Source organism: Pseudomonas sp. Sample_16 (assembly GCF_004307665.1).
GTDB lineage: Bacteria > Pseudomonadota > Gammaproteobacteria > Pseudomonadales > Pseudomonadaceae > Aquipseudomonas.
The window spans coordinates 1-57,671 of the sequence record NZ_RCOB01000073.1 but is presented as its reverse complement, the minus strand read 5'-3'; the positions used below and the strand labels follow the sequence as shown (position 1 = coordinate 57,671).

Sequence of the window (57,671 nt, the reverse complement as noted above, 5' to 3'; positions counted from 1 at the left end):
ATTGCTCGAAGTTCAGGCCGTTGGCCGCGACAACACCGAAGTGCGCCGCTCCCAGCAACAGCTCACGCAAAGCGCGAAAATGGCCACGCTGGGTGAAATGGCCACCGGCCTGGCCCATGAAATCAACCAGCCGTTGAACGTGATGCGCATGGCCATCGTCAATGTGCTTAAACGCCTGAGCAACGGCGATGTGCAGGTCGACTACCTGACCGACAAGCTCAACCGCATCGACACGCAGGTGCAACGCGCCGCGCGGGTGGTCGATCACATGCGCGTGTTCGGCCGCCGCTCGGAGATCGAACAACACCCGTTCAACCCGGCCCAGGCCATCGAAGGCACGCTGTCATTGCTGGCCGAAGGCATGCGCGGCAAGGGCGTTGATTTGCGAATCAGTGAAAGCGCTTTTGAAGTACAGGTACGCGGGTATGTCGATCAGCTTGAACAAGTGCTGATCAACCTGATGGTCAACGCGCGGGATGCGTTGCTCGGCAAACGCGAAAGCAACCCAGATTTCAAACCCTGGATTGCGGTGTACGCCGAGCGAGACGAGCAATCGGTGCGGCTGTGGGTCGAGGACAATGGTGGCGGTATCGACCCGCGATTGCTCGAGCGAATCTTCGAACCGTTCTTCACCACCAAACCGGTGGGCGTGGGCACGGGCCTGGGGTTGTCGGTGAGTTACGGCATTGTCGAGAACATGGGCGGCAAACTCAGCGTCAGGAATTCGACCGAGGGCGCACGGTTCTGTATCGAGCTGCCGATTGTGCCACCTACCCTGTAGGAGCGAGGCTTGCCCGCGAAGGGGGCGCCTCGGATCAAATCACCAGATAGGCTTTGCCTTTTTCGCCGCAAGTCAGATTGAAACCGACGTCGACCTTGTTGACGTCGATGCCCAGGTTCAGCAGCAGGCTGTCGACAATCGGGTCGACCAGCGGCGCGAGCAGGCCGCTGATGGCGGTGATCAACAAGCTCACCACGTCAGACAGCGTCGACAGCAACGTACTCAACAAGCCTCCCAGCAGACTGCCAATGGCGGGTGCATGTTGAATCAGCGTGACCCCGCCGAGCGTCCCTTTCAGGCTGCCCACCACTCCGGACACCGAGACCGGATGCGTCGGGTCTGGTGAGACGTTGATTTCATGGGGATTAACAAAGGTGTAATTGGGTTCGGTTTTGCCGGCAATCGGGCTGTCGATCATGAACTCGCTGCCACCGCCGCCGAAAGGAGTGCGCGGACCGCAGGTCAAACTCAGAATGTTGCCACTGCAGGTTTTCGAGCCGATATCGACAAGAGGCAACGGCGACAAACTTGAAGCCGGTGAGGACGAGAGCCAGATCGCATCATCAATCAGGCCAACTTTAACTTTCACGGCTGAAATATTGGTGGTTGCGGTGAGACTCTTGCTGTTGGGACTGGCGCAGGAATAGTCGGTCACATAACTGCTGCCTGTACCGGCCTCAATACCGACGTCGATCTTCCGCAAGCTGGTTAGAACTCTGAAGTCAGTTTGTGTACAGCTTCCAGATAGGCAACTAACCCTCAGCACCGCATTGAGCGTATCCATTAGTACATCTAGCGCCGCATTGACCACCTGAATAACCGCATCAATCAGCGACAGATCAACCGACACCAATACACGAACCTGCGCCGTGCTCACATAGATCCTGTTCACTCCCAGCGGCGCGACTTTCGCCAGCGCCGGGTCGCCAACAGCAGAGAACTGCGGCGGCTGAATCACTTTGATGCGGGTCGACACCCCAGCCAACCCCAAGACATTCACGGGCAACGTCGCGATCACCGCACTGTTCTTGTTGGCCAGTTGGACAAAACCCTGAATCAATTGAAACAGCTGCACCGTAGCGTCGAGCCCCGCTTCTTGCGTGCCGGTTTGCAATTGCAGCAAATCCCCCAGCTTGATCGGCGAGGCGCCGGTGGCCGCCACTTGCAAATTGGCCAGCGCGGTCTTGACCTGCGCCGTAGCGCCGTTGAGGTTCACCACGTTGGCGGCGGCTTTGATGAATTGGGTCACGGAACCCTGGGTATTCAGTAGCGCGGTGTAGTTCCCGGCGGACACGCCCAGTTCGATGGCGAGCTGGTCCATGAATTTCAGCAGGTTGATATCCGTCTTGACCAACCCGTCCCAACCGCCGACGGTCAGGTTGACATTGCCGCCCAACAACGTCGAGAACAGGGGGTTCAACAGGTTTGCTCTTGCGCTGTCGACGCTCAACAACGTGCTGCGAATACTCAATTGGGCCAGGGTGATCTTGGGTTCGGCGGCGACGGCGGTGGCGCTGAGCCGGGTCGTGAGGCTGACCGGCCCACCGGAGAGCAACGCACCAATGCCGGCTGCGATGCTGGTGTTGACAGGTCGGCTGACGATGACTTGAACGGCTGCGGTTTTAGTGGCGTCGACTACGAACGCACGGAGGTTATCCGCGCCGGTCTGCAAGGTGCCGCAACTGGCAGTCAGCGTGTTGTCCGCGGTCACGGTAAAGCCGTTGCGTGTTGCGCTTTGGCTGGCGTAGATGGTTGCGCTCTGCCCGGACTTGCAATTGCCATCGCGGCTCACGGCTTCCAGCGCTGCGGTATCCGCCACCCGTTGCAACTTGCGTTGTTCCATGTAGAGCCTGCCAGTGTCGATCACCAGCAACGTGAACCCCAGCGCTATCGCCAGGGTGGCGGCGGCCATCAAACCGATTGCCCCACGTTGCCGGGCCGGGCCGCGAAACTGCATGCGGGGAGACATGGCGCACTCCTTTGCCGGCGCGTTGCCGAGCGCTACCTCCATTGGTCAAGGCAGTGTAGACAAGGGTTGACGAGGCTGCTGGCAACTCGCCAGCCAAGACAACAAAAAACCCTGTAGGCGTGAGCCTGCTCGCGATGGCGTTGGATCAGTCAGCCTCTGTGTCGACTGACAATCCGCTATCGCGAGCAGGCTCGCGCCTACAGGGTTTGTGGGGTGTTTACCGGGGTGGATAGTTGGACAGTATCCGGGTGACGGTTTCGTGGATCGCATTGCTGCGATCGGCTGGATTGGGCGTGCGGCTGAGTATCTGTTCGTCGCTGCCGCGCCACACCAGTTTGCCGTCCCTGCCGTCGAACAGGTCGATCTGAATCGTGGCGACCTTGTATGAGACGAGCCGGGTCTCGTTGTACATCGGCGCGCCCCAGTAGCCGCTCCACGGGTTGCCATAACCGCCGCCGTAGTTGGTGGTTATCTGTTGCTGGCGTTCTTCGACAATCAGATAGGTCTGTACATTCAAGTCAGCCTTGGCACCCGTGGCAGCAGGGCGCAACCCGCGCTGATCAAGCTGATCGGTCACTGACTGGCGGATGCGTTGCTCGGTCAGGTCACTCTTGATCCGTGGATCATCGGGGCGATATTGCAAGACGGGCTCTTTCCAGCTCCAGCTGTGATAGGCGGCAAAGTCGCGGCTGGCGTCGAAGTCATGATTGACCTGGTTGGCTGCGCAGGCACTGAGCAGTGCGGCCACTGCCAGTAAAACGAAACGGCGGAACATGATGATTCTCCGGTTGAAGACATGAACCTGCGAATGGCTTGTTATCTAACTGGGAGGATACGCCGACAGCGCCTTTTCTACAGCCTTGCGTATGGCATCCACCTGCTCACTCTGAGTGCCGCGATTGCTGGTTTCAGCGCTGGAACTCCACACGGCTTGACCGCTTTGTGCATCGTATAAATCCACTTGCACCACCACGACCTGTTCCTGATAGGTGCGGACGATCGGGACTGCGGTGTAGGCGCCGTAGCCATTGCCGTAACGGTTGTAACCGCCATAACCGCCGTAGTAGCCACCGCCGTAGTAATCGTCACGAACCTGGCGCAAACGGGTTTCCATCCGCAAGTCGGCGCTGACGAACAGGTCCGCCGGACGGTTGTCATGCAACGGGCGCAAGCCGCGTTGATCAAGCGCGCTGCTGACCGCTTCGGCAACTTGGGCCGAATCGGCCCATGCAGTGCCCGGCGGCATTTGTCCGTTGAGCCAGGCCCAACTGCGATAGCGCCCATAGTCACGCGGTGGTGCCGGGTAGGCGCTGCGATCAAAGGTATTGGCCGCCTGCGCTGGCGCCGGGGGAAGGGGCTTGGAGGACGCCACATACGGATTGCTGCCCTGACATGCAGCCAAACCCAGACATAACAGCAGCAACCCTGAACGAGTTTTCATTTTGCGCTCCGATCAGACCGGCCGGCAGATCCAGTGCAGGTAACGCCCAAGCCCGGCAAAGCTTGGGTGGCGACGGTGGGCAAGCTCCATTTCCAGCAAGTCCACCAATTCGGCGCGGGCCTGGAACTCCACCGGCATGTAATCGTGGAAAACCCGCACTCCACTCTGGGTTTCGACCTGCCACAGACCTTCAAGTTGCGCCGCCAATTCCCGTGGATCAAGGGGTTGTTGCGGGGTCAGGCTCTGCTTCTCGCCGGCCATGTCGTTCTTGCGCATCTTGCGGAAATGGCCCTTGAGCAGGTTGCGATAGATCAGCGCATCGCGATTGTAGAACGCCAGGGAAAGCCAGCCATCGGCCTTGGTCAATTGATGCAACACCGGCAGGATCGCGTGGGGCTCGGCCAGCCATTCCAGCACCGCGTGGCACAGCACCAGATCGTAAGGTTCGGTCAATTGACCCAGCAGATCCTGCCACGGCGCCTGAATGAACGTTGCGGTTTGCCCGGCTTCGGCGAAACGCTGGCGGGCGCCTTCGAGCATCGGTTCGGCGGGCTCGGCCAGCGTCACTTGATGCCCGCGTTCGGCCAGCCACAACGACATGTGGCCCAGACCGGCGCCGATATCCAGCACCCGCAATGGCCGGTCCGGCAGGGTTTCGGCCAGATCGGCCTGCAGCACCGCCAAACGGATTGCGCCTTTGGCACCGCCGTAGATTTTTTCCGCGAAACGGGTCGCCAGTTGATCGAAATGACGGTCGCTCATCAGCTGAACCTCCGCTCGCTGTCGGCCAGTTTGCTGCGCACCACGTCATTCATGTCCAGCCCCAACTCCCCGCACAGCAATAGCAGATAGAGCACGATGTCGCCGATTTCCTGGCCGGCATGGGCCAGTTTGTCAGCGGGCAACTGCCGCGACTGGTCTTCGGTCAGCCACTGGAAAATTTCCACCAGCTCGGCCATTTCGACACTCGCGGCCATGGCCAGGTTTTTCGGGCTGTGAAATGGCTGCCAGTCATTGCGGTCACGGATGGCGTGCAGGCGTTCGGTCAATTCAACAAGGTTCATCGGGCTCTCCTGAAGGCGTATAGCTTCGGGGGGATCACAGGTGAAGGCAAGTGACAAAGATCGGCAAGCAGGCTCGCTTCCACAGGTCATGCACAACACTCTATGCTTGTGGGGAACTCGCCACCGCGATCAATGGCCCAACGCTCGAACTCATCAGGACGCTCATTCCATGCAGGTAGAAGGTTTTTTCGAATGGCTCGGTCAAGCCATTGGTTCTGTCATCCGTTTCATCGTTGATGCGCTCAGCGGCCTGTTCCAACTGGTGAGCCGCGCCAGCAGCAATTTTGTCGACGGCTTGTCCCGCGCGCTGGGCATGGACACCTCGATCATCAGCATCGTTGTCTTGATCCTCGGGCTGGTGCTGCTGTGGTCGGCGATCCGCGCGTTCATGAATGCGTCGATCATCATGGGGATCATCTGGTTGATGCTGGGGTTGTGGTTGCTTAGCTGGATCATGCACTGACGCCCTCCCACATTGAATCGCGGCACATGCACATGTGTCGCTACAATGCCCGCTCCTCCAAGGAGCCTGCATGTCCAAGCTGATTGCCGACTGGCGCGACCGTCCTACCCATCGCCGGGTCTGGGCGCTGGCAGCGCCGATGATTCTCTCGAATATTTCCGTACCGCTGGTGGCACTGGTCGACAGCACCGTCATCGGTCACCTGCCCCACGCCCATCAGCTCGGTGCCGTTGCGGTCGGGGCCAGCCTGTACACCTTCCTGGCCTGGGCCATGGGTTTTCTGCGCATGGGTTCCACCGGGTTTGCCGCGCAGGCTGCCGGACGTGGGGACGGTGCGGCATTGCGGCAGATTTTGTTGCAGGGGCTGTTGCTCGCAATGGGGCTGGCGATTGTCCTGGGTGTCGCGGGCGTACCACTGAGCGGGGCCGCACTGCACTTCATGCAGCCGTCGGCAGAGCTGGATCAGATGACCCGCGAGTTTTTCCATACGCGGTTGTTCGGCCTGCCCGCAGCGTTGGCCAGTTATGCGCTGGTCGGCTGGTTCCTCGGTACGCAAAACGCCCGGGCGCCACTGGTGATTCTCCTGAGCACCAACCTGGTGAATATCGCCCTGAACCTGTGGTTTGTCCTTGGCCTGGAATGGGGCGTGGTCGGTGCGGCCCGGGCCTCGGTGATTGCCGAATGGACCGGCGCGCTGATCGGCCTGTTGATGACCCGCCAGGCCTTGCGCGCCTACCCCGGTCACATTGTCTGGGCGGCCCTGGGCTTGTGGCAGAGCTGGCGCCCGTTGCTGGCGGTGAACCGCGACATTTTTATCCGTAGCCTGGCCCTGCAATCGGTTTTTTTCCTGATCACCGTACAAGGTGCGCGGTTGGGCGACGCCACTGTCGCGGCCAACGCCCTGTTGCTCAACGGTTTGCTGCTGACCGCCCACGCGCTCGATGGCCTGGCTCACGCGGTGGAAGCCCTGTGTGGGCATGCCATCGGTGCCCGCGACCGCGATGCCCTGCGTCGGTCTCTGGTGGTGGCTTGCGGCTGGTCGTTGCTGGCGAGCCTGGGTTTCGCCGTGCTGTTCCTGTTGGCCGGGCACCTGTTCATCGCAATGCAGACCGACATTGCCAGCGTGCGCGATACCGCATTCATGTATCTGCCCTACCTCGCTGCGCTGCCATTGATCGCCGTCTGGAGCTACCTGCTCGACGGCCTGTTCATCGGCGCCACCCGTGCCCGTGAAATGCGTAACGGCATGCTGCTGACCGTGGCTTTGCTGGTGCCATTCGCTTGGGCGCTGCAAGGGTTTGGCAACCATGGCCTGTGGATAACTTTTCTGCTGTTCATGTTGCTCCGCAGCCTGACTCTCGGGGCCATTGCCTGGCGCCTGCGCCGCCACGACGGCTGGTTCGCCCGCGCTCATTGAGAGGGGTTTGTGCTCGGCAACCAGGCGATTTTGACTTCGAATGTCATGCTCGAGGCTCGTCGCCCTGCCAGCGGCTACGCAGGTCATCGAGGCGCTCCTGCTGGGTGTTTCCCACCAGCGGCAGTTGGGGCACGGCCCCGTGGTATTGCAAGCGCAACCACAACCAGCCATCGAGTACCGGCCGCTCGCTGAAGCCCAGCGCCAGCCCCTCCTGCAGATGCGACCACAAGCGAAAATATTCGCAGCCGGTGGCCTGGCTCCAGCGCCAGGCATGCTGCTCCAGCAGACAGGTTTGCAGGTTTTCCCGTTGCCGGGGGCTGAGGTCTTCCTCTGGCGCCAAAGGACGCACGGCAAGCCCCGGGTTGAGCAACTGCTGCCAACCCTGGCTGCCAATCGCCCGGTCAGCCCAAGTCCCGCCGAACCAGCGCAATTGACTGATCGGCCCCAACCAGCGAGTCAACTCCCCGGCATCGCAGGCATCGAAGAAGTAACTGGCGGTCTGCGGGTTGTAGTAGCTGAGCAGTGCCCGATGATGCAGGCCGAACGAGACCGTCAGCATGCGCCGCAAGTGCGCGAGCAATGGCGTGGCGCAAGCCTCACTGGTCAGCAACAAACCTTGCCATTGGTGTGCGTCGTGTCGGCAAGTGTCCGCCAGTGCCGGGCAAGTCCGCAGGTCGACCAACACCGGACCGTGATCTTTCAGTGCATGCCATTCAGTCCCTTCGAACAATGAAAACTGCGACGCCTCGGCAAGAGTGCGTTGCAACGTCATACTCGCCTGCGGTGCGCCCGATCTGTCCAAGAGCAACCATTGTGCGATCGGATCGGGCATGTGCACGTCGATCATGCGATGCCGCTCCAGCCAGGTTGTGTCAACGTCCGACAGGTACAGATCGTCTGCGCACAATGATTGAAACTACCGCCGCCTGGCAGCAGACAGAGCAACAGCAAGGGCTCGCCTGAACGCAACCAGTCCTGCACGCCTTCCGGCAGGGCGTCGTCGACGATGGATGCCTGCGCCTGCTGCCCGGTGTCGTCACGGGCAGGCAGGTGAATGACGCCGGTAATCATCGGCTGATCCGGATCGCCTTCGACAAAACTCACCACCACCTCCGCGCCCTCGCTCAGCGACCCGACGCCGACGGCTTGCAGTTCCGGCGCCAGCGGTAACCAACAGTGGCTCGGCGCTGCCCCCTCGCCTTGATAGACCCAGTCAAACTGCACCGCCACCGGTCGGGAAGGGTCGGGACGGGACTCATCGACATCCACCACCCATGCACGTTGCAGGCTGTGCATCAGGGGTTTATCCACACAACGGGGTGGCTCGAACGATGCCTGCCAATGCACCGCCCGCACATGATTGCTGTAAGGCACCCGCGGATCCTGACTGCCCTGATGCTCGACGTGAGTGAGCAACCACAGATGATTCCACTGGCGGACCGGATGACCGGACAACGGCATCAGCTGACCACTGCGCAGCGTCGGCAGGTCCGAGTGACCTTGCGCAGTCTGCGCGGTGCTGTCCACGCAACGCTGCACCTCGAAACGGCGCACAGCCGGTGGGTGGCCTTCGGGGCGGAAATCCACCGCCTGGCCCTTGCAGAAATGCCCTTGCCCATCGGCAAACACCACGCAATGCCCGTGCGCCCGGTGCTCAAAGTGATAATGAAGCCGTTGCTGGGCGCACAATCGTTGAACGAATTGCAGGTCCGATTCGCGGTATTGCGTGCAGTAGTCGCGAAGCGGGTAATCGCCCTGCAGTTCGAAACGCCGCTGCTGTCCGACAATGCCGTGCTCCCTGAGCACTTGATCGAGAATCTGCGGCACTGTCCTCGCGCTGAAAATACGCCGGCTGAAGCGCTGCGCCAGACACGCCAGCCTCGGGCCGAGACGCACGTGACAGAGTCTGAGCGTTGACCCATGGTCGCGTTGGACGAGTTCCTGCAATTGACCATGGACACGGTTGCCCTGCGGCCCGAAGTGCAGGGAAGCCGAACGGTACAGCAGGCTGGCGAGGTCGAGCGCGGGGTCTTCGATCAGCAATTGCACGTCGAACACGAACGGCTCGCTGATGGCTTCTCTACCGGTAAAGGCCAGGACCTCGAAAGCGTCGGACAGACCTGCTACGTCCAGACGGAAGTCAGGTTCGTTGACTGGATCGAACATCGGCGATTCTCTACAGGAGGGGCGGCCGGGGATTCTCGCCGAGAGCCATGGCCGAGTAGAGAGGTGAAGTACAACTTAGGAAATGACCTACGCGAAAAGAAGACCAAATGACTTGGATAGCCGAGGACGTAGGCCGCTTCGCTTGAAAAAAGAGAAACGCCGCACCAGGTCATCTGAAATTTCCGTAGCGAACGGGAAATTTTCAGACAACCTGATGAGCGTGATGCTTACCTCAGGAAGACAGGTAAGAAGAACGTGTCAGGCCCAGGCGCAACGCATCGAGGAACTGGGTACGCTCGCTGGCACTGATGCGGGCACTGGCGCACTTGTCGCGGTAGTGAGTCATCAGTTCTTCCGGCGACAAGTGCACGTAGCGCAGCATGTCTTCGATGGTGTCGTGGGTTTCGATACCGGCGTGGTACACGCTGCCATCGGCGTTCTGGTAGATGTTCACCGAATCGGTGTCACCGAACAGGTTGTGCATGTCGCCGAGAATTTCCTGATAGGCGCCGACCAGGAACACACCCAGCAGGTAGTCCTCGCCTTCGTTCAGGGAGTGCACCGGCAGACTGGTTTCGATGCTCTGCTCGTCGACGTACTGGTTGATCTTGCCGTCCGAGTCGCAGGTCAGGTCCTGCAACACTGCGCGACGCAGCGGCTCTTCGTCGAGGCGATGCAGCGGAATGATCGGCAGGACCTGGTCGATGGCCCAGGTGTCCGGCAGGCTCTGGAACACCGAGAAGTTGCAGATGTACTTGTCGGCCAGCTTGTCGTTGAGCTCATCGAGCACCTGACGGTGGGAACGCTGACGCGCCTTCAACGAGTTGTGCAGGCGACGGCAAACGGCAAAGTAGCATTGCTCGGCCAGGGCTTTTTCCGCCAGGGTCAACTTGCCATCGGCGTACTGCGCAGCGACATCGCTCATGTAGTGTGTGGCGCGCCAGTAGGTTTCGGTGACCATCTCGATATCGGTCGGCCCCAGCAAGTCCACCAGCCACTGCACGGTTTCCGGCAGCGCTTCCTTGTTCTCGATCTGCGGCACGTCGTCGTTGTGTTTCTCGACGTCGGTCACCTGGATCACCAGCATGGCGTGGTGCGCGGTCAGGGAACGGCCGCTCTCGGAGAAGATGTTCGGGTGCGGCAGGTTTTGCGCGTCGCAGAACTCCTTGAGCATCCCGACCACGACACCGGCGTAATCGTCCATGTCGTAGTTGATCGAACTGGCGTTACGCGAGTGCGTACCGTCGTAGTCCACGCCCAGGCCACCGCCGACGTCGATGTGATCGACCGGCAGACCAAGGTTGCGCAGTTCGCCGTAGTAGCGGATTGCTTCCTTGAAACCGTGCTGGTAGTCCGCCAGGTTGGCGATTTGCGAACCCATGTGGAAGTGCAGCAGGCGAATGCCCTGGTCCAGGCCAGCCGCGCGGAAGCGCTCGACCACCGACAGCAGCTGGGCCGCCGACAGACCGAACTTGGACTTCTCGCCACCGGTGTCGGCCCATTTGCTCGACGCCAGGGACGACAGGCGCACACGCAGACCGACCTGAGGCTTGACCTTGAGCGAGTTGGCTTCTTCGATCACCAGACCGACTTCGGATTCTTTCTCGATCACGATGAAGACGTTGTGGCCGAGCTTCTGGCCCATCAACGCCAGGCGAATGAACTCGCGGTCCTTGTAGCCGTTGCAGACGATGGTGCCGCCCTTCGGCGCCAGCGCCAGCACCGCCAGCAGCTCAGGCTTGGAACCGGCCTCCAGGCCGATGGAAACGTTCTGGGTGGCGATGATGTTCTCGATCACCGCTTCCTGCTGGTTGACCTTGATCGGGTACAGCGCCGTGTATTTGCTCTGGTATTCCAGGCGCTCGATGTTGGCGTCGAACGCGCCGGTCAGCTGACGCACGCGGTCTTGCAGGATATCGGGGAAGCGCACCAGCAACGGCAGCGACAAGCCGCTCTTGCGCAGTTGGTCGACTTGCTCGAACAGGTCGATGGGCGAGCTGCTCGGACCGTTCGGACGAACTTCGACGCGACCGGCGTCATTGATCGCGAAATACCCGGCCCCCCAATGGCGAATCCCGTAAACACTGCGGCTGTCCGCAACTGTCCATTGGCTGCCATCGTCTTTGCGTGTGCGTCGTACGGACATCGAAGTCCCCTATAAAGAAGTCATAGTGCGTCGCCTGGATTCAGGTCGGCGCAGTCTAAAGAATGAAAATGACGGTTCGTCAACGAGGGGGTAGACCCCGCAGACCGCAACGAGTTTAGAAACCGGTCAAGAACAGGCTCTGTGAAAACCATGACGGCGACGCCAGACCTGAAGGCAATCAGGGCTGGATCAAGCCGCAAGTGGTTTTCACAGAGGCTGCTAGCCGCCGGACTTCTTCGCTTTGAAACCGAGCTTGATCAGTTCAGCCAAGAGTAGCTCGACATGATCGCCCTGGATTTCAATGATCCCGTCTTTCAACGCCCCGCCGGTACCGCAGCGTTTTTTCAACGTCGTGGCCAGTTCCTTGAGCGCGTCTTCAGCCAACGGCACGCCGGTGATGGTGGTCACCGTCTTGCCGCCACGGCCCTTGCTTTCGCGGCGCACGCGAGCGATGCCGTCGCCGGCCGGGATAACGGTCTGTTTGCAGATGCAGGCGTCCACCGGTTTACTGCATTCCGGGCAATGACGACCTGCGTCGGTGGAAAATACCAGGCCACCAAGGGCGGCGAAGGATGCGGCTTTTTTGGCCACCGGCAATCCTCTTGGGAGGACAAAGACTGGTCGCGGCAACCTGGGGCAGGTGCCATCGACCGCGAAGCCCCACTCAGGCAGGGGCAGCGCTACTGAACCGGCGGACTCTGTCGTTGGCGTGTCCTCTGCAGGAGCGAGCCTGCTCGCGATGAACCTGAGAACGCTGCAGGGTGTCAGGATACCCTCGTCATCGTTCACGACCATCGCGAGCAGGCTCGCTCCAACAGAACAGCAACAACCAATACCGGTTCAGCTTAAAAAGGTCGCGCAGTGTAACGGCAAAAACGCCGATTGCTAAGAGCCAATCGGCGCCAATTTATGCCTCTTTTGCGACGTCTTCGCCGCGTGACCGCAGATAGCGCTTCAACGCGGCCAAAGAGTCCGGGCAGTAAGGCTTTTGCTCGATTTCCTGCATGACCTGTTCGATGGGGATAAAACGCGCTTCCAGCACCTCTTCCGGTTGCAGGACCAACGGGCCATCCCACACCGCGGAAAACGCCGAGCACCACAGGCGATTGCCGGTGTCTTCGAAGAAAAAGTGGTCATGGGCGGTCAGTTCCACACCACGCACGCCCAATTCTTCTTCCAGTTCCCGCGCCGCCGACTCGGCGTAGGTTTCCGTCGCCAGCACCATGCCGCCCGCCGCCACGTCCCAGAAACCAGGATAGATTGCCTTGCTGAGTGTGCGCCGATGCACGCAAAGCTCACCCGCGGAGTTGAACAACATGATGTAAGTGCCGCGACCGATCAGCCCTCGCTCACGCAAATCGGAACGGACCAGGGCGCCGAGCAGGTTGTCCTGTTCGTCGACCCAGGCGATCTGTTCGGCATCCGAAGCCGCCCGATGGGCGGCCTCCCGCAGGTTATCGATGGAACTGTCGGCCATGACTCAGCCCTGATTGAGCAGTTGACGCAAATCGATCACTGCCGCGTTGGCCCGGGAAATGTAGTTGGCCATGACCAGCGAGTGGTTGGCCAAAACGCCGAAGCCGCTGCCATTGAGGATCATCGGACTCCACACGGCTTCCTGCGACGCTTCCAGCTCACGAATGATCTGGCGCACGCTGACCGTGGCGTTCTTCTTGGCCAGGACATCGGCGAAATCGACTTCGATGGCGCGCAGCAAATGCGACAAGGCCCAAGCCTGGCCCCGCGCTTCGTAGAACACGTTGTCGATCTGCAGCCATGGGGTTTCGACGATTTCTTCGTCGACTTGCGGCGCCACACCCGGTACCACGACCTCGGTTTTCAACGCGGTGTTGAGCTTGACCCGACCAACACTGGCCGACAGTCGTTGCGACAGCGAACCCAGACGCGTACCGACGTCGCCCAGCCAGTTGTTCAGGTTGTCGGCGCGGGCATAGAACAGCGCGCTCTTCTGGTTCGGATCGGACAGGCGCGCCTGATAACGGCTCAGGGAATTGATGCCTTCCTGGTACTCGGACTCACTGGATGGCAGCACCCAGCTCTTGTTGTCGAAGTTGAAACGCGGCTCGGCCTTGGCCAGATCGGCGTCTTCGGCGGACTGCGACTGCGAGCGGGCGAAATCTTTGCGCAACGCACGGCTCAGGTCGCGCACCTGTACCAGCACGCCATATTCCCAGCTCGGCATGTTGTCCATCCACAGGCCTGGCGGAAAGCGGTCGTTGGAGATATAGCCGCCCTGCTTGGTCAGCAACGTACCGGCAACGGTCTTGAGGGTTTCGACCGTGGTGTAGCCGACCACCATTTGCTTGCCTTCTTTTTCGGCCGCCATTTGCGCAGTCTGCTGCACAGGAAACAGCGCAGGCTCCTGGCTCCAGTACCATCCCAAAGCAATCGCCACCAGCAGGTAGAGACCGATCAGCGTGGCCAGCGCGCGGCTGAACAGCAGGCCGCCCAGATAACTGCGGGTGGCCGACTTGGGCTCGGCGGCACGTTCAGGCGCACTGCCCGCGCGGTTTTTCCAGTCCAGCATGGCGATATCCTTTCAATCACTTGAGTTCAACGGTTCGACCACAACCATACAACAACGTGCCTTTGCCCGGCACCCGCCGTTGGCGTGATGACGAAAATTAAACGTCCCGCGTAACCGCAGCGATCATCACGACCGCTTCGCTGACGCTGCCCATAGGGGAATCCCCTAGCCCATACCCGCAAAAAAACAGCGTATCGGCTCATCTTCAGCCACCTGAAAACAACTCGCATTCAAGTCTGATCGGCAGCTCGAAACGCCCGGACATTTCATCACAAACGCCGTACAAGCCCCGGTCGGCGCGCCCTTCGCAAAAACCAACAGCCGATTTACGACCAACCAGTCAGAAACTGAATGCGTCCGCGTTGCAGATTATTGACGTACAGCACTCATGTCATCGCAAAGTGGTGCTAGCATAGAGCCACCACTCGACCTCAGCGCGCCCCCTAACTAGTAGTCAGGATATGACCGAGCCAGAAGATCCCAGCCGCGAGCGCCTCAAGCACCACTTTGCCCAGCGGGTAATTCATCAGGCACGTCAGATTCTTGAGATATGGCAGCGCCTGCAACGCAGCGAGTGGTCAAGCACCGATCTGTCGGAGCTGAGCGAGGCCAATCTGCGCCTGCTGCGCTTCGCCGAGCGTTTCGAACAGCCGGAACACACGCACCTGGCTCGCCAAATCACTCAGTCACTGGAAGCCGTCGATGCCAATCGCGGACGCTTGAGCAGTGGCCTGATCACTGACCTCAACCGCTTGATGCAGCGCCTGTCCCGCACTGGCCTGCGCCATGGCGACCAACTCGACCAGACGTTCCTGCCGCCCCTGCGCAAGCCGATCTACGTCATGCTGCAGGATCACGACCGCGCCGAACGCCTGGCCAAGCAACTGGAGTTTTTCGGGCTAAGCGCCCAGTCCCTGGACAGCGTAGCTGCGTTTCGCTCGTCGATGGTCGAGCGTCTGCCGGCAGCAATTGTCATGGACGTGGACTTCAGTGGCCCCGGCATCGGCCTGAAGCTGGCCGCCGAAGCCCAGGAAGGCCTCGATCATCAATTGCCGCTGTTGTTCTTCAGCCTGCACGAAACCGATACCCCGACCCGACTCGCCGCCGTGCGTGCCGGTGGTCAGGAGTTCCTCACCGGCACGCTCGAAGCGTCGAGCCTGCTGGAGAAAATCGAAGTCCTGACCTGCGTTGCCCAGTACGAACCCTATAAAGTGCTGATCATCGACGACTCCCGTGCCCAGGCCCTGCACACCGAGCGCTTGCTCAACAGCGCCGGGATTGTCACCCGGACGCTGATCGAACCGATCCAGGCCATGGCCGAACTGGCGGACTTCCAGCCGGACCTGATCATCCTCGACATGTACATGCCGGCCTGCACGGGTACGGAACTGGCCAAGGTGATCCGTCACAACGACCGTTATGTCAGCGTGCCGATCATTTACCTGTCCGCCGAAGACGATCTGGACAAGCAGCTCGACGCCATGAGTGAAGGCGGCGACGACTTCCTGACCAAGCCGATCAAACCCCGGCACTTGATCACCACCGTGCGCAATCGCGCGGCGCGGGCGCGCAACCTCAAGGCTCGCATGGTCCGCGACAGCCTCACCGGCCTGTACAACCACACCCACATCCTGCAATTGCTCGAAGACTGTTCGTTCCGCTCTCGTCGCGAGAACAAACCGCTGAGCTTCGCCATGCTCGACATCGACCACTTCAAGCGCGTCAACGACAGCCACGGCCACCCCATGGGCGACCGGGTGATCAAGAGCCTGGCGTTGTTCCTCAAGCAGCGCTTGCGCAAGACTGACTTCATTGGCCGCTACGGCGGTGAAGAGTTCGCCATTGTCATGCCGGACACCGACCTTGAGGCGGCCTACAAGGTCCTCGATGAAATCCGCCAGCGCTTTGCCGAAATTCACTATCCGGCTCAACCCCAGGATTTGTGGTGCACGTTCAGCGCCGGGGTGGTGGAGTTGTGTGAAACCTCCGACAGCCTGTCCATGGCCAGCCAGGCGGATGAGGCGCTCTATCGTGCCAAAGGTGCCGGGCGCAACCGTGTCCAGGCGGCGGGGACGTCAAAGCAAAGTGCCACTTTTTCATCGCAATTGCCCCCTTCGGTCATAACCCTGTAACAGAAACGCAATAACTTCAGGCGCTTACCATTTCTGCCGTTGGTAGTCCGTGATGCGCCTGAAGCTGCTGACCAATCTCAACACCCTCCTTTTAGTCGCCGTGTGCGTAGCCCTTGGCGCGACGCTGTGGTGGTCGCAAAAAGCCCTCGAACGCCCGTACCTATTAATGGAGCGTTACCTGGGTTTGTCCCAGCAGTTTCAGAACGATGTGGCGCGCAACATCGAGGATTACCTCGCCAGCGGCGATGCCCTGCGCTTGAGCAACGCCACCCAGGCCATTGATGCCCTGCAAACAGAACTCGGCGAATTGCCACCGGCGCTGGCCGAAAGCCTGCGCCCAAGCCTGTCGAACCTCAGTGACTTCAGCAAAACCGATCTGCTGGCCGCGGGCAAGCTCGCCGGAGATCCACAGGCCCTGCTGCTGCAAGCCGAGCGGGAATTGGCTGCCAGCCTCGACCAGCTCAGTCAGTACGCCAGCGCCAACGCGGCGTACCTGACGCCATTGCTCACTGCATCGCAGCATTTGGGTAAATTGTCGCTGGCCCGGGACAAACTGGTCAGCAGCGGCCGCAGCGAACTGGCCGCCGACGTCGAGCGCGAAGTCACCCACATCCGCACCCAGGCCGAGCTGCTGGACGCCCTGCCCTTGCTGGGCGTGGCAGCCAGCAGCGAATCGAACACCGATGATTTCGCCTCGATGATGGGGCTGGAAAACACTGAGAAAGCTGTCGCCGAGGATGCCGGCGTTGGCTACAAGCGTGAACTCAATAGCCTGCTAACCCGTTACCCGGCAGAGCTGGCTCGGACCCGCGAGCAGATCCAGAAACGCGCCGATCTCAGTACCGCGACTCATCTTAAAATCGCCGATGTGCAACACGCCATCGCCGGGCTGGAACCGGTGGTCCGCGCCCAGCACGGGCAAATCCAGGGCGAAGTCCGACTGATGCAAGGCGTGATGATCGGTTTGATTTTGCTGATCGCGCTGCTGATCGACAGCCTGCAACGCAAACTCGCCCGGACCCTGACCAACCTCGCTCCGGCGCTGTCGACCTGGGCCGAAGGGGATTTCAGCCAGGACATCCAACTGGGCAAGACCAACCGCGAATTGCATGACATCGAAGCGTCGCTCAATCGCTTGCGCGCCTATCTGGTGGCGCTGGTGGGGACCATTCGCCTCAACGCCGAACAGGTCGCCGGCAGCAGCCGGACCCTCGCCGAATTGAGCAACGACCTGCACAGCGGTGCCGAGCACCAGGCGGGGGACACCGCATTGATCCGCGATTCCCTCGGCGAACTGGAAGCGACCATTCAGCAAGTCGCCGGCGATGCCAGCCAGGCTGCCGAAGCCAGTCGGCATGCGGGCCTCGCGGTGGAGCACGGGCAGCAAGTCATTGGCCTGAGCCTGACAGGCCTGCATGCGCTAGTGGACGAAGTGCAGGGCAATGCACAGTTGATCGAACATCTGGCCGAAGAGTCCGCGACCATCGGCGGGGTGCTGACGGTGATTCGCTCGATTGCCGACCAGACCAATCTGCTGGCGCTGAATGCGGCCATTGAAGCGGCACGCGCCGGGGAAATGGGTCGCGGCTTTGCCGTGGTGGCTGAAGAAGTTCGCTCACTGGCGCAACGCACTGCTGGTGCCACCGCCGAAATCCAGACCTTGATCGCCGGTCTGCAAACCGCCGCGCGCCAGTCGGTCGAAGGCATGCGCGCCCAGGTCGAACACGCCGAAGCCACCGCCAACCAGGCCCAGGCGGCCGATGGCGCGCTGGATAAAATCGTCGGGGCGATCCAGACCATCTCTGACACCGCAGTGCGCATCGCCGATGTCACCGCCCAGCAGAGCGGCGCCGTCAGTGAGATTCGCGACCACAGCGAGCGGATTCATCAGTTGGGCGGGGATAACTTGCTGCGCATTGGCGAAGGGCGCGAGCAAGGGGAAAATTTGCTGGTGCTGGGTGGGCGCCTGCATACCGCCGTTCAGGCCTTCCGTGTCTGATAAGCCGCCATCGCTGGCAAGCCAGCTCCCACAGGATTGAGGGTGCTTATAGATCTTGTGGACAACCTTGATACTCGTGGGTGTTGGCTTGCCAGCTCCCACAGGGTTGAGGGTGCTTATAGATCTTGTGGATACCTGCAAAACTTGTGGGAGCTGGCTTGCCAGCGATGACGTCGGACCAGTCACCCCAGCACTACCCGCACTGCACATCCGCACGACGTCCGCTATCATCCCCCCAATTCCGATACGCGAGATTGTCATGCGCCGTTTGCTCTGCCTGCTTTTATTCGTGCTCGCCCTGCCGGCCGCCGCCACCGGCCTGTTGGAGAGCCGTCCCAGTTCTACCCTGGGCTCGATCAACAACAGCGCCGACTTCCTGCCGGTACGTGAAGCTTTTCAGTTGAGCCTGGTAGAAAGCACGCCGCAATCGATCAAACTGCGTTTCGTCGCCACCGAAGGCTATTACCTCTACCGTCACCGCTTCCAGTTTCGCGCAGAACCGGGCGATGTCACCCTCGGGGCAGCGCAATTGCCCGACGGCCAAAAGAAGCACGACGAGTACTTTGGCGATGTCGAGGTCTACCACGGCGTTCTCGATGTAGAACTGCCGCGCACCGATCAGCGCGCCTTTACCTTGGTGGTGACTTATCAGGGCTGCGCCGACAAGGGCCTGTGTTATCCGCCGGAAACCGAGCGCCTGAGTATCAACGCCGGCAACAGCGCAACCGTGCCGTATAGCTGGAGCTGGCGCGAACTGGCGCTGTTTTTCCTCGCCGGTCTGGGCCTGACGTTCACCCCCTGCGTGCTGCCGATGCTGCCGATCCTGTCCGGCGTGGTGTTGCGCGGACAGGTCGGCGGCTGGCGCGGTTTCAACCTGTCGCTGGCGTATGTGCTGCCGATGGCGGCGTGTTTTGCCCTGCTCGGCGCCTTGATGGGGATGTTCGGTGCGCAACTCAATCTCCAGGCGCGCCTGCAATCGGCCTGGGTGCTGGTACCATTCGCGATGTTTTTCGCAGTGTTTGCCCTGGCGATGTTCGGGGTGTTCGAGCTGAAGTTGCCGCACGCCATCAGCAGCCGGCTCGACCGCATTGCTGGCCGCACCGAAGGCGGCTCGCTGTGGGGCGCGGCAGTGCTGGGCGTGGTTTCCAGCCTGCTGGTTTCGCCCTGCGTATCGGCACCCTTGGCCGGTGCGTTGCTGTACATCAGCGCCAGCGGCGATGCCTTGGGCGGTGGACTGAAACTGTTCATGCTCGGCCTGGGCATGGGCGCGCCACTGTTATTGGTGGCCACCGGCGGCGCGGCGTGGCTGCCAAAAAGCGGCCCGTGGCTGATCTATGTGAAGAATGCAATTGGCGTGTTATTGCTGGGACTGGCAATCGGCTTGCTCAGCCGGGTTTTGCCGGGACAGGTTACGCTGCTGCTGATCGGCCTGTTGGCCGCGGGTGTCGGCTTGTTCCTCGGCGCACTGGAATTCGTCTACAAACCACCGCGAAAACGCCTGGGCCAGCTATTCGGGATGTTCCTGCTGTTTTACGCGCTGGCCTGCTGGTTCGGCGCATTCAGCGGCCAGAGCGACCCGTTCAACCCCATCGGCCAGTCGCGCACCATTGCCAGCAACGCGCCAACCCAGGAAACCAGTGCCTGGCAAACCGTAGACACCCCGGCTGAACTCGACCGTGTGCTCGCCCAAGCCCGCTCAGCCAACACTGCGCTGCTGCTCGACTGGTACGCCGACTGGTGCATCAGTTGCAAAGTGATCGAACGGGAGGTACTGAACGACCCCATCGTCATCGAACGCCTCAAGGGTTACAGGCTGGTGCGCTTTGATATCACCCAGAGCAACGCCGAACAACGCGCCCTGCTCGATCGCTACCAACTGTTCGGCCCCCCTGCCTTGATGTTTTTCGGCAAGGACGGCGTCGAACGTGTCGATGTGCGGGTGATCGGCGAGATCAATGCGCGGGACTTCGCCGAACGTGTTGCCAGGGCGAATGACCGGATTTAAGCAAGCAGTCATATATTTCGCGCAAACATCGGTCATCGTGCTGGCTATTGCAGAGAACTGGACAGTCACAAAGGCTTTGCGGCATAGTCGCCGAGTTCTGACAATTGCACACGGATAACAAAGGAACCGCCGATGGCGACGCTACTCGTTCTGCACGGACCCAACCTGAACTTGCTCGGCACCCGTGAACCGGGCACCTATGGCGCCACGACGCTGGCGCAGATCAACCAGGACCTGGAACGCCGTGCCCGTGAAGCCGGCCACCATTTGCTGCACCTGCAAAGCAATGCCGAGTACGAATTGATCGACCGCATCCACGCCGCTCGCAGCGAAGGTGTGGACTTCATTTTGATCAACCCGGCAGCTTTTACGCATACAAGTGTCGCATTACGTGACGCGCTGCTGGCGGTGAGCATCCCATTCATCGAAGTGCATTTGTCCAACGTGCACAAACGCGAACCTTTCCGCCATCACTCTTACTTCTCCGACGTAGCGGTAGGAGTGATCTGCGGCCTTGGCGCCAGCGGTTATCGACTGGCCTTGGAGGCTGCATTAGAGCAGCTTGAACAACAAGCTATACGCCCCTGACCGACCCTTGGGAGTTGATGATTCATGGATATCCGTAAAGTTAAGAAACTGATCGAATTGCTGGAAGAGTCCGGCATCGACGAGCTCGAGATCAAGGAAGGCGAAGAGTCCGTACGCATCAGCCGTCACAGCAAGACCCCGGCTCAGCAGTACTACGCTCCTGCGCCAATGCCAGCTCCGGCTGCCGCGCCTGTCGCTGCCGCCGCTCCGGCTGCCGCTGCCGCCGCACCTGCAGCGCCTGCCGCACCAGCGTTGAACGGCACCGTTGCCCGTTCGCCAATGGTCGGTACGTTCTATCGCAAGTCTTCGCCAACCTCGCCGTCCTTCGTTGAAGTCGGCCAGACCGTGAAGAAAGGCGACACCCTGTGCATCGTTGAAGCCATGAAGATGATGAACCACATCGAAGCTGAAACCAGCGGTGTGATCGAATCCATCCTCGTCGAAGACGGCCAGCCGGTTGAGTACGACCAACCGCTGTTCACCATCGTTTGAACCGCGGAGAGCCTTTGATGACTGCGAAGTTGGAAAAAGTTCTGATCGCCAACCGCGGTGAGATCGCCCTGCGGATCCTGCGCGCCTGCAAAGAGATGGGCATCAAGACCGTCGCCGTTTACTCCAAGGCTGACAAGGAACTGATGCACCTGGGTCTGGCAGACGAGTCCGTCTGCATCGGCCCGGCATCGGCCGCCCACTCCTACCTGCACATTCCGGCAATCATTGCCGCGGCCGAAGTGACCGGCGCTACCGCCATTCACCCAGGCTACGGCTTCCTTGCGGAAAACGCCGACTTTGCCGAGCAGGTCGAGAACTCCGGCTTCGCGTTCATTGGCCCGAAAGCCGAAACCATTCGCCTGATGGGCGACAAGGTATCGGCCAAGCACGCCATGATCGCCGCCGGTGTACCGACCGTTCCGGGTTCTGACGGCCCGCTGCCGGAAGACGAAGAAACCGCTCTGCGCATTGGTCGCGAAGTCGGTTATCCGGTGATCATCAAGGCCGCTGGCGGCGGTGGTGGTCGCGGCATGCGCGTTGTGCATAAAGAAGAAGACCTGATTTCCTCGGCCAAACTGACCCGCTCCGAAGCAGGCGCGGCGTTCGGCAACCCGATGGTCTATCTGGAAAAGTTCCTGACCAACCCGCGTCACGTGGAAGTCCAGGTGCTTTCCGACGGCCAGGGCAACGCCATCCATCTGGGCGACCGCGATTGCTCGCTGCAACGTCGTCACCAGAAAGTTCTCGAAGAAGCGCCGGCACCGGGCATCGACGAGAAGGCTCGCCAGGAAGTTTTCGCTCGCTGCGTCAAGGCGTGCATCGACATCGGTTACCGGGGTGCGGGCACTTTCGAGTTCCTGTACGAGAACGGCCGCTTCTACTTCATCGAGATGAACACTCGTGTCCAGGTAGAGCACCCGGTTTCGGAAATGGTCACCGGTATCGACATCGTCAAGGAGATGCTCAGCATCGCCGCCGGCAACAAGCTGTCGTTCACCCAGGATGACGTGGTCATCCGCGGTCACGCGCTGGAGTGCCGGATCAACGCCGAAGATCCGAAAACCTTCATGCCGAGCCCGGGCACGGTCAAGCATTTCCACGCACCAGGCGGCAACGGCGTTCGCGTCGACTCGCACCTGTACAGTGGTTATGCCGTACCGCCGAACTACGATTCGTTGATCGGCAAGCTGATCACTTACGGTGCAACCCGTGACGAAGCCATGGCGCGCATGCGCAATGCGCTGGACGAAATCGTGGTCGACGGGATCAAGACCAACATCCCGCTGCACCGCGACCTGACCCGCGACGAAGGCTTCTGCAAAGGGGGCGTGAACATTCACTACCTCGAACACAAGCTGGCCGGCGAGAAGCACTAAGCTTCGAACCTGCACCTGACAAAGCCGCCTTCGGGCGGCTTTGTTGTTTCTGCAGATGCCCCCAGAAACCTTGTGGCGAGGGAGCTTGCTCCCGCTCGGTTGCGCAGCAGCCGCAAGACCATTCATCCGAGTTGCGTCAGACAAAGCCTTATCTACCATTTTGGGACCGCATCGCGCTCCAGCGGGAGCCAGCTCCCTCGCCACAGAGAGCGTCGTGCGGTATTGGATGGCAACCCGGTCGTCTTCTGCGTTGCGCTCGCGTAAACTTGCGCGCTTCTCGCAGCCCGCTAGGCTGCAATCTATATTTTTCAAAGGTGCCCGCCATGCCTTGGCTGCAAGTCCGTCTCGCCATCAGCCCAGAACAAGCCGAAACCTACGAAGACGCTTTCCTTGAAGTGGGCGCCGTATCGGTGACCTTCATGGACGCCGAAGACCAGCCGATCTTCGAGCCGGAACTCAACACCACCCCACTGTGGTCGCACACCCACCTGCTGGCCCTGTTCGAAGGTGGCACCGAGCCTGGCCCGGTGCTGGCTCACCTTGAGCTGTTGACGGGCAGTCCGCTGCCCGAACACCACAGTGAAGTGATCGAGGACCAGGACTGGGAACGCAGCTGGATGGACGGTTTCCAGCCGATGCGTTTCGGTCAGCGCCTGTGGATCGTGCCAAGCTGGCATGCCGCCCCCGAACCAGACGCCGTCAACCTGCTGCTGGACCCGGGCCTGGCGTTCGGCACCGGCACCCACCCGACCACCGCGCTGTGCCTGGAATGGCTCGACGGTCAGGATCTGAAAGATTGCAACGTGCTGGACTTCGGCTGCGGCTCGGGGATCCTGGCCATTGCCGCCTTGCTGCTGGGCGCCAGGGAAGCGGTCGGCACCGACATCGACGTGCAGGCGCTGGAAGCTTCCCGCGACAATGCCGGGCGCAACCACATTGCCAATGAGCTGTTCCCACTGTATCTGCCGGAAGATCTGCCGCAGGTTCAGGCTGATGTGCTGGTAGCGAACATTCTCGCTGGCCCGCTGGTATCCCTTGCACCGCAGCTGTCCGGCCTGGTCAAGCCCGGTGGCCGTCTGGCGCTGTCGGGGATTCTGGCCGAGCAAGGCGATGAAGTGGCTGCAGCCTACGCCAAGGACTTCGATCTGGATCCGATCGCCAATCGCGATGGCTGGGTGCGCATCACAGGCCGTCGGCGCTAGAATGAGCGTCTGCATAATCCGGATCGCCGCATGACCGATAGCTTCGTCACCCAGTGCCCGCATTGCCAAACCAGTTTCCGCGTCAGCCATGCCCAGTTGAGCGTGGCGCGCGGGGTCGTTCGCTGTGGCTCATGCCTGCAGGTATTCAACGCGGCCAAGCAATTGCTTGAACAGGCCGGCAAAGAGCCTGCCGCGCCGATTACACCTGCCATCGCGCAAGCCCCGGCACCCGAACAACCGCGTGCCATCAGCCAAAAGCAATGGAGCGCGGCCGAACTGGATCTGGACAGCCTCGACCTCGACGAAGAACTCGCCCGGCTCGAACAGCGGGAAATCCAGCCCATCACCGAATTCGGCCGCCCCCGCGAAGACAGCCTCAGCGCTCGCCGCGACAGCACTGAAATCGACGAAGAACCCTGGACCACTGACAGCCTGTTCAGCGAATCGGCCGCCGATCGTGCGCAAACGGGCAATAACCTTGACGAGCTCGATGCGCTCGACACTCCTGTTTCAGAAGAACCCCTGAAAGAGACAGGCATCCTCGCACGCACCGAACCCTCGCTATCGCTGGAACTCGAGCCGGTGGAACTGGACGACGAACCCCAGCCGCCACATTTACGCCTGCACGACCCGCTCGATCCTCCACTTCATCACGAACGCCTTTCGGCAACGGCAACTGAAGAAATCGACGCCGACCTGCCTTCGATCGAGCCCTTGCGCAAGCGTCGCGAACGCAGCGAACCGGGCGTTCGCGCCGAAGTCTTGCAAGACCTGACCGATGACCCGCTGCAACTGGACTGGCAAAAACGCCGTTCGCCGTGGGGGCGCCGATTCTTCTGGCTGGTGCTGATCCTGCTGGGCGCCGGCGCACTCGTGGGCCAGTACGTCGCCTATCACTTCGACGAACTGGCACGCCAGGACCAATATCGCCCATGGTTCCAGCAACTGTGCCCACACATCGGTTGCACGGTGCCCTCCAAGGTCGACATCGCCAAAATCAAAAGCAGCAACCTGGTAGTGCGCAGCCACCCGGAGTTCAGTGGTGCGCTGGTGGTTGATGCGATCATCTATAACCGCGCGCCCTTCTCCCAGCCCTTCCCGCTGCTGGAACTGCGCTTCGCCGACCTCAACGGCCACCTGATCGCCAGCCGCCGCTTCAAACCCGGCGAGTATCTCGGGGGCGACCTTGAAGGCATGGCCGAAATGCCTCCGCAAACCCCGATCCACATTGCACTCGACATTCTCGATCCAGGTGCAAAAGCGGTGAATTACAGCCTGAGCTTCCACTCGCCCGAGTGAAACGGTTCACCGCTCTTCAATTGACGACGGCTTTCTGACTTTCCCTGCGCGAACCAAACCGCTGGCGATAACGGAATAACTGTTCAGATTTTGTTCAATTCGACCTTTATCCAGTCATCGAGAGCGGGTATCATGCCAACCCTTTTTCGAACTCTCATGATCCGGCCCCACAACAGGGAAGCCCTATGTCGGCGGTACGCATCGGTCCATACACATTACACAACGGCTTGATTCTCGCCCCGATGGCGGGGGTCACCGACCAACCCTTTCGTCAGCTGTGCAAACGATTGGGCGCGGGACTGGTCGTCTCGGAAATGGTCACCAGCGACATGAGTTTGTGGAACACCCGCAAGTCGCGGATGCGCATGATCCACGAAGGTGATCCCGAGCCACGCTCGGTACAGATCGCCGGTGGCGATGCACAGATGCTGGCGGATGCAGCGCGGGCCAACGTCGAGTTGGGCGCACAGATTATTGATATCAACATGGGCTGTCCGGCGAAGAAGGTCTGCAACAAGGCCGCCGGCTCCGCACTGTTGAAGGATGAAGCACTGGTCACCGAGATCCTGCAGGCCGTCGTGGCTGCGGTTGATGTGCCGGTTACCCTGAAGATCCGGACCGGCTGGGACCGGGACAACAAGAATGGCCTGACGGTGGCGAAGATCGCCGAGCAGGCAGGCATTACGGCGCTGGCGGTACATGGCCGCACCCGTGCCGATCTGTACACCGGTGAAGCCGAGTACGACACCATTGCCGCGATCAAGCAGGCGGTATCGATGCCGGTGTTTGCCAACGGCGATATCGATTCGCCGGAAAAGGCCCGATACGTGCTCGACGCGACCGGTGCCGACGGCCTGCTGGTTGGCCGGGCCGCCCAGGGGCGGCCATGGATTTTTCGCGAGATCGACCATTTCCTGCGCACCGGCGAGAAGCTCCCGGCGCTGGAACTGATCGAGGTGGAACGCATTCTGCTAGAGCATCTGGCTGCGCTGCACGCCTTCTATGGAGACGTGATGGGCGTGCGCATTGCTCGAAAGCATGTGGGCTGGTATCTCGCAACCTTGCCGGGCGCCAGGGAGTTTCGCGCCCACTTCAATCGTTTGGAAGATACGGAAGCACAATGCGCCAACGTTCAGGGGTTCTTCGCCGAACGTTACAAGAGCCTGACAGGGGACGGAGAGGGGGTGGCCGCATGACGATGATGACCGAGACTTTAGTGAGTGGAACAACACCCGTGAGCGACAACGTGAATTTGAAACAGCACCTCAATACCCCGAGCGAAGAAGGTCAGACCCTTCGCGGGAGTGTCGAGAAAGCGCTGCACAATTATTTCGCCCACCTTGAGGGCGCTGCCGTCACGGATGTGTACAACCTGGTGCTCTCCGAAGTCGAGGCTCCCCTGCTCGAGTGCGTGATGAACTACGTCAAGGGCAACCAGACCAAGGCCAGCGAAATGCTCGGACTCAACCGGGGCACGCTGCGCAAGAAACTCAAGCAGTACGATTTGCTGTAAGCATTCAATCAAACCAGAAAGGCGCCCGCGTAAAACCGGTCGCCTTTTTTGCTGACTCCTTTGCTTTTGATGGAAATTGAAATGACCGACCAGACTACCCGCCTGCCGATCCGCCGCGCCTTGATCAGCGTTTCCGACAAGACCGGGATCCTTGAATTCGCCAAAGAGCTTGAAGCCCTGGGCGTCGAGATCCTCTCCACCGGCGGGACGTTCAAGCTGCTGCAGGACAACGGCGTTGCCGCTGTGGAAGTCGCTGATTACACCGGTTTTGCCGAAATGATGGACGGTCGGGTGAAGACCCTGCATCCGAAAATCCACGGCGGGATCCTCGGTCGTCGCGGTATCGACGATGCCATCATGAACGAACACGGCATCAAGCCGATCGATCTGGTGGCGGTCAACCTGTACCCGTTCGAAGCCACCATCAACAAGCCAGGCTGTGACCTGCCGACCGCCATCGAGAACATCGACATCGGCGGCCCGACCATGGTCCGTTCGGCTGCCAAGAACCACAAAGACGTGGCCATCGTGGTCAATGCCAGCGATTACGCCAGCGTCCTCGAAAACCTCAAGGCCGGTGGCCTGACTTACGCTCAGCGTTTCGACCTGATGCTCAAGGCCTTCGAACACACCGCTGCCTATGACGGCATGATCGCCAACTACATGGGTACCGTGAACCAGGCTGCCGAGACGCTCAGCACAGAAGGTCGCAGCGAATTCCCGCGCACGTTCAACAGCCAGTTCATCAAGGCCCAGGAAATGCGCTACGGCGAGAACCCGCACCAGAGCGCGGCGTTCTACGTGGAAGCCAAGCCTGCCGAAGTCGGCATCGCTACCGCGACCCAACTGCAGGGCAAAGAGCTGTCGTACAACAACGTGGCCGACACCGACGCTGCATTGGAATGCGTCAAGAGCTTCGTCAAGCCAGCCTGCGTGATCGTCAAGCACGCCAACCCGTGCGGCGTGGCTGTCAGCCCTGATGCCGAAGGCGGCATCCGCAAAGCCTACGACCTGGCTTATGCCACCGATACCGAATCCGCGTTTGGCGGCATCATCGCCTTCAACCGCGAACTGGATGCAGAGACCGCCAAGGCGATCGTCGAGCGCCAGTTCGTTGAAGTGATCATCGCCCCAAGCGTCAGCGAAGAAGCCCGCGCCATCGTTGCAGCCAAAGCCAACGTGCGTCTGCTGGCCTGCGGCGAGTGGTCGGCCGATCGTGCAGCAGCGTGGGATTACAAGCGCGTCAATGGTGGTCTGCTGGTGCAGAGCCGTGACATCGGCATGATCAGCGCCGATGACCTGAAAGTCGTGACCAAACGCGCTCCGACCGAACAGGAAATCCACGACCTGATCTTCGCCTGGAAGGTCGCCAAGTACGTTAAATCCAACGCCATCGTCTACGCCAAGAACCGTCAGACCATCGGTGTCGGCGCCGGTCAGATGAGCCGCGTGAACTCGGCTCGCATCGCTGCGATCAAGGCTGAGCATGCAGGCTTGCAGGTAGCCGGTTCGGTGATGGCGTCCGACGCATTCTTCCCGTTCCGCGATGGTCTGGACAATGCGGCCAAGGCGGGCGTGACGGCTGTGATCCAGCCAGGCGGCTCGATGCGTGATGCTGAAGTGATTGCTGCTGCCGACGAAGCCGGCATCGCGATGGTGTTCACCGGCATGCGCCACTTCCGTCACTGATTTGTTTGCTTGATCGTACCCACGCTCTGCGTGGGCACGCAGCCCGGGACGCTCCGCGTCCCTCGGACGCGGAGCGTCCGTTGAGGCATTCCCACGCAGAGCGTGGGAACGATCAGCCCCCACAGAATTAGCGTCATCCGAGGTTTTTGAAATGAATGTTTTGATCATTGGCAGCGGTGGCCGTGAACACGCCCTGGCCTGGAAAGTGGCTCAGGATCCGCGCGTGCAAAAGGTTTTCGTGGCCCCGGGCAACGCCGGTACGGCCATTGAAGCCAAGTGCGAGAACGTCGCCATCGACGTGCTGGCCCTTGAGCAACTGGCGGACTTCGCCGAGAAAAACGTTTCCCTGACCATCGTTGGTCCGGAAGTGCCACTGGTTGCGGGCGTCGTGGACCTGTTCCGCTCCCGCGGCCTGGACTGCTTCGGTCCGACCGCTGGCGCCGCTCAGCTGGAAGGTTCGAAAGCGTTCACCAAGGACTTCCTGGCTCGCCACAAGATCCCGACCGCCGACTACCAGAACTTCACCGAGATCGAGCCTGCCCTGGCTTACTTGCGCGAAAAAGGTGCGCCAATCGTGATCAAGGCCGATGGCCTTGCCGCCGGTAAAGGCGTGATCGTCGCCATGACCTTGGCCGAAGCCGAAGATGCCGTGCGTGACATGCTCGCCGGCAATGCCTTCGGTGACGCCGGCTCGCGCGTCGTGATCGAAGAGTTCCTGGATGGCGAAGAAGCCAGCTTCATCGTCATGGTCGACGGCAAGAACGTCCTGCCAATGGCCACCAGCCAGGACCACAAACGCGTCGGCGACGGCGACACCGGGCCGAACACCGGCGGCATGGGTGCCTACTCCCCTGCCCCGGTGGTCACCGCCGAAGTGCACAAGCGCGTCATGGATCTGGTGATCTGGCCGACGGTTCGCGGCATGGCCGAGGAAGGTAACGTCTACACTGGCTTCCTGTACGCCGGCTTGATGATCGACAAGGCTGGTAACCCAAAAGTTATCGAATTTAACTGCCGTTTCGGCGACCCTGAGACCCAACCTGTCATGCTGCGCTTGCAGTCGAGCCTGGTGCTGCTGGTTGAAGCTGCTCTGGCGCAGGCGCTGGACAAGGTCGAGGCGCAATGGGATCCACGTCCAAGCGTAGGTATCGTGCTGGCGGCGGGCGGCTATCCTGGTGACTACGCCAAAGGCGTGGCCATCAATGGCCTGGATGCAGCCGCCGCGCTGGAAGGCAAAGTCTTCCACGCCGGCACTGCGCTCAAGGACAATCAAGTGGTAACGGCCGGCGGTCGCGTGCTTTGCGCTACGGCCATGGGTGCCAGTGTCGATGCCGCTCAGCAGCAGGCTTACAAGCTGGCGGCGAAAATTGATTGGGAAGGCTGTTTCTATCGCAAGGACATTGGCTACCGTGCCATTGCCCGCGAGCGTGGCGAAAATCAGGAATAAGCTATCCTTTGAGCCGGGCAGGGGCTTCAAGCCCTTGCCTGACTATTCCGGCGCCGCGCATAGTTATATTCTGGCATCAACCTACGAAGGGATTTCGCCGTGCGCTGGCTCAGGATTGCCATAGGTTTCACCGTCACTCTGCTGACTCTGCTCTGCATGCTCCCGGCCCAGGCCGCGCAAGGCAGTGGCTGGGCGGTATTGCTCGACGAACAGGGCGATCTGCAACTGAGCGACATCCGCTCCACCCGCTACAACAATCAATTCAGTCCCATCGAACTCGACCGCCTCACCGCAGCCGAGCCCGACGGCGCACTCTGGATCCGCTTCCGCCTCGCCCCCGGCAAGCATGAACAGCTACTGCGGGTGTTCGCGCCCGACTTGTCGCGTCTCAACCTGTATGTGCTCGATGGCGACAACCTGATCGACCAATCGAGTACCGGCAACAAACAACCCCAGACCGACCGGCCACTGCCCAGCAGCGACTTCATGCTGCCGTTGCCGCAGAGCGACAAACCCCTTGATGTGTACCTCAGACTGGTCTCCGATAACCAGCTGCGGCCCTACATCACCCTGCAATCGGCGGTCATGACCGCGGCCAATCAGAACCAGACGCTGGTCTACGGACTGCTGTTGGGCTGTGTCGGCATGCTGATCCTGCACAACCTCATCCGCTACGCCTACACCCGTTCGCGCAGCAGTCTCTGGCTGGCCGCCTGCGAGGGCTTGCTGATGCTCAGCCTGGTGCTCTTGCTGAACCTCGCGGGGCCATGGTTACCGAGCTGGCAAGCCGTGCAAACACCGGGGGCATACCTCGCGTTGTTGCTGACAGCCCCCTGCGGCCTGATGCTCGCCTATCGCTTTTTTGCCCCCCTCGGCCCCCACCCGCTCAACCGGTTGCTGCTGGGCGAGATCCTGGTCATCACGACCTGCGGCCTGCTGCTGTTGTTCGTCAATACATTGCCGCTGAACATCATTACCTATGGCCTGGTCGCCCTGGCGGGTCTGACCATGCTGTTCGTCAGCGCCTTTCACTGGCAGAAAGGCTATCGCCCGGCGCGGCTGTTCGTTGCGGCCATGGTGGCTTTCAACCTCGGAACGCTGATTATCCTGCCGGCATTGCTGGGGCTGACACTGGTCGAGCCCCACGGCCTGATCACCATCCTGCTGGCTTTCATCTGCATCAGCGGCCTGCTGATGAGCATTGCCTTGAGCGAGCGCCAACGCAGCATCACCGAAGACCGCTTCAGCATCAGTCGCGACCTGGCCGCCAGCAATGCCGAAATCAATGCCAAGGCCGAGTTCCTGGCAAAGATCAGCCATGAAATCCGCACGCCGATGAACGGCGTGCTGGGCATGACCGAACTGCTGCTTGGCACGCCGCTGTCGGTCAAGCAGCGCGATTACGTGCAAACCATTCATAGCGCCGGCAACGAATTGCTGACGCTGATCAACGAAATTCTCGACATCTCCAAACTCGAGTCCGGGCAGATCGAACTCGATGATGTGCAGTTCGATCTCAACGCCTTGATCGAAGATTGCCTGAGCATCTTCCGCGCCAAGGCCGAACAGCAGAACGTCGAGCTGATCAGCTTCATCCAGCCACAAGTGCCGCGGGTCATCAGCGGCGATCCGACACGTCTGCGCCAGACCCTGTTGAGCCTGCTTGAAAATGCCCTGAAGAAAACCGACGAAGGCGAAATCCTGATTGTCGTTGCCCTCGATGAACGCAGCGCCAAACCGCGCCTGCGCATCGCCGTGCAGGACAGCGGCGAACCGATGGATGCCGAAGAACGCGATGCGCTGATGCACGCCGAGCTGCACAGCAAGCACTTCCTTTCGGCCAATCGCCTGGGCGGAAATCTGGGGCTGGTGATCGCCCGTCAGCTGATTCGCTTGATGCAAGGCGAGTTCGGCATCAAGAGTGGCAGCCAACAGGGCAGTACGCTGTGGCTGACATTGCCACTGGACCCGGACCGGCTCGAACACCCGACATCCGATCTGGACGGCCCATTGCAAGGTGCGCGGGTGCTGGTGGTGGACGACAACGACACCTGCCGCAAAGTGCTGGTACAGCAATGCAGCGCATGGGGCCTCAACGTCAGCGCCGTACCATCCGGCAAGGAAGCGCTGGCGCTGTTGCGCACCAAGGCGCACTTGCGTGACTACTTCGACGTGGTCCTGCTGGACCAGAACATGCCTGGCATGACCGGCATGCAACTGGCCGCCAAGATCAAGGAAGACCCGAGTCTGAATCACGACATCCTGCTGATCATGCTCACCGGCATCAGCAATGCGCCCAGCAAGATCATTGCACGCAACTCCGGGGTCAAACGCATCCTCGCCAAGCCGGTGGCCGGCTACACCCTCAAGACCACTCTGGCCGACGAGCTGACCCAGCGCAACAAAGGGCTCGCCGTCATGCCGCATGCGCCCTCCAGCCCTACCCTGCCGATCAAGGTGCCCAGCGATTTCCGCATTCTCGTTGCCGAGGACAACAGCATTTCAACCAAGGTCATCCGCGGCATGCTGGGCAAGCTCAATCTGCAACCGGATACCGCCAGCAATGGCGAAGAAGCGCTACAGGCGATGAAGGCCCAGCGCTATGACCTGGTACTGATGGACTGTGAAATGCCGATCCTCGATGGTTTCTCGGCCACCCAGCAACTGCGTGCCTGGGAAGTCGGCAACCAGCGGATTCGCACGCCGGTGGTGGCATTGACGGCGCATATCCTCGCCGAACACAAGGAGCGCGCGCGCCAGGCCGGCATGGACGGCCACATGGCCAAACCGGTGGAACTTTCGCAGTTGCGCGAACTGATCGAACACTGGGTTGCCCAGCGTGACCTGCAAAACCGCAGCGTAACCCCAACGCCCTGAGCCGACAGTTATTGCAACGCCTGATAGACTCCCCCTCGACTTCTCTCGCCAGTGAGCCCGCACCATGCTTCACGTGTTGTTCAGTGTTTACCTGAAGATGCTGGTGCTCTACAGCCCGTTTTTCGTGCTGTCCTGCTTCATCAGCCTGACCCGCGGCTACTCACGCAAGGAGCAGCGTCGACTGGCCTGGAAAGTGGCAGTCGCAACGCTGGTTTCCAGCGTGTTGCTGTACTTGTTTGGCCGGGTGATTTTCAGTGTCTTCGGCATTACGGTGGATGCGTTTCGCATCGGCGCCGGCAGTGTGCTGTTCATTTCCGCGCTGGGCATGGCCCAAGGCAAGTCGGCGGTCCAGACCGACAATGTGCAGCAGGACGTAACCATCGTCCCGCTGACCATTCCTCTGACGGTCGGCCCCGGCACCATCGGTGCATTGCTGGTAATGGGCGTGAGCCAGCCGCATTGGGACGACAAGCTCATGGCCATCGTCAGTATCGCGCTGGCCAGTTTTACCGTCGGTGTTGTGTTGTATCTGTCCAATCACATCGAGCGCATTCTCGGTGACCAGGGTTTGCAGATTGTCAGCCGATTGATGGGTTTGTTTGTGTGCGCGCTGGCGGCGCAGATTATTTTCACCGGGGTGAAGGGTTACCTGGTTCCTTGACCCGCCATGTCTATCAATGTCATCCGTTGGCCGGTGGTGCAAATCCGACACCAGTCAACGGCACGTCATGCTCGCCGACATTGATGCACAGTGCCAATCGTTGCGGCCCTAACCACTGCACGGTGTCGTCCCTGAACGCTTTGTACTCGTCCACTGAAAACCGGGCGTGAAAAAACGCGATCTTCACCCCTCCCATCACGCTACTCAATGCAAAATCCTGCCGGATATACTGGCTTTCGATCGGCTGATCCGTTTCAAAGAACACAGTGGCCAACGTCAGGAAGCCATCAGACTCAGCAATGCCGACCAGTACTCTCAAACGATGCATGCCGTTGAAGCTTGCGTCCATGCCGCCTGACTGACTGCCACACCCCATTATCGAGCGTTCACGAAAGACACGGGCCCCCGGTGACTGTTCAGGCAACTGCGCGACCCTGCGCAAAGCGGTTGCCGGCAGAGTGACCTGTTGTGCGGACAAACCTGATTGGAACGCTGCGTGAACAGCTTCAGATAAAGTGAAACTTCGAACACCGGAAGAAGGGAACATCCCCGAGGTTGCGCCCTGATCATGGAACTTCCATCCACAAGCGGCCAGAGTATCCATGAACACGCCGGACCATTGAGCGTGGTCCTTGGCGTGCGGAAAGTCCTCCTCTGCTGCAAGTTGAGCGAACAACACAGTGTCGAGCGTGTCCTGCCTGACTTCAGGCGGCAACAGCGTCGACAACAACAAAAGGCTGCAAGAGTTTATGACTATTGAGTACGCCATACGCTTTCCTTATTCGAGGGTGGCCAGAGACCAAAAGCCTCTGGCCTTGTCCCTTTACTTGCGTCGGCTGAAACGCTTGGCCAAAATTTCCTTGCGGTGAATACCGAGGTATTCTTCGATATCCGACTTGATGTACGCATAACGGGCAGGATTGAACGTTATGAATGACTTGCCATGGAAAATATTCAGAGAAGAAGTCTTCCAGTCCACGAACAGGAGACCGCCATCATTACCGCCTCCCTGGTGATCGACAGCCCCCACTGCGATCAGGATAATTCCGTTAGCCATTTGTTCACAGGGAATAGTGGACAAACGTACGCCTTCAGTATTCTTCGCTTGTGTATTAAACAGATTGATTGCTTCCGGCTCTTTCTTCAATGCAGCCAACGTAGAGTTGGTCAATGCACTGAGCGCCGTAGCGCCAGGAATGGCAGTCTTTGCGGCATCGACAGCGGCCTGGATAATATCGACCATGACATTATCCATCGTGATATTTAACGATGTGGCACTGTACTTTGAGTAACCTTTATCCGGAACGAAACAGCCCAGGTCTTCCATGCAGGACGTAAACGCATGGTACCAAGCCTTGGGGTCTTTATTTCCGGGCACCTCGATATTCGCTTCCATTTTCGACATGGTAATCAGGTTTTCAATGATCGCCATGTTTTCGATTGAGATTTGGTCACCATAACCGATCAGGCTGTTGCCCAGCACCAGTGCGTCCAACTCTTTGGTAGGGCTCGAAACGACCGAAGAGCTCAACGACATCGTGCGCGGTTGAACGGTCAATACACTTTTGCGCTTATTAATGCACGCCCTTACAAAATCAGCACTGTCAGAAACACTTACAGAACTTTCAAAATCGTCCATGAATACACTCCTTTATTTATCAATAATCGCTTCATCTGGAAGCGCACTGAAAACTAACGCAATTCATTCATAACTACCAACCACAACCAAATACAACATGTGTATATAACCTCAACACCCCGAAACCGGGAACAGACACGCACCACCGCCCAGGTCGTTACTGTTAAATAACGACCTGGACTTATGGAGTAGCAACAATGGTAATTATCAAATAGGGGTAAGCTTGTCGCCATAACTGCGTGGCGTGTACACCCATGTATTACCATCCAGGCGAGGGAACACACGCGTTGTCGAAGAGCCGATGAGTACCATCGTCCGCATGTCCACCTGGTCTACTTCCAATTGACCCAGCGTGATCACCCGCAACGTCTGACCCGGACGGCCAATATCCCGCCCCAGTACGACGGGAGTTCCAGGCTCACGGTGCTGGCGGATAATCTCCAGCGCCCGGCCAAGTTGCCAAGGACGTGAACGAGAAATCGGGTTATAGAAAGCCAGCGCAAGATCGGCTTGCGCAGCCAGGTCCAGACGTTTTTCGATGATCGACCAAGGCTTGAGGTTGTCCGACAGCGACAACACACAAAAGTCATGCCCCAAAGGCGCGCCAGCCTGGGCGGCGGTTGCCAGCGAAGCGGATACGCCCGGCAAGATTTCGAGCTCGACATTGTGCCAATGAGTATCCGTGGACTCGTGGAGCGCTTCGAGCACGGCGGCGGCCATGGCGAAAACGCCCGGATCGCCGGACGACACCACCACCACCGAGCGCCCCTGGGCCGCCAGTTCGAAAGCGTGGCGGGCACGCTGCATCTCTTCGCGGTTATCCGTGCAGTGCAGCACTTGATCCGCACGGAAGGGTCCGGCCATGCGCACATAGGTTTCGTAGCCCAGCACATCATTGGCGCGGGCCAGTTCAGCCCTCACCGCAGGCACCATCAGTTCGGCGGCGCCCGGCCCCAGACCAACCACCGCCAGACGCCCGCGCGCGCGGCCGATCTGCATCGGGTCCAATGGCTGCTCGGACAGTGCAACGGCAACGGTATCTTCACCCGTAATGGACACGACCGGCCCGATAGCCTGACGCGCCAGTTCGCAGGCACCGCCCTCAGCACGGGCAAAACGTAACGGCACCCCCAGTTCGAGTGCGGCCTCACGCAACGCAGGGCTGGCCATTGCGCTGTCGGGCGCCAGGAGACACGCCAGCGATTGCACAGCAATGCCGGCTCGCTGCAGCGCCTGACGCACCACGTTCGGCACATCGGTAACGTCGGCGCTGACCGCTACCAATACGCTATGCGGATAGATCAATAATTCGTTGGCCGCCGGCAAGCGCTCGACGTGACTGACATGCACCGCCAGCCGCGCCTGTGCATCCTCAGGCAGTTGCGCTTGCGCCAGCCACGGTGCCGAACCTTCGATGCGCACTGTCTCGCCGGCGAGCAGATCGGAAACGAAACGCTTGCCCAGTTCCAGATCGCCCAGGGTGTAGCCGCTGGGCGGGTTGAGCAAGCAAGTACCGAAGCGCAACTCTCCACTGGTGGTGATCGCCGGAGCAACGTCGAGATGGCTCGCAATCTCTCGCGCCATCACGTTGACGCCGCCCAGGCCACCGAGCAACGGCACCACCGCGCTACCGTCTTCGGCCACTGCCAGCACCGGAGGCTCGGCGCCTTTTTCAAGCAGCAACGGCGCCAGCGTGCGGATGACGATGCCGGCCGCGCACAAGGCGATGATCGGCGTGTCCTGTTGATACAGTTCTCGCAGGGTCGCACCGAACTCGTGATAGACACGGTCCGCGCCATCGACACGTTCGGCCAGCCCATGGATCAGGGCGCCGGGGTAAACCTGCTGTAGCCTGCGCGCGGTGGAGAGGCTGCCATTGCCGAGAATGACAATCGCCGGAACGGATCGGGTCATCAGCCTTGCCACCTTTCGCCGGGAACGATGATCAGCGAGAAATAAGGCGAAGACATGGGCTCCACCTGATCCAGCGGCACGATTTTCTGATTGGCCATGGTCGCGCGCTCGACGTACAACGCACGTTCGGCCAGACCCAGTTCTTCCAGCACCTGGCGCACCTTGGGAAAGTTGCGCCCCAGTTTCATGATCACCGCTGCGTCGGCGTCGGCCAGGCGACGCTTGAGTTCGTCATGGGGCAGCACGCCGGACAATACCGACAGGCTCTGATTGCGATACACCAGCGGCGCGCCGAGTACCGAGGCACCGCCGAGCATCGAACACACACCCGGCACGACTTCGGCCTGATAACGCTCGGCGAGCCGGTCGTGCAGGTACATGTAGGAACCGTAGAAGAACGGGTCGCCTTCGCAAATGACTGCCACGTCGCGACCGGCATCGAGATGCGTCGCCACTTCGGCGGCGGCGGCGTCGTAAAAGTCGCTGATCACTTGCTCATAGGACAGCGGCGCCGGCAACGCCTCAGTGGTTACCGGGTAAACCAGTGGCAACAGATTTTGTGCCTCTTGCAGATGCGCCTCGATGATGCCGAACGCATTACCCTTTTTACCCTTGGCGACGAAGTACGCCACCACCGGCGATTCGCGCAGCAGGCGCAGCGCCTTGACGGTAATCAGTTCCGGATCGCCGGGACCCACGCCAAGGCCAATCAAACGTCCTGGTTTGTGCATCATTCGATCTCCGTGGCGAGGGCATTGACGGCGGCGGCGGCCATGGCGCTACCGCCCAGGCGACCCTGCATGATGACGAAAGGCACGCCACGGCTGTCCGCCGCCAACGCCGCCTTGGATTCGGCGGCGCCGACGAAGCCTACCGGGAAGCCGAGGATCAATGCCGGTTTCGGTGCACCGGCGTCGAGCATTTCCAGCAGGTAAAACAGCGCGGTAGGCGCGTTGCCGATGACCACGACACTGCCCTCCAGATGCGGCCGCCACAGTTCCAGCGCAGCGGCGGAACGGGTGTTGCCCAGCTCTCGCGCCAGGTCCGGAACGCTTTCATCGCGCAAGGTGCAGATCACCTGGTTGTTCGCCGGCAATCGTGCACGGGTCACACCCTCGGAGACCATCCGCGCATCACACAGGATCGGTGCGCCAGCCGCCAGCGCATCCCGCCCGGCCTGGCCCGCGCCTGCGGAAAACTGCAAACCGTCGATTGCCTCGACCATGCCACAGGCGTGTATCACCCGAACCGCGAGTTTTTCCAGATCGGCCGGGATTCGCGCCAGGTTGGCTTCGGCGCGGATGATCGCGAAGGAGTTGCGATAGATCTCCTGACCGTCGCGGATGTAATCAAGCATCAAGGGGGCTCCGTGCGCGGGCGTCGAGCAACGTCGCGACCGCTTCAATAGTAAGGTTGCGTGCGTGCAGCGCGCCGAAACCGGGCTGCGCGGCATCGCGAAAATAGAGATCGTAACGGCCGATTGAAACGGCCAGCAGCGTGACCGGTGCGATATGCGCGGCGGCACAGGAGCGCGGGCAACCGCTCAGATGCACGTGCAGTACGTGCCCGTATCGCTGCAGCAGCCCGGCCAGTTGCAAGGCATCGCCCTTGGTGTCTGCCAGGCCTTTGCCGCATCCCACCGATCCGGTGCAGGCGATCAATCGTGATAACGCCAGATCGGGGCTACACAGCAGGCCCAGTTGCTCCAGGCGTAGAACGACTTCTGCGGCATGTTCATCGCGAACATTGGGCAACAGCAGGCTCTGCCAAGGGGTGAAACGCAGACTCGCGTCGCCAAACGCTTGCGCCAGTTCGGCGGTGCCACGGAGCATCGCGGGGTCAAGCCGTCCAAGAGGAGGCTGGGCGCCAATGTAGACCCGACCGGATTCAGCCTGCGGGCAAATGCCAATGTGCAGAGCGCCTGGGCGCGTGGTGCGGAGTCCATCGCAAATGGCTTGAAAACGTACCCGCTCGGCCAGTCGGGACAGAAAATCATCAGCCGAGTGCTCGGCCAACAAATGACGCATTCGCGATTGCTCGGGGCGTGCCAGTTCAAGGAACAAATCCAGCACCGCGACGACCAGGTCGTGACCATCGTTGAGCGTGACAGAGCCTGCGGGTGTGTCCGTTGGGCAACCCGCCAAGCCGAATGCCAGCCGACACTCACCGTCTCGCTCGAAGGCCGACAGCCACACATCATGGGGATGCTCAAGCATCGCCAAGGCCTCACCACCATCGAGTTGCACGGCGAACTTGGCGCTGAGGTCATGAAAACGTTCGTTCTGCTGCACCGTGGTCAGAATCCGATCGGCCAGCGGGCGAGTATCGAACAGCATTTGCCGATCGATGCCGGCTGTGGGACTCAGCATCAGATTGCGAACATCGTCGGCCGCCGCGCTGCCGGGTCCCAACCCGGCAGCCAGCAGGCGGTCGATCAAGGCTGTTTGTTGGCCGTCGATTCCGCGAATCTGCAAGTTGGCGCGGTTAGTTGCCTCGATTATGCCTCCGGCATAGAGCTCGGCTGCATCAGCGACAGCAACAGCCTGCTCTGAGCGGATGGCGCCACCACTGAGTTTGATTCGACATATACCGCCGTCCAACGCCTGGACGATACGCAACAACCCGGGACAGGCCGTAGGGCGTAAAGGGATGGGTGTCTGACGAGAATTCACAGGCTGACCGGTACAGGATAAAGGGCAGCATTATGCCTGCTTTGTCTGGCGGGATGAAAAGTCCGCAACGACAGACGACGAAACGCGCTCGATGCCGGCATCGGATTGCCTCGATCGACGTCAAGTCTTACTTGGGCAGCTCAGACATGAGTTTGGCGAAAACACTAACAGCCAGTATCAATTCCTTTTCTTTCTTTTATTTCATCGTGCTCGCGCAATCTGTACTTTCGTTTAAATGCGAAGACAACTAATCACACCTAAGACTTAAGACTCAGGAGAAGCACATGAATGAAAACAAAATAATCGGAATGTTGACTGGCCACAGTCTTGCTTCCTGCATGGAGACTCTCTCACTTCAAGATTACACCGACTTGACCGATTGCACGCAAATAGCCACAAAGTCCGCCGACATGCTCTGCAGCCGCTTCGTCGATTCGTCGACATGGCTGCATGAGTATGTAAAAACATTGGAGTTCCTCGGATGGTCTGTCTTTGAAGACGCCATTTTCACCCGCATCAGCCGTGTCATTTCGCATAGCGTTGCGGATTTTCTGGTCCAGAGCGCTCAGGGCATGCAGGACCCCCGACAAGGGAACGCCATGATTGACACCCTCGACGCGCTGAAACCCGACAAACCGGCGCTGGTTTCACTGGATGAAGAAAGTCTCATGGGGGAACGCTTTCAAGTTATTCCTGCGCGGTACGATTCGAAAGGCTTTCTGGAAATAGCAGTATTCAATCTTGAGCTGGTAGTCCGCACCAAGAGAAGCAGTTTCTTATTCTGGAACTGGGAAAATCAAGACGCAAAAGTCATACAGCGCCGGGCCAGCCTTAAACTTGACAGATACCGACTCGAACATAAAAGGCCGTTAATCGATAAGAAAATACACGAGATCGCAATGAAGAGATTCAACCTGCAAAAACGATAATTGAATCACTTCTTCTGCCACTTGGAAGGCTGACAACGCCAACCACGATTTCACCCGACAACCACAGGCGAATGACTTCCATACCGCGTTATCATGTGCGACCGCCAGCCGGACACGGTCCGGCACCCTGATGTTTGGCGTCGATTGATAGGTGAGGAACAGCATGACCCCGTGGCTGACAGTGGTAGGCATCGCAGAGGATGGCTTCAAGGGGCTTGGCAAAAATGCCCGACACGCCCTGCTGAACGCTGCGCGGATCATCGGTGGGCAACGGCAACTGGATTTGCTGCCAGCCTGCGTCCGTGGGCAACGGCAACTGTGGCCAAGTCCATTCACACTTGAACCGGTATTGACCCGGCGTGGCGAACCGGTATGCGTCCTGGCCAGTGGCGATCCGATGTTCTTCGGCGTGGGCGCCAGTCTTGCACGACACGTGCCCTGCGAGGAAATGCTGACGCTACCGGCGCCCTCTTCCTGTTCGCTGGCCGCCGCCCGGATGGGCTGGCCGTTGCAGGAAGTGGTCACGCTGTCAGTGGTTGCCCGCCCGATCGCCGCACTCGGCGCACAGCTGTTCAGCGGCGTGCGCTTGCTGGTGCTGAGCAACGATGGGCGCACCCCCGCCGCAGTCGCCGCGCTGCTGCGTGAACGAGGCTTTGGCCCGAGCCGTCTGACCGTGCTGGAACATTTGGGTGGCGAAGCCGAACGACGTATCGACGGCATCGCCAGCGACTGGGCCGACCCGGTCATCGCCGACTTGAACCTGATCGCGATCGACTGCCTTGCCGCCCCTTCCACACCCCGCCTGTCACGGCTGGCCGGCCTGCCAGACTCGGCCTTCAAGCACGACGGCCAGATCACCAAGCGCGATGTCCGGGCGATCACCCTCGCACGCCTGGCCCCGACGCCCGGCGAACTGCTATGGGATGTCGGCGCTGGCAGCGGCTCGATCGGTATCGAATGGATGCGTGCCCACCCGAGTTGTCGGGCACTGGCCATCGAGGCCGATGCAGGGCGGCAGCAATTGATCGAACATAACCGCGATGCCCTCGGTGTGCCTGGCCTGCAGCTGATTCGCGGCCATGCACCGCAAGCACTTCAAGACCTGGAACGTCCGGACGCGATTTTCATCGGTGGCGGCGTCACCCGCGAAGGCGTGCTGGACGCCTGTTGGGCCGCCCTCAAACCCGGTGGCCGGCTGATTGCCAATGCGGTCACATTGCAAAGTGAAATGACCCTGATGGCATGGCGTGAACAGCACGGCGGGGAACTGACGCGCATCCACATCGCGCAGGCGCAACCGCTGGGTGACTTCGATACCTGGCGTCAGGCCTTGCCGATTACTCTTCTGGACACGACGAAACCTCTCGATGCGTGACGAAACCGCCGAACAACCTGCCCCCCTGCGCAGTGGCCTGACCACTGGCAGTTGCGCCACAGCGACCAGTCTCGCGGCGGCTCGCCTGTTGCTCACCGGCGCGGCGGCGGACGCGGTACACATCATCTTGCCCAAGGGCAAACAAGTGCAGATGCGCCTGGAGTTCTGTCGGCTGACGAACGATAGCGCCGAAGCCGGCACGATCAAGGATGCCGGTGATGATCCCGACGTCACCCACGGTGCCTTGCTCTATTCCCAAGTGCGACTGCGCGCTGAGCCAGGTATTTGCTTCCTTGCCGGACACGGTGTCGGCACCGTCACCCGGCCCGGGCTGGTACTGGGCGTCGGTGAACCGGCGATCAATCCGGTGCCGCGCAAAATGATCAGCGATCACCTGACCCAACTCGCCGCAGAACACGGTTACAGCGGCGGCTTCGAGGTCACGGTGAATGTCGAAAACGGTGAAGCACTGGCATTGAAAACCATGAACCCGCGCCTGGGTATTCTCGGTGGCCTGTCGATTCTCGGCACCAGCGGCATTGTCCGGCCGTTTTCCTGCGCGGCGTACATCGCCTCGATTCACCAAGGCATCGATGTCGCCAAAACCAACGGTTACCTGCACATCGCCGCCTGCACCGGCAACGCCAGCGAAGACACCATGCGCCGGGTCTATGGCCTGCCGGAAATCGCCCTGATCGAAATGGGCGATTTCGTCGGCGCGGTGCTCAAGCATTTGCGCAAGGTGCCTGTGGATAAACTCAGCCTTTGTGGCGGCTTCGGCAAGATCAGCAAACTGGCCGCAGGGCACATGGACTTGCACAGTCGTCATTCGAGCATCGACTTGCCGCAGCTGGCCGAATGGGCCGCTGCAGTGGGTGCCGATGCAGCGTTGCAGCAAGGCATCCGTGATGCCAACACCAGTCAGCAGGCCTTGGCCATGGCCAGCGCCGCCGGTATCGCCCTCGGTGATGCGGTATGCCGTCACGCCCTGGCGTTTGCCCGTAGCGTGGTCCCGGCGCAGGTTCAGGTCGAAGTGTTCGCCATCGACCGCCAGGGCGGGATCGTCGGGCATGCGGGGGCTTTTCAATGAAACGAATGCTGTTGCTCGGTGGCGTGACCGAGGCCCTGGCCATTGCCCGAACCCTGGGGCCGCAGCACATCTATAGTCTGGCCGGCATCGGCCGCGTGCCGACGGATCTGAAATGTCAGGTTCGGGTCGGCGGTTACGGCGGTGCCGAAGGGTTGGCGCAATTCATTCGCGATGAAGGCATCGATCTGTTGCTGGACGCCACTCACCCCTACGCCGCACAAATCAGTCGGAACGCGGCAACTGCTGCACGTTCAAGCGGTATTCCCTGCTGGGCACTGCGGCGTCCGGCGTGGCAAGCACAGGCCGGTGATGACTGGCGGGAAGTCAGCGATTGGGCCGACTTGATCGAAGCCCTGAAACCGTTTCGCCGCCCGCTGTTCACCCTCGGCCGCGAACCGTTGCAGCACCTGGACGAAATTCCCCCGGAGCAATTCTGGACCCTGCGCGCCCTCGACGTTTATCCCGGCAACGAGCGCTGCGAAGTGATCGGTGCACGCGGCCCGTTCCTGATCGACGATGAGCGCGAGTTGTTCGAGCGTCGGCAGATCGACGTGCTGATCAGCAAGAACAGCGGCAGCACGGCGACCGAGCCGAAGCTGGACGTGGCGCGTGAGCGTGGGGTGCCGGTGCTGGTGTTGAAACGGCCGGTGTTGCCGGGGGTTGAGCGGGAGTTTGGTTCGATGACGGAAGTGTTACAAGTATTGAGAATGCAGCAATTTACATAGGGACTCTGATTACCATAGGTCATCGTCGCGAGCAGGTACGCTCCCACAGGATTGCGTTGTCTGGTTTTTGAGTGGGTGTCCACTGAGGTCTAGAAAATCTGAACAAAGCTTAAGTGGCACTGGCATTTTGAATTCACGACTATCATGAACACTAAGAACGGTCGACGCTGCGACACCACACCGCACGCCGCTTTTTTACTTATCGGCCCTGATCAGGCTAAATAGCCCGCGCCTGATCGCTCACCCACCGGATTTTGTCCCATGTCCCGACAACGGCTCGCAATTGCCTGGATAGCCTGCTTCGCAGTGCTGTTCAACATGCTCGCCATGCCGATGTCCGGAGCGATGGCGCAGTCGGCGAAGTCACCCGCCGAACAATTGTTGTGGGGCAGCTTTTGCACATCGAGCGGCACCAAAATGGTGGCGATCTCCCTGGACAAAATCGAACAAAAAGCCCCGCAAAACGACGATCATTCCAACATGCAGCACTGCTGGTGCTGCTCGGGCTCTGCTCCCTTGGTGGCGTTGCCCGGCCATGAACCGCGACTGTATTTCGCGCAGTTCGAGTCCAATCGAAGCCTGCCAGCGTCGTCGCTCAACACGCCGACACCGCGCCAGCAATGGCCAAGCCTCAATCCCCGTGCCTCCCCTCTGGTGTGATTTCTTCTCGCAATTGACCTGCGTTTCGAATCGTTCTGGAGAACTGCCATGTTGAACAAATTCATCGTTCTGGCCGCGTTGCTGCTGCCTGCCTGTTTTGCCAATGCCCACGAATACAAAGTTGGCGCCCTGGAAATCGCTCATCCCTGGTCGCAGGAACTGCCGCCCAATGCGCCGACAGTTGCCGCGTATTTCGTCATTCACAACGCGGGCAATACCGCCGACCGCTTGCTCAGCGTCGACTCGCCCCTTTCTGGCGAAGCGCAACTGCATGAACATGTGATGCAAAACGACCTGATGAAAATGCAACAGGTACCCAACGTGGATATCCCTGCTGGCGCCAACGTCACGTTTGCACCGATGGCCTACCACGTGATGCTGGTGAACTTGAAAGACCGTGGCCTGCTCGTCGATGGCAAGCGCTTTCCGTTGACCCTGCATTTCGAGAAGGCCGGTGACGTGACGGTTGAAGTGGCGGTGCAGAAGCAGCCACCCGAGGTCACGCACCAGCACGCGCACGCTCAGTAACCCGCTGAGCCGAATCCGTCCATGCGCACGTCAAGCGCCAGGTCATCCGCCCACCGCCATCAGCCTTCACGCCTGAGGAGCGGCAGCTGGATCAGCCTGTTCGCCATGCTGATGATCTTTATCGGTCCACTGATTTCTCAGTCGATGCCGATGGATCAGCGCGCTCCGATGTCGATGGACATGTCGATGGACATGAGCATGGACATGTCGGCAATGGAGCACGCCGACCACGGCACGCAACCACCGGCTGAACACTGCCCGCCAGCATCGGGGCACCATGCGATCTGGGAAAAATGCGGCTATTGCAGCCTGCTGTTCAATTGCCCGGCATTGACCGGCGGCGGATCCTTCGTCGCATTCAACATCCCGCCCGTCAAGACGTTCACCATCCCCTCCCCACGCCTGGGCCATGCCCGGCAAACCTTTTTCCCCGGTGCCCGCACCCGCGCCCCGCCCATCGTCGCGTAAACAGCCACCTCTGATTTCACACGGTTGAGAAGACAGCTCTGGTTGTCCGCCGTGTCGTTTACGACTGCTCGATGGAAATTGCAATGTCCAGGTTTTTTGCTGACACACGCTTGAGCCCTGCCCAAGTGTCTTTTACCCCGAACGAATCCATGATTCGTTTCAGGCACGCCACCGCCATTCTGTGCGGGGCCTTGCTGACACCTTCGGTGCTGGCCGATGAACACCCAGGTCATACTGAAGAACTGAGCCCGACGGTCATCACCGCCATTGCCCCGAGTTCGCCGCTGACCATCGTCACCAATCCGAAAGACCCGCGGCAACCGGTGCCGGCCAGCGATGGTTCGGATTATCTGAAAACCATCCCGGGATTCGCCCAGGTGCGCAATGGCGGTACCAACGGCGATCCGGTGCTGCGGGGCATGTTCGGTTCGCGCCTGAACATTCTCACCAACGGCGGCATGATGCTTGGCGCTTGCCCAGGGCGGATGGACACCCCCACCTCCTACATCTCACCGGAAACCTACGACAAGCTTACGGTCATCAAAGGCCCGCAGACCGTACTTTGGGGACCGGGGGCTTCGGCCGGCACCATCCTCTTCGATCGCGAACCGGAAAGCTTCGGCGAACTCGGCACGCGGGTTAACACCAGCGTGCTGGCCGGCTCCAATGGCCGTTTCGATAAAGTGCTGGACGCCGCTGCTGGCGGGCCACTGGGCTACGTGCGGGTGATTGGCAACACCGCCCAGGCCGACGATTACAAGGACGGCAACAACGACACCGTCGCCTCGCGTTATGACAAATGGAACGGCGATGTCGCACTGGGCTGGACCCCGGACGCCGATACCCTGCTGGAGCTGACCGCAGGCAAGGGTGACGGCGAGGCCCGGTACGCCGGTCGCGGCATGGACGGTTCACAATTCAAGCGCGAAAGCCTGGGCCTGCGCTTCGAGAAATCCAACCTCAGCGACGTACTGGAAAAGCTCGAAGCCCAGGTCTATTACAACTACGCCGACCACGTGATGGACAACTACACCCTGCGCACGCCGTCCGGTACCGGGATGATGGCCGGACCAATGGCGTCCAATGTCGACCGCCGGACCCTCGGCGCGCGAATCAAGGGCACCTGGCGCTGGGCCGATATGCAGTTGATCAGTGGGATCGACGCGCAGACCAACGAACATCGCCAGCGCAGCGCCATGGGTGTCGACGCCTACAAGGACCAGCCATACACCAAGGATGCCGACTTCCATAACTACGGGGTGTTCGGCGAATTGACCTGGTACGCCGCCGACCGTGACCGATTGATCAGCGGTGCACGCCTGGACCGCGCTTCGGCCAAGGATTACCGGCAGACCACCGGTTCAGGAATGATGACCCGACCGAACCCGACTGCCGATGACACCCGCGCGGACACCCTGCCCAGCGGTTTCATCCGCTACGAACACGACTTGGCCGACAGCCCGACCACGCTGTATGCGGGCCTGGGGCACACCCAGCGGTTCCCGGATTACTGGGAGCTGTTTTCACCCAAGTCCGGCCCCGCCGGTTCGGTGAATGCCTTCGACTCGATCAAACCGGAAAAGACCACCCAGCTCGACTTCGGCCTGCAATACAAGACCGAAGACCTCGAAGCCTGGGCTTCGGCTTATGTCGGACAGGTGCGCGACTACATCCTGTTCAACTACACCCCGACAATGATGGGCACGACCTCGCAAGCCGAGAACATCGACGCGCGGATCATGGGTGGCGAACTGGGCGCTGCCTACAACTTAACCGAACACTGGAAAGCCGATGCGACCCTGGCCTACGCCTGGGGCAAGAACAGCAGCGATGGCAGTGCATTGCCGCAAATGCCGCCGCTGGATGCGCGTTTTGGCCTGACCTACAGCGAAGACAACTGGAGCACCGGCGCACTGTGGAGAGTGGTCGCCGCGCAAAACCGTATCGACCAGAACAAAGGCAACGTGGTTGGCAAGGACTTCGACAAGACGCCGGGCTTCGGCGTGTTCTCCCTCAACGGCGCCTATCGGATCAACAGCCACTGGAAGGTCAGCAGCGGCATCGACAACCTGTTCGGCAAGGCGTACGCCGAACACTTGAACCTGGCCGGCAACGCCGGTTTCGGCTACCCGGCCAATGACCCGCAAGCCATAAAGGAGCCGGGGCGCACGCTCTGGACCAAGGTGGATATGAGCTTCTGAGAGCTTCGCGGGCAAGCCTCGCTCCTACAGCAGGAGCAAGGCTTGCCCGCGATCGGTTGTACAGCAACCGCAAAACAAACAACTAAAAGATCCAGCCAAGCGGAGCACACGTGATGAAACAGCCCAAAGTGAATTTCTACAACCTGGCCTGGCGCTGGCATTTCTATGCCGGATTGTTCGTTGCGCCATTCATGGTGATGCTGGCGCTGACCGGCACGATTTATCTGTTCAAACCGCAGCTCGACTCGCTGATGTACAGCAGCCTCCTCAACGTCCCGGCCGGCCATCACACGATCCCGGCCGATGACTTGCTCAAACGCGTAAAGGACTCGTATCCACAAGCGACGATCAAGCAATACCTGCCACCGGTCAACGCCGAGCGCAGCGCCCAGTTTGTCGTGATCAAAGACGGCACCGAGCTGAATGTGTTCGTCGATCCGTACCATGGCGACATTCTTGGCGAACAGGACGCCAAGAAGAACCTGCAAGCCATTGCCCGGGCGATCCACGGCGAACTGATGATCGGTACCGTCGGTGACCGACTGGTGGAACTGGCTGCCGGGTGGGGCGTGGTGCTGGTGGTTTCCGGGGTGTTCTTGTGGTGGCCGCGCGGTCAGGCAGCGGGCATCTTGTGGCCGCGCCTCAGTAGTCGTGGCCGCGTGCTGTGGCGCGACTTGCACGCCGTCACCGGTTTCTGGGGCGCATCCCTGTTGTTGGTGATGCTGCTGAGCGGCATGACCTGGACCGGGTTCTGGGGCCAACAATATGCGGCCGTGTGGAACGTGTTTCCGGCGGCGATGTGGGACGACGTACCGAAGTCCGACGTCGAAGCGCGCAGCCTCAACAGTGCCACGCGCCAGACTGTCCCTTGGGCCATGGAAAACACACCGATGCCGATGTCCGGCGCTCACGCCGAACACATGGCCCACGGTGGTGCCCAGGCTGGCCCGGCGGCGCCGAGCATCAGCTTGCAAGACGTGCAGAACATCGCCACCCAAGGCAAGGTCGAACCGGGTTACAGCATCACCTTGCCGACGACCGCCACCGGTGTTTTCACCATCGCGGTGTTCGCCGACGACCCGCGCAATGACGCCACGCTGCACGTCGACCAGTACACCGGCAAGGTCCTCGCCGATGTGCGCTACGAGCATTACGGCGCTGTCGCTCGCGCCACGGAAATCGGCGTGATGCTGCACGAAGGCAAGATGTTCGGTGTGGTCAACCAGATCATCGTGCTGCTGATCTGCCTGATGATCCTGCTCAGCGCCGTCAGCGGCGTGGTGATCTGGTGGAAGCGCCGCCCGCAAGGCAAGCTCGGTGTGCCGCCGCTGCGTCATGATCTGCCAAAGTGGAAAACCGCGATGGTCATCATGTTCGCATTGGCGGTGGCATTTCCGCTGGTGGGCGCTTCGCTGGTGGTGGTCTGGTTGCTCGATCGCCTGGTGCTGTCGCGCTTCATCCGGGAAACTGAAAGCGCCTCATCTTCATCGTGAGTCAGGCGAGATGCGCGGGAGCCTTGGCCCTGTAAACTGCCCGCGCGTCATCCTGGCAACTCAGGGTTACTTGCTGGCCTCATCGCGGGCAAGCCTGCTCCCACAGGGTCCATGTCTTACGCAATTTTTGTGATCGAAATAACACCTGTGGGAGCTGGCTTGCCAGCGAAGGGTCCGTTCGCTTCACCTAAAGAGTCACTGCATGACTTCGCTGAACCTCACAAATATTTCCTGGTCTCCCCTTGGTCACGGCCATTGTCATCACCAGTTCCAGCTGCGTGATGCCTCGCTGCGCGTGGCCGCCGGTGAGTTTGTCGGGTTGATCGGCCCTAACGGCAGTGGCAAGACCAGCCTGTTGCGTTGTGCGTGGCGCTTCAGCAAACCGCAAAGCGGCGAGGTCGGGCTCGGCCATCACAACGTCTGGAAGCAATCCTCGCGCTGGTGCGCGCAACGCATCGCCGTGGTGCTGCAGGAGTTCCCCGATGCCTTCGGGCTGACCGTCGAAGAAGTCGTCGCCATGGGGCGCACGCCGCACAAAGGCCTGTTCGATGGCGACACTGTCGAGGATCGAAACCTCGCCCTCCACGCTCTGGAATCAGTTGGCCTCAAGGGCTTCGAAGACCATGCGTTTACCACCCTGTCCGGCGGTGAAAAGCAGCGGGTGATCCTGGCCCGCGCGTTGGCCCAGCAACCGCAACTGCTGATCCTCGACGAGCCGACCAATCACCTTGATCCGCGCTATCAGCTGGAGCTGTTGCAGTTGGTCAAGCGCTTGAAGATCGGTACCCTGGCGAGCATCCATGACCTGAATCTGGCCGCGGCGTTCTGCGATCGGCTGTACGTGATCGATCACGGCCGCATCGTCGCTTGCGGCACACCGAAAGAAGTCCTCAACGCCGCGTTGTTACGTAACGTGTTCGGCGTCGAAGCGTTGATCGATGAACATCCCTTGCACGGCTACCCCCGTATTACCTGGATAACCCAACCATGAATCTGCTGCGTTCCAGTCTTTCCCTCGCGGTGTTGCTGGGCAGCGCCCAGGCGTATGCCGAGCCCACGCATTACCCGTTGACGGTGCAGAGCTGCAATCGTCAAGTGACCTTCCAGCAGGCGCCGAAACACGCGGTCAGCCACGACATCAACATGACCCAAATGATGCTCGCCCTTGGCCTCAAGCCACAGATGGTCGGGTACAGCGGCGTCAGTGGCTGGAAAGCGGTGACGCCACAGATGCAGAGCATCCTCGACGGCTTGCCGGAGCTGGCGGCCAAGTACCCGTCGGTGGAAACCCTGCTCAACGCCAATGTCGATTTCTTCTTCGCCGGTTGGGATTACGGCATGCGTGTCGGCGGTGACCTCACGCCGCAAACCCTGCAACCGTTGGGCATCAATGTCTACGAACTGACCGAGTCCTGCGCCTTCGTGATGAAGCGTCCACCGGCCAGCCTCGAAGACACGTACAACGACCTGCGCAACCTCGGCAGGATTTTCGACGTGCAGGATCGCGCCGATGCCGTGATCAGTGAAATGCAGGCGCAAGTCAGCAGGATTCGCAAAGGTCTGCCCGCCGATAAGCCCAGGGTCTTTCTCTATGACAGCGGTGAAGACCGGGCCATGACGTCCGGTCGCCTGGGCATGCCGCAAGCGCTGATCGATGCCGCCGGCGGGCAAAACATTCTCGCCGATGTCGACGCGAGCTGGACCCGGGTCAACTGGGAGAACGTGGTTGAGCGCAACCCGCAGGTGATCGTGATCGTCGACTATGGCGAAGTCACCGCCGAACAGAAGATTGAATTCCTGCGCAGCAACAAGGCGCTGCAATCGGTGGACGCGATCAAGCACCAACGCTTCATCGTCATTCCCTACGTGCAGGCCACCCCGGGGATCGACAACGTCCTGGCGGTGGAAACCCTGGCCAAGGGTTTGCACGGCGCATGATCAATCGTCGCTACGCCTTGTTGCTGATGGCCCTTGGCGCGCTGCTGCTGGTGTCGTGCGTGGTATCGCTGGGATTCGGCCCGGCGCGGGTGCCGGTGGACGTGGTCTGGCGGATTCTCCTGCACAAGTTGTTCGGCGTTGGTGTGCAGGAGTGGAGCGCCGGGCAGGCACATATCGTCTGGCTGATCCGCGTACCGCGCATGTTGCTCGGTGCGCTGGTCGGCGCCGGGTTGGCGCTGGTCGGCGCGGTGCTGCAAGCGGCGACCCGCAATCCGCTGGCCGATCCGCATCTGCTGGGGGTCACCTCCGGCGCAACCCTGGGCGCGGTGATCGTGATGTTGCATGTCGGTGAAATCGTCGGCTTGCTGACCTTGCCGTTTGCAGCATTCATCGGTGCATTGTTGAGCATGCTGGTGGTGCTGATGATCGCCAGCCGCCACGGTCGACTCGAAAGTGAACGCCTGCTGCTGTGCGGCGTGGCGGTGTCGTTCGTGATGATGGCGGTGGCCAACTTGCTGCTGTTCATGGGCGACCATCGCGCCAGTTCGGCGGTGATGTTCTGGATGCTCGGTGGTCTCGGGCTGGCGCGCTGGGAATTGCTCGCGGTGCCCGCCGCCAGCGTGTTGATTGGGTTGGTGCTGCTGCTGGGCATGGCTCGACCGCTCAATGCGTTGATGGCCGGCGAGCAGACTGCCGTGACGCTGGGATTGAATGCGCGATCCGTGCGGTTGCGAGTGTTCGTGATCGCTTCGCTGATGACCGGGGTGCTGGTGTCGATCAGCGGCTCCATTGGTTTTGTCGGGTTGATGGTGCCGCATATTGCGCGGCGACTGGTCGGCGCGGAACACCGTAGATTGCTGCCGGTGTGCGTACTGCTCGGCAGCGTGTTTCTGGTATGGGTCGACGTCGCCGCCCGGACGCTGATCGCGCCCGAAGACTTGCCCATCGGCGTGGCCACCGCCGCGATTGGCGGCTTGTTTTTCATCGGTTTGATGCGACGTCGTTAACATCATGTTTAATTAAAACAAACTAAAAACCACATGGATATCTGGAAAAGTCTCGTATTGAGTTGGCACTTAACAAATCCATGACCACGCTCATACTCCGCTCCAGCAAGTTACATAATAAAAACTTGCGCACATTAATGACGATTATTCCTACACCTTAACCGTCATAATTCTTACAGGAGCGGAAAGAGGTAACCATGTTCAAAAAACTCATCATAGCCATCGCACTTGTTTCAACGCCTGCATGGGCAGCCAAGCCACCCTTTACTGGCGTTGACTACAGCGGCCGATATCAATGTACCGGAATGGACAGTCATATCGGCCCGTTTGAAGGGGTTGTCGACATGAAACTCAATGCCGAACAAAGTACCGGCGAACATGGCGCCTACGGTTTTACCCTGACATTGCCCGACAACTCGCGGTATGACGGGTTTGCCGCCGCCAACTTGAATTCCCTGGCGATTTACTTTGCCCATACCGACCCGTCGCTCAAGGACTACGGTGTCGGGATAGCGAACATCGCGTCCACGCCTGACGGGAAAACTTCATTCACCAAGTACTACTACGGCCCGGAGTACGAAGGTGGCGGACATGGTTTTGAAACCTGCATCAAAAGCTGACACTCCTCGCTTACAAAACTGATACCCACTGTTGAATCCTGCTCGCGGTGGCGATCTTTCAGCCAGCGCAGATGTTGTCTGATCTACCGCTATCGCGAGCAGGCTCGCGCCTACAGTTTGATCGGCACGGCTCGCCCCAATCTGGCGCGGCCACCTGCACCAGCGCGCCAACAGCGTTCTCTCATGGTGCATCCCGCCAACACTCAATCGCTCTAAACCGACATTTTCCTACCTTTGCCCGACCGGGCACAGCCCTTGCTAAAGACCTTTCAGTAGTCCGCATCTGCCACCCAAGAAAATTCATAAGTTCATGGAGATCGCACAATGAAGCGTCGCAGTTTGATCAAGGCTTTCACACTTTCGGCAAGCATTGCCGCGATGGGCATGACCTGGACCGTCCAGGCTGCCGAGACCATCAAGGTCGGTATTCTGCATTCGTTGTCCGGCACCATGGCGATCTCCGAAACGTCGCTCAAAGACATGGCGCTGATGACCATCGACGAGATCAATGCCAAGGGCGGCGTGAACGGCAAGATGCTGGAGCCGGTGGTCGTGGACCCTGCGTCCAACTGGCCGCTGTTCGCCGAAAAGGGCCGCCAGCTGCTGACCCAGGACAAGGTCGCCGTGGTGTTCGGTTGCTGGACTTCGGTGTCGCGCAAATCGGTACTGCCGGTGTTCGAAGAGCTCAATGGCCTGCTGTTCTATCCGGTGCAGTACGAAGGCGAAGAGATGTCGCCGAACGTGTTCTACACCGGCGCCGCGCCGAACCAGCAAGCGATCCCAGCCGTTGAATATTTGATGAGTGAAGAAGGCGGCAGCGCCAAGCGTTACTTCCTGCTCGGCACTGACTACGTCTACCCGCGCACCACCAACAAAATCCTGCGTTCGTTCCTGCACTCCAAAGGTGTGGCCGACAAGGACATCGAAGAGGTCTACACGCCGTTCGGTCACAGCGACTATCAAACCATCGTCGCCAACATCAAGAAGTTCTCGGCCGGCGGCAAGACGGCGGTCATCTCCACCGTCAACGGTGACTCCAACGTGCCGTTCTACAAAGAACTGGCCAACCAGGGGCTCAAAGCCACCGACGTTCCAGTCGTGGCGTTCTCGGTGGGCGAAGAAGAACTGCGCGGCATCGACACCAAACCGCTGGTGGGCAACCTCGCGGCGTGGAACTACTTCGAATCGGTGGAGAACCCGGCGAACAAGAAATTCGTTGCCGACTGGAAAGCCTACGCCAAGAAACACAACCTGCCAGGCGCTGACAAAGCCGTGACCAACGACCCGATGGAGGCCACTTACGTCGGCATCCACATGTGGGCGCAGGCCGCTGAAAAAGCCAAATCCACCGACGTCGACAAAGTCCGTGAAGCCCTCGGCGGCCAGACCTTCGCCGCGCCGTCCGGCTACACCCTGACCATGGACAAGACCAACCACCACCTGCACAAGCCGGTGATGATCGGCGAGATCCAGGCCGACGGTCAGTTCAACGTCGTATGGCAGACCGAAGGCCCGATTCGCGCCCAGCCGTGGAGCCCGTTCATTCCGGGCAACGACAAGAAGCCGGAGTATGCGGTGAAGAGCAACTGAGTTATCCCGCTCAACCTGATCGTTCCCACGCTCTGCGTGGGAATGCCTCAACGGACGCTCTGCGTCCGCTTCAGGGACGCGGAGCGTCCCGGGCTGCATTCCCACGCGGAGCGTGGGAACGATCAAAACCAACCCCCAGTGGGAGCGGTTTTTGTGGCGAGGGAGCTTGCTCCCGTTGGACTGCGCAGCAGTCCTTTTTTGGGGCCGCTTCGCGTCCCAGCGGGAGCAAGCTCCCTCGCCACAAGAGCCAGCCTTCACATTAGTCCGAGCAAGGCGACTCTCTATGCCCACTGCCCTCTACCGCTTTCTCCTCGCCCTCGCGTTGTTGCTGCCGATGGCCACTCACGCCGGCGACGCCGAAGACTTCGTCGCCGCCAATCCCGTGCAGCAAGCCAAGTTGCTCGAAGCCTGGGCCGCGCAGCCCGATCCGGTCCGCGTCGAGCTGATCAATGCCCTGCAACAAGGTGTATTGACCGTCGACGGCCAACCGAAAACCTTGCGCCTGAACAATCGCTTGCGGGGGTTGATCGACACCGCCCTGGCCAGCCATCAGTTGCTCGCCGCCGACGCCAGACTGCGTCTGGCCGCTGCACAGCAACTACAGAAAAGCGCCAAACCGGCGCAGTTGAAATTCCTCGACCAGCAGCTTGCTGGCGAACAGGACGAAAGCGTCCATGCCGCACTGAGCCTTGCCCTGGCCAACCTGCAATTGGTCGATGCCGACCCGGCTGTGCGGCTGGCCGCTGTGCGCCTGCTCGGTGAAACCGGTGACCCGCTGGCCCGCACCCGGCTCGAAGGCTTGCTCGATCCCGCCGTTGAAACCGATGCCACTGTACGCACAGCGGCCGAAACCAGCCTGGCCCAGGTCAAACGCAAACTGCTGATCGGCGAGCTTGTGGGCCAGGCCTTCAGCGGCATGTCGCTGGGTTCGATTCTGCTGCTCGCGGCGTTGGGCCTGGCGATCACCTTCGGCCTGCTCGGCGTGATCAACATGGCCCACGGCGAAATGCTGATGCTCGGTGCCTACTCGACCTATGTCGTGCAATTGATGTTCCAGCGCTACGCGCCGCAGGCCATTGAGTTCTATCCACTGATCGCCTTGCCCGTGGCCTTTTTTGTCACCGCCGCCATCGGCATGGCGCTGGAGCGTACGGTGATTCGCCACCTCTATGGCCGCCCACTGGAGACCCTGCTCGCCACCTGGGGCATCAGCCTGATGCTGATTCAACTGGTGCGTCTGGTGTTCGGCGCGCAGAACGTTGAAGTGGCCAACCCCGCGTGGCTGTCGGGTGGCATTCAAGTGCTGCCCAATCTGGTTCTACCGTACAACCGCATCGTCATCATCGCGTTCGCCCTGTTTGTGGTGGTGCTGACCTGGCTGCTGCTGAACAAGACACGCCTGGGCCTGAACGTGCGCGCCGTCACCCAGAACCGCAACATGGCGGCCTGTTGCGGCGTGCCCACCGGACGCGTGGACATGCTCGCCTTCGGCCTCGGTTCGGGCATTGCCGGTCTGGGTGGCGTTGCGCTGAGCCAGATCGGCAACGTCGGCCCGGATCTTGGCCAGAGCTACATCATCGACTCGTTCCTGGTGGTGGTGCTCGGCGGCGTCGGGCAATTGGCCGGCAGCGTGTTCGCCGCGTTTGGCCTGGGGATCGCCAACAAGATTCTCGAACCGCAGATCGGCGCCGTGCTCGGCAAGATCCTCATCCTCGCGCTGATCATTCTGTTCATCCAGAAACGTCCGCAAGGTCTCTTTGCACTGAAAGGACGGGTAATCGACTGATGAACCAGCCTCTGATTGTCACGGCTACCCAAAAGGCCGGCCCGAAAGTCACGATCGCTGTCGGCGCGGTGATCCTCGCCCTGCTGCTGGCATTGCCGCTGCTGTCGTTGCTACCGGTGGACAGCACGTTGCATGTATCCGCCTACACGCTGACGCTGGTGGGCAAGATTCTCTGCTACGCCATCGTTGCCCTGGCGCTGGACCTGGTCTGGGGTTACGCCGGCCTGCTGTCCCTGGGCCATGGTCTGTTCTTCGCCCTCGGCGGTTACGCGATGGGCATGTACCTGATGCGCCAGGCCTCGGGAGATGGCTTGCCGGCGTTCATGACGTTCTTGTCGTGGACCGAGCTGCCGTGGTTCTGGACCGGCACCAGCAGCTTTCTCTGGACCCTGTGCCTGGTCGTTCTGGCGCCGGGGTTGCTGGCTCTGGTATTCGGCTTCTTCGCCTTCCGTTCGCGGATCAAGGGCGTGTATTTCTCGATCATGACCCAGGCCCTGACCTTCGCCGGGATGCTGCTGTTTTTCCGCAACGAAACCGGCTTCGGTGGCAACAACGGCTTCACCAACTTCCGCACGATTCTCGGCTTCGGCATTACTGAACCCGGCACCCGCGCCGTGCTGTTTTTCGCCACGGTGCTGTTGCTGGTGGCGAGCCTGTACATCGGCTGGCGGCTGGCGCAAAGCAAGTTCGGCCGAGTGCTGACCGCGCTGCGCGATGCGGAGAATCGCTTGATGTTCTGTGGCTACGATCCGCGTGGTTTCAAGTTGTTCGTGTGGGTGTTGAGCGCTGTGCTATGCGGTTTGGCCGGCGCGTTGTATGTGCCGCAAGTCGGCATCATCAACCCGAGTGAAATGTCGCCGACCAACTCGATTGAAGCGGCGGTGTGGGTGGCCCTCGGCGGTCGTGGCACCTTGATCGGTCCGTTGCTCGGTGCCGGCGTGGTCAACGGCATGAAGAGCTGGTTCACCGTGGCGTTCCCCGAGTATTGGCTGTTCTTCCTCGGTGCGCTGTTCATTGTCGTGACCTTGTATTTGCCCAAAGGCGTGATCGGTTTGCTGAAAAAGAGAGGTGAGCAATGAGAGTCACTGCGACGGCGCAATTCATGCTCGAACCCGCGTTCTTCCCCGTGGAGCCCAACAAGGACGCCGGCACCAGCCGCGACACCATCGGCCTTGGTCAACGCGCCGGCAAGGGCCTGAACACCCGCCACGGCACCATCCTGACCCTGGAAGACATCAGCGTCAGCTTCGATGGCTTCAAGGCCCTGAACGATCTGAACCTGTACATCGGCGTCGGCGAACTGCGCTGCATCATCGGCCCCAACGGCGCGGGCAAGACCACGTTGATGGACGTGATCACCGGCAAGACCAGGCCCAGCCACGGCAAGGCCTGGTTTGGCGAAACCCTGGACCTGACACAGATGAGCGAAGTGCAGATCGCCCAGGCCGGTATCGGCCGCAAGTTCCAGAAGCCCACAGTGTTCGAGGCCCTGAGCGTTTTTGAGAATCTGGAGCTGGCGCAGAAAACCGACAAGTCAGTGTGGGCCAGCCTGCGGGCGCGGCTCAATGGTGAGCAAAAGGATCGCATCGCTGAAGTGCTCGACACCATTCGCCTGACCGCGTCGGTCAATCGCCCCGCCGGATTGCTGTCCCACGGGCAAAAGCAGTTTTTGGAGATCGGCATGTTGCTGATGCAGGACCCGCAATTGCTGCTGCTCGACGAACCGGTCGCGGGCATGACCGACGCCGAAACCGAATTCAC

General features: G+C 60.4%; 51 protein-coding genes (1 of these 51 running past the window's edge). 34 read left to right on the top strand and 17 right to left on the bottom strand.

Annotated features, from left to right (window positions below):
- A protein-coding gene (locus tag D8U69_RS11490) for an ATP-binding protein (protein WP_130907323.1) crosses the window boundary here: on the top strand, positions 1-781 show its 3' portion. 1,961 nt of this gene lie to the left of the window's left edge; the window shows 781 of its 2,742 coding nt (coding positions 1,962-2,742); its start codon lies off the left edge, out of view; the stop codon is at positions 779-781.
- A gap of 34 nt (positions 782-815) precedes the next feature.
- Here the strand turns inward: D8U69_RS11490 and D8U69_RS11485 are convergent, their stop codons facing one another.
- The 5 genes from D8U69_RS11485 to D8U69_RS11460 form a co-directional block, all read right to left on the bottom strand.
- Positions 816-2,750, bottom strand: coding sequence for a pilus assembly protein TadG-related protein (locus D8U69_RS11485; protein WP_130907322.1), 1,935 nt, complete (start codon positions 2,748-2,750; stop codon positions 816-818).
- 217 nt (positions 2,751-2,967) lie between these two features.
- The gene (locus D8U69_RS11475; protein WP_056852479.1) at positions 2,968-3,525 is read right to left on the bottom strand and encodes a DUF4136 domain-containing protein; all 558 of its coding nucleotides are present in this window, start codon (positions 3,523-3,525) and stop codon (positions 2,968-2,970) included.
- A 45-nt stretch (positions 3,526-3,570) separates the two neighbouring features.
- Entirely contained in the window at positions 3,571-4,191 is a 621-nt protein-coding gene (locus tag D8U69_RS11470) for a DUF4136 domain-containing protein (RefSeq protein WP_056852478.1), read from the bottom strand.
- A 12-nt stretch (positions 4,192-4,203) separates the two neighbouring features.
- On the bottom strand, positions 4,204-4,953 hold the full coding sequence (locus D8U69_RS11465) for a methyltransferase domain-containing protein (protein WP_056852477.1): 750 nt from the start codon (positions 4,951-4,953) through the stop codon (positions 4,204-4,206).
- On the bottom strand, positions 4,953-5,255 hold the full coding sequence (locus D8U69_RS11460; protein WP_056852476.1) for a MazG-like family protein: 303 nt from the start codon (positions 5,253-5,255) through the stop codon (positions 4,953-4,955). The genes D8U69_RS11465 and D8U69_RS11460 overlap by 1 nt, the downstream gene beginning before the upstream one ends.
- A 169-nt stretch (positions 5,256-5,424) precedes the next feature.
- On the opposite strand from D8U69_RS11460, the gene D8U69_RS11455 reads away from it, so the two are divergent.
- Complete coding sequence (locus tag D8U69_RS11455; protein WP_056852475.1) at positions 5,425-5,718, top strand: hypothetical protein; 294 nt, start codon at positions 5,425-5,427, stop codon at positions 5,716-5,718.
- Positions 5,719-5,788: 70 nt separating this feature from the next.
- A complete protein-coding gene (locus tag D8U69_RS11450; protein ID WP_130904387.1) occupies positions 5,789-7,135 on the top strand; it encodes an MATE family efflux transporter in 1,347 nt (448 codons plus the stop codon).
- A 43-nt stretch (positions 7,136-7,178) separates the two neighbouring features.
- Here the strand turns inward: D8U69_RS11450 and D8U69_RS11445 are convergent, their stop codons facing one another.
- The 6 genes from D8U69_RS11445 to D8U69_RS11420 all read right to left on the bottom strand — a co-directional run bounded on the left by D8U69_RS11445 (position 7,179) and on the right by D8U69_RS11420 (position 13,995).
- Complete coding sequence (locus tag D8U69_RS11445; protein ID WP_130907321.1) at positions 7,179-7,982, bottom strand: DUF4123 domain-containing protein; 804 nt, start codon at positions 7,980-7,982, stop codon at positions 7,179-7,181.
- On the bottom strand, positions 7,979-9,301 hold the full coding sequence (locus tag D8U69_RS11440) for a contractile injection system protein, VgrG/Pvc8 family (protein ID WP_130907320.1): 1,323 nt from the start codon (positions 9,299-9,301) through the stop codon (positions 7,979-7,981). Before D8U69_RS11440 ends, D8U69_RS11445 begins: the two co-directional genes overlap by 4 nt.
- 232 nt (positions 9,302-9,533) lie before the next feature.
- The gene (speA, locus tag D8U69_RS11435) at positions 9,534-11,447 is read right to left on the bottom strand and encodes an arginine decarboxylase (RefSeq protein ID WP_056852471.1); all 1,914 of its coding nucleotides are present in this window, start codon (positions 11,445-11,447) and stop codon (positions 9,534-9,536) included.
- Between the two features lie 219 nt (positions 11,448-11,666).
- Complete coding sequence (locus D8U69_RS11430) at positions 11,667-12,038, bottom strand: translation initiation factor Sui1 (RefSeq protein WP_003221288.1); 372 nt, start codon at positions 12,036-12,038, stop codon at positions 11,667-11,669.
- 316 nt (positions 12,039-12,354) lie between these two features.
- Entirely contained in the window at positions 12,355-12,924 is a 570-nt protein-coding gene (locus D8U69_RS11425; protein ID WP_056852470.1) for an NUDIX hydrolase, read from the bottom strand.
- 3 nt (positions 12,925-12,927) lie between these two features.
- Positions 12,928-13,995 carry a DUF2333 family protein gene (locus D8U69_RS11420; protein ID WP_056852469.1) on the bottom strand — a complete coding sequence of 356 codons (1,068 nt, stop codon included), beginning with the start codon at positions 13,993-13,995 and terminating at the stop codon, positions 12,928-12,930.
- 461 nt (positions 13,996-14,456) lie between these two features.
- Here D8U69_RS11420 and gcbA point away from each other — a divergent pair, with 461 nt between their 5' ends.
- From gcbA to D8U69_RS11350, 14 genes are all read left to right on the top strand, one after another.
- A complete protein-coding gene (gcbA, locus tag D8U69_RS11415; protein ID WP_130907319.1) occupies positions 14,457-16,127 on the top strand; it encodes a diguanylate cyclase GcbA in 1,671 nt (556 codons plus the stop codon).
- Positions 16,128-16,179: 52 nt separating this feature from the next.
- A complete protein-coding gene (locus D8U69_RS11410; protein WP_130907318.1) occupies positions 16,180-18,126 on the top strand; it encodes a methyl-accepting chemotaxis protein in 1,947 nt (648 codons plus the stop codon).
- Positions 18,127-18,385: 259 nt separating this feature from the next.
- Positions 18,386-20,131 (top strand): protein-disulfide reductase DsbD, encoded by a 1,746-nt coding sequence (locus tag D8U69_RS11405; RefSeq protein WP_130907317.1) that lies wholly within the window; start codon positions 18,386-18,388, stop codon positions 20,129-20,131.
- Positions 20,132-20,263: 132 nt separating this feature from the next.
- Complete coding sequence (aroQ, locus tag D8U69_RS11400) at positions 20,264-20,719, top strand: type II 3-dehydroquinate dehydratase (protein WP_056852465.1); 456 nt, start codon at positions 20,264-20,266, stop codon at positions 20,717-20,719.
- 24 nt (positions 20,720-20,743) lie between these two features.
- On the top strand, positions 20,744-21,211 hold the full coding sequence (gene accB, locus D8U69_RS11395; protein ID WP_056852464.1) for an acetyl-CoA carboxylase biotin carboxyl carrier protein: 468 nt from the start codon (positions 20,744-20,746) through the stop codon (positions 21,209-21,211).
- Positions 21,212-21,228: 17 nt separating this feature from the next.
- Positions 21,229-22,587: an acetyl-CoA carboxylase biotin carboxylase subunit gene (gene accC / locus D8U69_RS11390; protein ID WP_056852463.1), complete on the top strand. Its 1,359-nt coding sequence runs from the start codon at positions 21,229-21,231 to the stop codon at positions 22,585-22,587.
- A gap of 323 nt (positions 22,588-22,910) precedes the next feature.
- Positions 22,911-23,789 (top strand): 50S ribosomal protein L11 methyltransferase, encoded by an 879-nt coding sequence (gene prmA / locus D8U69_RS11385; protein WP_056852462.1) that lies wholly within the window; start codon positions 22,911-22,913, stop codon positions 23,787-23,789.
- 30 nt (positions 23,790-23,819) lie between these two features.
- Positions 23,820-25,088, top strand: a complete 1,269-nt coding sequence (locus tag D8U69_RS11380) for a DUF3426 domain-containing protein (RefSeq protein ID WP_130907316.1) — start codon at positions 23,820-23,822, stop codon at positions 25,086-25,088.
- A 185-nt stretch (positions 25,089-25,273) separates the two neighbouring features.
- Positions 25,274-26,284, top strand: coding sequence for a tRNA dihydrouridine synthase DusB (gene dusB / locus D8U69_RS11375; protein ID WP_056852460.1), 1,011 nt, complete (start codon positions 25,274-25,276; stop codon positions 26,282-26,284).
- Entirely contained in the window at positions 26,281-26,601 is a 321-nt protein-coding gene (gene fis / locus D8U69_RS11370; RefSeq protein WP_015093301.1) for a DNA-binding transcriptional regulator Fis, read from the top strand. Before dusB ends, fis begins: the two co-directional genes overlap by 4 nt.
- 81 nt (positions 26,602-26,682) lie before the next feature.
- On the top strand, positions 26,683-28,290 hold the full coding sequence (gene purH, locus D8U69_RS11365; RefSeq protein WP_056852459.1) for a bifunctional phosphoribosylaminoimidazolecarboxamide formyltransferase/IMP cyclohydrolase: 1,608 nt from the start codon (positions 26,683-26,685) through the stop codon (positions 28,288-28,290).
- Between the two features lie 151 nt (positions 28,291-28,441).
- Positions 28,442-29,737 carry a phosphoribosylamine--glycine ligase gene (gene purD, locus D8U69_RS11360; protein ID WP_056852458.1) on the top strand — a complete coding sequence of 432 codons (1,296 nt, stop codon included), beginning with the start codon at positions 28,442-28,444 and terminating at the stop codon, positions 29,735-29,737.
- Positions 29,738-29,836: 99 nt separating this feature from the next.
- Positions 29,837-32,614, top strand: coding sequence for a hybrid sensor histidine kinase/response regulator (locus tag D8U69_RS11355; protein WP_056852457.1), 2,778 nt, complete (start codon positions 29,837-29,839; stop codon positions 32,612-32,614).
- Between the two features lie 64 nt (positions 32,615-32,678).
- Positions 32,679-33,275 (top strand): MarC family protein, encoded by a 597-nt coding sequence (locus D8U69_RS11350; protein ID WP_056852456.1) that lies wholly within the window; start codon positions 32,679-32,681, stop codon positions 33,273-33,275.
- Between the two features lie 19 nt (positions 33,276-33,294).
- On the opposite strand, the gene D8U69_RS11345 is transcribed toward D8U69_RS11350, so the two are convergent.
- The 6 genes from D8U69_RS11345 to cobG all read right to left on the bottom strand — a co-directional run bounded on the left by D8U69_RS11345 (position 33,295) and on the right by cobG (position 39,500).
- The gene (locus D8U69_RS11345) at positions 33,295-34,044 is read right to left on the bottom strand and encodes a hypothetical protein (RefSeq protein ID WP_130907315.1); all 750 of its coding nucleotides are present in this window, start codon (positions 34,042-34,044) and stop codon (positions 33,295-33,297) included.
- A 54-nt stretch (positions 34,045-34,098) separates the two neighbouring features.
- Complete coding sequence (locus tag D8U69_RS11340) at positions 34,099-34,914, bottom strand: hypothetical protein (protein ID WP_056852454.1); 816 nt, start codon at positions 34,912-34,914, stop codon at positions 34,099-34,101.
- A 207-nt stretch (positions 34,915-35,121) separates the two neighbouring features.
- Positions 35,122-36,828, bottom strand: a complete 1,707-nt coding sequence (gene cobJ / locus D8U69_RS11335; RefSeq protein ID WP_130907314.1) for a precorrin-3B C(17)-methyltransferase — start codon at positions 36,826-36,828, stop codon at positions 35,122-35,124.
- Positions 36,828-37,559, bottom strand: coding sequence for a precorrin-2 C(20)-methyltransferase (locus D8U69_RS11330; protein WP_056852452.1), 732 nt, complete (start codon positions 37,557-37,559; stop codon positions 36,828-36,830). Before D8U69_RS11330 ends, cobJ begins: the two co-directional genes overlap by 1 nt.
- Complete coding sequence (locus D8U69_RS11325) at positions 37,559-38,185, bottom strand: precorrin-8X methylmutase (RefSeq protein WP_056852451.1); 627 nt, start codon at positions 38,183-38,185, stop codon at positions 37,559-37,561. The genes D8U69_RS11330 and D8U69_RS11325 overlap by 1 nt, the downstream gene beginning before the upstream one ends.
- Positions 38,178-39,500, bottom strand: coding sequence for a precorrin-3B synthase (gene cobG / locus D8U69_RS11320; protein ID WP_130907313.1), 1,323 nt, complete (start codon positions 39,498-39,500; stop codon positions 38,178-38,180). Before cobG ends, D8U69_RS11325 begins: the two co-directional genes overlap by 8 nt.
- Positions 39,501-39,784: 284 nt before the next feature.
- Here cobG and D8U69_RS11315 point away from each other — a divergent pair, with 284 nt between their 5' ends.
- The 17 genes from D8U69_RS11315 to D8U69_RS11230 all read left to right on the top strand — a co-directional run.
- Positions 39,785-40,429 (top strand): hypothetical protein, encoded by a 645-nt coding sequence (locus tag D8U69_RS11315; RefSeq protein WP_130907312.1) that lies wholly within the window; start codon positions 39,785-39,787, stop codon positions 40,427-40,429.
- Positions 40,430-40,592: 163 nt separating this feature from the next.
- On the top strand, positions 40,593-41,804 hold the full coding sequence (gene cbiE, locus D8U69_RS11310) for a precorrin-6y C5,15-methyltransferase (decarboxylating) subunit CbiE (RefSeq protein WP_130907311.1): 1,212 nt from the start codon (positions 40,593-40,595) through the stop codon (positions 41,802-41,804).
- Positions 41,797-42,894: a cobalt-precorrin-5B (C(1))-methyltransferase gene (locus D8U69_RS11305; RefSeq protein WP_056852447.1), complete on the top strand. Its 1,098-nt coding sequence runs from the start codon at positions 41,797-41,799 to the stop codon at positions 42,892-42,894. The genes cbiE and D8U69_RS11305 overlap by 8 nt, the downstream gene beginning before the upstream one ends.
- Positions 42,891-43,619 carry a cobalt-precorrin-6A reductase gene (locus D8U69_RS11300; RefSeq protein WP_130907310.1) on the top strand — a complete coding sequence of 243 codons (729 nt, stop codon included), beginning with the start codon at positions 42,891-42,893 and terminating at the stop codon, positions 43,617-43,619. Before D8U69_RS11305 ends, D8U69_RS11300 begins: the two co-directional genes overlap by 4 nt.
- A 261-nt stretch (positions 43,620-43,880) precedes the next feature.
- The gene (locus D8U69_RS11295; RefSeq protein ID WP_130907309.1) at positions 43,881-44,279 is read left to right on the top strand and encodes a DUF2946 domain-containing protein; all 399 of its coding nucleotides are present in this window, start codon (positions 43,881-43,883) and stop codon (positions 44,277-44,279) included.
- A 48-nt stretch (positions 44,280-44,327) separates the two neighbouring features.
- Positions 44,328-44,807, top strand: a complete 480-nt coding sequence (locus D8U69_RS11290) for a copper chaperone PCu(A)C (protein WP_056852444.1) — start codon at positions 44,328-44,330, stop codon at positions 44,805-44,807.
- A gap of 21 nt (positions 44,808-44,828) precedes the next feature.
- A complete protein-coding gene (locus D8U69_RS11285) occupies positions 44,829-45,275 on the top strand; it encodes a DUF2946 domain-containing protein (RefSeq protein ID WP_130907308.1) in 447 nt (148 codons plus the stop codon).
- A gap of 149 nt (positions 45,276-45,424) precedes the next feature.
- Entirely contained in the window at positions 45,425-47,476 is a 2,052-nt protein-coding gene (locus D8U69_RS11280) for a TonB-dependent copper receptor (protein ID WP_241668652.1), read from the top strand.
- 113 nt (positions 47,477-47,589) lie between these two features.
- On the top strand, positions 47,590-48,969 hold the full coding sequence (locus tag D8U69_RS11275) for a PepSY domain-containing protein (protein ID WP_130907306.1): 1,380 nt from the start codon (positions 47,590-47,592) through the stop codon (positions 48,967-48,969).
- Positions 48,970-49,171: 202 nt separating this feature from the next.
- Positions 49,172-49,960, top strand: coding sequence for an ABC transporter ATP-binding protein (locus tag D8U69_RS11270; protein WP_130904001.1), 789 nt, complete (start codon positions 49,172-49,174; stop codon positions 49,958-49,960).
- Positions 49,957-50,907 (top strand): ABC transporter substrate-binding protein, encoded by a 951-nt coding sequence (locus tag D8U69_RS11265; RefSeq protein ID WP_130904000.1) that lies wholly within the window; start codon positions 49,957-49,959, stop codon positions 50,905-50,907. Before D8U69_RS11270 ends, D8U69_RS11265 begins: the two co-directional genes overlap by 4 nt.
- Positions 50,904-51,914, top strand: coding sequence for an iron ABC transporter permease (locus tag D8U69_RS11260; RefSeq protein ID WP_130907305.1), 1,011 nt, complete (start codon positions 50,904-50,906; stop codon positions 51,912-51,914). The genes D8U69_RS11265 and D8U69_RS11260 overlap by 4 nt, the downstream gene beginning before the upstream one ends.
- A gap of 197 nt (positions 51,915-52,111) precedes the next feature.
- Positions 52,112-52,534, top strand: a complete 423-nt coding sequence (locus tag D8U69_RS11255) for a hypothetical protein (protein WP_056852437.1) — start codon at positions 52,112-52,114, stop codon at positions 52,532-52,534.
- 324 nt (positions 52,535-52,858) lie between these two features.
- Positions 52,859-54,124 carry an urea ABC transporter substrate-binding protein gene (gene urtA, locus D8U69_RS11250; protein WP_056852436.1) on the top strand — a complete coding sequence of 422 codons (1,266 nt, stop codon included), beginning with the start codon at positions 52,859-52,861 and terminating at the stop codon, positions 54,122-54,124.
- A gap of 283 nt (positions 54,125-54,407) precedes the next feature.
- Complete coding sequence (gene urtB / locus D8U69_RS11240; RefSeq protein ID WP_056852435.1) at positions 54,408-55,910, top strand: urea ABC transporter permease subunit UrtB; 1,503 nt, start codon at positions 54,408-54,410, stop codon at positions 55,908-55,910.
- Positions 55,910-56,989 (top strand): urea ABC transporter permease subunit UrtC, encoded by a 1,080-nt coding sequence (gene urtC / locus D8U69_RS11235; RefSeq protein ID WP_056852434.1) that lies wholly within the window; start codon positions 55,910-55,912, stop codon positions 56,987-56,989. Before urtB ends, urtC begins: the two co-directional genes overlap by 1 nt.
- The coding region (locus tag D8U69_RS11230; RefSeq protein WP_130907304.1) for an ATP-binding cassette domain-containing protein at positions 56,986-57,671 on the top strand (686 nt) is incomplete at its 3' end. The genes urtC and D8U69_RS11230, both read left to right, overlap by 4 nt.

What these genes read in the sequence shown, in the direction of transcription:
- D8U69_RS11485 (WP_130907322.1), bottom strand. Translation starts at nt 2,750, where the DNA reads ATGTCTCCCCGCATGCAGTTTCGCGGCCCGGCCCGGCAACGTGGGGCA.
- D8U69_RS11475 (WP_056852479.1), bottom strand. Translation starts at nt 3,525, where the DNA reads ATGTTCCGCCGTTTCGTTTTACTGGCAGTGGCCGCACTGCTCAGTGCC.
- D8U69_RS11470 (WP_056852478.1), bottom strand. Translation starts at nt 4,191, where the DNA reads ATGAAAACTCGTTCAGGGTTGCTGCTGTTATGTCTGGGTTTGGCTGCA.
- D8U69_RS11465 (WP_056852477.1), bottom strand. Translation starts at nt 4,953, where the DNA reads ATGAGCGACCGTCATTTCGATCAACTGGCGACCCGTTTCGCGGAAAAA.
- D8U69_RS11460 (WP_056852476.1), bottom strand. Translation starts at nt 5,255, where the DNA reads ATGAACCTTGTTGAATTGACCGAACGCCTGCACGCCATCCGTGACCGC.
- D8U69_RS11455 (WP_056852475.1), top strand. Translation starts at nt 5,425, where the DNA reads ATGCAGGTAGAAGGTTTTTTCGAATGGCTCGGTCAAGCCATTGGTTCT.
- D8U69_RS11450 (WP_130904387.1), top strand. Translation starts at nt 5,789, where the DNA reads ATGTCCAAGCTGATTGCCGACTGGCGCGACCGTCCTACCCATCGCCGG.
- D8U69_RS11445 (WP_130907321.1), bottom strand. Translation starts at nt 7,982, where the DNA reads ATGATCGACGTGCACATGCCCGATCCGATCGCACAATGGTTGCTCTTG.
- D8U69_RS11440 (WP_130907320.1), bottom strand. Translation starts at nt 9,301, where the DNA reads ATGTTCGATCCAGTCAACGAACCTGACTTCCGTCTGGACGTAGCAGGT.
- speA (WP_056852471.1), bottom strand. Translation starts at nt 11,447, where the DNA reads ATGTCCGTACGACGCACACGCAAAGACGATGGCAGCCAATGGACAGTT.
- D8U69_RS11425 (WP_056852470.1), bottom strand. Translation starts at nt 12,924, where the DNA reads ATGGCCGACAGTTCCATCGATAACCTGCGGGAGGCCGCCCATCGGGCG.
- D8U69_RS11420 (WP_056852469.1), bottom strand. Translation starts at nt 13,995, where the DNA reads ATGCTGGACTGGAAAAACCGCGCGGGCAGTGCGCCTGAACGTGCCGCC.
- gcbA (WP_130907319.1), top strand. Translation starts at nt 14,457, where the DNA reads ATGACCGAGCCAGAAGATCCCAGCCGCGAGCGCCTCAAGCACCACTTT.
- D8U69_RS11410 (WP_130907318.1), top strand. Translation starts at nt 16,180, where the DNA reads ATGCGCCTGAAGCTGCTGACCAATCTCAACACCCTCCTTTTAGTCGCC.
- D8U69_RS11405 (WP_130907317.1), top strand. Translation starts at nt 18,386, where the DNA reads ATGCGCCGTTTGCTCTGCCTGCTTTTATTCGTGCTCGCCCTGCCGGCC.
- aroQ (WP_056852465.1), top strand. Translation starts at nt 20,264, where the DNA reads ATGGCGACGCTACTCGTTCTGCACGGACCCAACCTGAACTTGCTCGGC.
- accB (WP_056852464.1), top strand. Translation starts at nt 20,744, where the DNA reads ATGGATATCCGTAAAGTTAAGAAACTGATCGAATTGCTGGAAGAGTCC.
- accC (WP_056852463.1), top strand. Translation starts at nt 21,229, where the DNA reads ATGACTGCGAAGTTGGAAAAAGTTCTGATCGCCAACCGCGGTGAGATC.
- prmA (WP_056852462.1), top strand. Translation starts at nt 22,911, where the DNA reads ATGCCTTGGCTGCAAGTCCGTCTCGCCATCAGCCCAGAACAAGCCGAA.
- D8U69_RS11380 (WP_130907316.1), top strand. Translation starts at nt 23,820, where the DNA reads ATGACCGATAGCTTCGTCACCCAGTGCCCGCATTGCCAAACCAGTTTC.
- dusB (WP_056852460.1), top strand. Translation starts at nt 25,274, where the DNA reads ATGTCGGCGGTACGCATCGGTCCATACACATTACACAACGGCTTGATT.
- fis (WP_015093301.1), top strand. Translation starts at nt 26,281, where the DNA reads ATGACGATGATGACCGAGACTTTAGTGAGTGGAACAACACCCGTGAGC.
- purH (WP_056852459.1), top strand. Translation starts at nt 26,683, where the DNA reads ATGACCGACCAGACTACCCGCCTGCCGATCCGCCGCGCCTTGATCAGC.
- purD (WP_056852458.1), top strand. Translation starts at nt 28,442, where the DNA reads ATGAATGTTTTGATCATTGGCAGCGGTGGCCGTGAACACGCCCTGGCC.
- D8U69_RS11350 (WP_056852456.1), top strand. Translation starts at nt 32,679, where the DNA reads ATGCTTCACGTGTTGTTCAGTGTTTACCTGAAGATGCTGGTGCTCTAC.
- D8U69_RS11345 (WP_130907315.1), bottom strand. Translation starts at nt 34,044, where the DNA reads ATGGCGTACTCAATAGTCATAAACTCTTGCAGCCTTTTGTTGTTGTCG.
- D8U69_RS11340 (WP_056852454.1), bottom strand. Translation starts at nt 34,914, where the DNA reads ATGGACGATTTTGAAAGTTCTGTAAGTGTTTCTGACAGTGCTGATTTT.
- cobJ (WP_130907314.1), bottom strand. Translation starts at nt 36,828, where the DNA reads ATGACCCGATCCGTTCCGGCGATTGTCATTCTCGGCAATGGCAGCCTC.
- D8U69_RS11330 (WP_056852452.1), bottom strand. Translation starts at nt 37,559, where the DNA reads ATGCACAAACCAGGACGTTTGATTGGCCTTGGCGTGGGTCCCGGCGAT.
- D8U69_RS11325 (WP_056852451.1), bottom strand. Translation starts at nt 38,185, where the DNA reads ATGCTTGATTACATCCGCGACGGTCAGGAGATCTATCGCAACTCCTTC.
- D8U69_RS11315 (WP_130907312.1), top strand. Translation starts at nt 39,785, where the DNA reads ATGAATGAAAACAAAATAATCGGAATGTTGACTGGCCACAGTCTTGCT.
- cbiE (WP_130907311.1), top strand. Translation starts at nt 40,593, where the DNA reads ATGACCCCGTGGCTGACAGTGGTAGGCATCGCAGAGGATGGCTTCAAG.
- D8U69_RS11305 (WP_056852447.1), top strand. Translation starts at nt 41,797, where the DNA reads ATGCGTGACGAAACCGCCGAACAACCTGCCCCCCTGCGCAGTGGCCTG.
- D8U69_RS11300 (WP_130907310.1), top strand. Translation starts at nt 42,891, where the DNA reads ATGAAACGAATGCTGTTGCTCGGTGGCGTGACCGAGGCCCTGGCCATT.
- D8U69_RS11295 (WP_130907309.1), top strand. Translation starts at nt 43,881, where the DNA reads ATGTCCCGACAACGGCTCGCAATTGCCTGGATAGCCTGCTTCGCAGTG.
- D8U69_RS11290 (WP_056852444.1), top strand. Translation starts at nt 44,328, where the DNA reads ATGTTGAACAAATTCATCGTTCTGGCCGCGTTGCTGCTGCCTGCCTGT.
- D8U69_RS11285 (WP_130907308.1), top strand. Translation starts at nt 44,829, where the DNA reads ATGCGCACGTCAAGCGCCAGGTCATCCGCCCACCGCCATCAGCCTTCA.
- D8U69_RS11280 (WP_241668652.1), top strand. Translation starts at nt 45,425, where the DNA reads ATGATTCGTTTCAGGCACGCCACCGCCATTCTGTGCGGGGCCTTGCTG.
- D8U69_RS11275 (WP_130907306.1), top strand. Translation starts at nt 47,590, where the DNA reads ATGAAACAGCCCAAAGTGAATTTCTACAACCTGGCCTGGCGCTGGCAT.
- D8U69_RS11270 (WP_130904001.1), top strand. Translation starts at nt 49,172, where the DNA reads ATGACTTCGCTGAACCTCACAAATATTTCCTGGTCTCCCCTTGGTCAC.
- D8U69_RS11265 (WP_130904000.1), top strand. Translation starts at nt 49,957, where the DNA reads ATGAATCTGCTGCGTTCCAGTCTTTCCCTCGCGGTGTTGCTGGGCAGC.
- D8U69_RS11260 (WP_130907305.1), top strand. Translation starts at nt 50,904, where the DNA reads ATGATCAATCGTCGCTACGCCTTGTTGCTGATGGCCCTTGGCGCGCTG.
- D8U69_RS11255 (WP_056852437.1), top strand. Translation starts at nt 52,112, where the DNA reads ATGTTCAAAAAACTCATCATAGCCATCGCACTTGTTTCAACGCCTGCA.
- urtA (WP_056852436.1), top strand. Translation starts at nt 52,859, where the DNA reads ATGAAGCGTCGCAGTTTGATCAAGGCTTTCACACTTTCGGCAAGCATT.
- urtB (WP_056852435.1), top strand. Translation starts at nt 54,408, where the DNA reads ATGCCCACTGCCCTCTACCGCTTTCTCCTCGCCCTCGCGTTGTTGCTG.
- urtC (WP_056852434.1), top strand. Translation starts at nt 55,910, where the DNA reads ATGAACCAGCCTCTGATTGTCACGGCTACCCAAAAGGCCGGCCCGAAA.